The sequence below is a fragment of the Glutamicibacter soli genome (genome assembly GCF_003309065.1).
GTDB classification, from domain to species: domain Bacteria; phylum Actinomycetota; class Actinomycetes; order Actinomycetales; family Micrococcaceae; genus Glutamicibacter; species Glutamicibacter soli.
The window spans coordinates 230,687-271,122 of the sequence record NZ_POAF01000007.1; the positions used below are offsets into that span (position 1 = coordinate 230,687).

The window sequence follows — 40,436 nt, forward strand, 5'->3', positions numbered from 1 at the left end:
CAAGTGCCCGTGGCGTCCGCGGCGCACCGGGTCCCCCAGCCGGATCCGCTGCAGCGAGGCCAGCGGCATGCAGTGCAGCCCGCGGCCGGTGGCTGCAACAACGTCGACCGCAACTTCCTCCGAGCCGACGCTGAGCACCGACCCGACCGGGGCGTCCAGTCCCTGCACGCCCAGGCCCAGCCCGATCAGTTCGCTCACCACCCCAACGCGTTCGGGTGCGGCGGCGGACAGCGCCTGCGCCCAGTGCGGCTGCAGCAGGTTGTGGTGCGCCGGCGCGCTCATGGCGCACCGCCGCACAGCGCGTCCTTGGCCCGGCGCAGCGCGGTGGAAATCCTCGCGTCCAGGAATCCGTGCTCCAGCTCCGCCACGGCGTCCCCGGCGGACAGCGCCGCATCCGCGCGCAGCTCGATCCCGGTGCCGGGAAGTGTCTTCCGTCCCAGCAGCTGCAGGTCCTGCGGGTTCAGCCGCACCGCGCACACCGGCTCGGTGCCTGACAGCTTCGCTGCGCGTTCCATCGCCGCGCGGGCGGCGAACTGCTCATCGCACAGCACCTGCCCGATGATCGCTTCGGCCAGTTCCACGGCCGCCGCAGTCAGCGCAGCGGCGGATTCCTGCGCCGGCGGAACTGCCAGCGCGGCGACGGCCCGGCCGGCGGCGCGCAGGGCGGCCAAGGCCTGGGCCTGTTCCTCGGCCTGCCGGGCCTGGGCCTGGGCTGCCTGCAGCTGAACGGCTTCGCGCTGGGCCCGGGCCGCCTGTTCCGCGGCCCGGATCCCCGTCGCGTAGCCCTCGGCGTAGCCGGTGGAACGCGCGTGCGCCATGACCTGTTCCTGCGGCGCGGAGTCCAGGGAGCGGAAGGCCACGGGACGGAAATTCTGTTCAGGAGACAAAGTCGTCTCCGTCGCCGCGTCGGACGGTGATTTCGCCGCTGGCTTCCAGCGCGCGGATCTGCTGCACGATATCGGCCCGTGCCGCCTCGACTTCGGAGACCCGCACCCGGTCCATGACCGCGATTTCCGAGTCCAACAGCTCAGCGGTGCGTTCGGAGATGTTCTCGCGGATGACCGCTTCCAGCTCGTCGGCCGCGCCCTTGAGCGCGAACGCCAACGTCGTGGCGTTGACTCCGCGCAGCACCCTTTGGATGTCGCGGCGCTCGAAACGCAGCAGGTCGGCGAAGGAAAGCAGCCGCGAGGTGACCTCCTCGGCCAGCGCGGCGTCGAATTGGCCCAGCGAGGCGAGGATCTCCTTTTCCACGGCGATATCCGAACGGTTTATGATGTCCACGAGCGGCTGGATGCCGCCCACCTGTTCCACCGGTTCGTGGCGGGCGACCAGGCTGCCGGTGCGCCGCTTGAGCTCCTCGGAGACCACCCGGACAGCTTCGGGCACCGCGGTGCCCATGGTCGCCAGCGCCGCGGCGATCTGCGTGCGCAATTGCGAGGGCAGCCCGGCGAGCACCTGCGAGGCGACCTCGGGGCGAAGGTAGCCCAGCACCAGGGCCGCGGTCTGCGGCAGCTCGCCGTCCAGCAGCGAGATCAGGTGGGCCGCATCGGTTCCTTCGAGAAACTCGAAGCTGCTGCCGGCGGTCGAGGAGGACAGCCGGTTCATGACGATGGTCGCCTTCTCGTTGCCGAACGACGCTTCCAGCAGGCCGGAGGCCGCGTCACGGCCGCCGACCAGGCTCGCGGTGGCCAGCTCGTGGACTTCCCCCAAGGTGCGCTGGATGACCTCGTCGTCCACCCGCCGCAGGCGCAGCAGCTCGGCGGCGATCTCCTCCGATTCGAATTCGTTGAACTGGCGCATCACCTCGGCGGCCTGATCCTGGTCCAGCTGCATCAGCACCACTGCGACCTTCTGGATTCCGCTCAGTTCACGGGGCGTGCTATCTGTTTCCTGGCTCATGCATCACCCTTTGAATCCATCAGGCTGCGCAGGTGCTGGGCCATCTTGGCGGGGTTTTGCGCGGCCAGCGCGCTCAGTTCTTCGCGTTTGGTCTGGGCGTCCAGCTGCTGAACGTGCGGCGTGCTGACGGTGGCGGGGATCTGGCTGATGGTGGTGGTCGGGGTGTCGGCCACGACGGATACCGCCGCGCTGGGCTCGCGCAGGCTGCGCAGATCCTGCAACTCGCCCAAATCCACCAGCTCGCTGCTGCGCCGGTTGCGGCGGCGCAGCAGCAGGTAGACGGCCAGCAGGACCAGCACCAGCACGATCGATCCGGCGATGACCAGGGTGCGCAGCAGCTCCGCGTCCCGTGCGGCTTTCGCGGCGTCGGAGGCCTCGGTCAGCGCGTTTTGCGCCGCGGTCGCCGATTCGGTGCTGAACGGCAGCACCGAGACGTTGATGGTGTCCTTGCGCCCGGTGTCGATTCCGGCGGCGGCGCTGATCATGGCGGTCAGCTCCTGCACGTCCAGGCCGGAGGCGGCCTGCGCGTCCAGCGCAACTGAAACGCTCTGCCGGTTCAGGTTCCCGGAAGGCACCAGCCTGTTCTCGGTGACCTTGTTGACCGCGTTGGTCCGGTCGGTTTCGGAGGAGGTGAACGTCCCGTCCTTGGCCTCGCCGCTGGGCACCGCGATGTTATCCGGACCCAGGACACCCGCTTCGCCGCTGCCGTTGCCGCTGCCCTGGTAGTCTTCCTTCTTGCTTTTTTCAGCCAATACCGGGTTGTCCTTGGGTGCGCTGAAGCTTTCCTCGGTCCGCTCCGCGGATTCCAGCGACACGTCGGCGGCCACCGCCACGGTCGCATTGCCGGGGCCGACCACGCGGTCGAGCATCGTCTGGATCATGGAGCCCACACGCTGCTCGTACTCCGAGGCCTGCTTGCCGGCAGATCCCTCCACGCCAACGCCGGCGGCCGAGAGCAGGGTGCCGTTCGAGTCGACGACGGAGATGTCGGCAGGCTTCAGTCCGTCCACCGCGGCGGAGGTGAGGTGCACGATGGCCTGCACCTGGTCGGCGGTGAGCGTGGTGTTCGGCTTGGGCTGGACGAAGATCGACGCGGTCGGGGTGGTCGCGGAGTCCACGAACACCGTCTGCTCCGGGATGGCGAGCTTGACCGACGCCATGCTGACCGAGTCCAGGGCCATGATGGTGGAGGCCAGTTCGCCCTCCAGCGCCCGCTTGTAGGTCACGTCCTGCTGGAACTCGGAGGCCGTGACACCCATCTGGTCGAGCAGCGAATAGCCGCCGGCGCCCGCGGTGGGCAGGCCGGCGGTGGCGGCCTTCAGCCGCGCTTCGTACACGTTCTCCTGCGGGACCAGGATGGTTCCGCCGGCGCCGGTGATTTCATAGGGCACCGCGTCGGCCTGCAGCTGCTCGACGATGCCCGACGCGTCCTCGGCGGAGAGCCCGGTGAACAGCGGCGTCATCTTCGGCTGGCTGGCGAAACTCACCAGCGCGACGGTTCCCAGCACCACGATGGCCAGGCCGATGACGGCGATGGTGCGCTGGGCAAGGGTGAAACCGCGGATGCTTTCTCCGAGCTTCACCAGGGCTTTGGGCATGGTTGCCACTAGGCTTGCATCCTCATGATCTCGTTGAAGGCTTCCACGCCGCGGTTGCGGAAGGTCGCTGCCGTTTCAAGGGCCAGCGAGGCGCGCGCGGAGGCCAGGGTCGCGGTATGGATGTCGGCCAGTTCGCCGGTGACTGCCTTGAGCGACAGGTCGTTGGAGGTCGACTGCAGCTGCTGCACCTCGGCCAGCGCGCTGCCCAGCGTGGCGGCAAAGGCCGAGCCGTCGCTGCTGCGGGGTTCCGCCTGGCGGTAGCCGGCAGGGGTTGTCGGGGTGGTGGCCGACACGGGGCTGATCTCGAAGTTCATTACTGGCCACGTCCAATCTGCAGGGCGGCTTGATAGCTTTCACGGGCGCGGTCGACCACGGCGGCGTTGACCTGGTAGCCGCGCTGGGCAAGGATCAGGGAGCCCATCTGTTCCGACAGGTCGATATCGGGATAACGCACGTTGCCATCGGCATCGGCCAACGGGTGGTCCGGCTCGTGCACGATCCGGCCCTCGGCGTCGCCGCGTTCGATGCCAGCGACGTACACCCCGTTGGCGTCGTCCCCCGCCCGCGCCAGGACGTACTGGGCGCGAAAAGCCTCGTCGTCGGTGCTGCGCGCGGTGTTGGCGTTGGCCAGGTTGTCCGACACCGCGTCCAGCCACTTGCGGTGGACGGTCAGGCCGGTTCCGGCGATTCCGATGGCGTCGAACATCAGCTGCCCTTCAATGCGGTGCGGATGGAGCTGAAGGTGCCCGAAGCTGCCTGGGTCGCGAACTGGTAGCGCAGCATGGTGTCCACGTTGGACAGCGTCTCGGTGTCAAGGTTGACGTTCGAGCCGTCCAGCCGCGTGGGTTCCAGGGACCGGTTGGTGCTGGCGACGGCCTCGCCGCTGCCTTGCGAAATCGACGCGGCCAGCGCGGACTCGAAGTCCACCCGACGGGCTTGGTACCCCGGGGTGTTCACGTTCGCGATGTTGTTCGCGATGGCGCGCTGGCGCAGGGAGAGCGCGTTCAGGGCGCTCTCCATCGCTGCAGAGGTCACAGATTCAAACAAGACGTGTCGCTCCAGAGTCTTCAGCTGGGCCCATCCATGGGCAACGGGGCTTGCGAGCGATCCATGCTCCCCCATGACAGAAGCAACTATCGGTTGCTTTGCGGGCCCGGTTAGCCGAATTCCCTAGCCAACCGCGTCAAGGTACACGGCGGCGTCCGCTGGCGGACGGGGCACGCTGTCAACGGCCCTGAGCTGGGCGGCGATGTCGTTTCTGCGTCGGGCGTAGGCATCGATCAGCTCGCCCAGCTGCCCCAGGACCTCGGCGGCGCGCTGGCGAAGCCGGACTGGAAGCGGCATTCCGGATTCAGGGGCCTTCCAGGCGGCGATGTCCAGGTCGACGAGCTGTGCGTCCACGTGCAGCGCGGCGGCCAGACGGGCGCAGCGGGCCTCAAGTTCGTCGAGCAGCTGGTCCCAGGTGCTGCACTGCGATGCAAGTACTTCAGCCAACGTTGACCCCCGCGTGCTGCACTGCCGGGCCGCCTGGGGAAGCCGCGGCCTCGTGCCATGCTTCCTGCAGCGGCTTGAGCAACTCGATGGCCTGGGCGGTGAGCTGGATGTTGCGCTGGATGTTCGCATCGATGAGCAGCTGGGTGACGAAAACGTAGAGGGATCGCAGCCCCGCGCCGCCGGACCACGCCGAGTCGTCGAGGCTGGAGGACAGCTCGGCAATGATCGCCTGGGCGTGCAGCAGGTTCTCTGCCGCTGCGCCCCAGTTCGCCGAGTCCTGGGCGCTCTTGGCCCGATGCAGGTCGACCATCAGCCGGTCGTAGAGCATGGTCAGCAGCTTGGCCGGGCTGGCGGAAAGGATCGCCTCCCGGTTTAGTTGCGCGATCTTCTGGGCAGGATTGAGCATTATTTCTCCTTGGTGCTCGGCAGCGAGGCAAGTTGCGAAGCGAGGTAGGACTGCTGGGCGTTCATGTTGCTCAGCTGCACTTCCAGGGCTGAATAGATGCGCTTCAGGCTCGCTTCCCGGCTTTCCAGCCGGCGGTCCCAATTCAAGATCTGGTCATTGAGCCGGGTGATCGTCGTTTCCTGCCCCTTGATGCGCGAGCTGATGTCCCCGGAATACTTGTCGGACAGTTCGCTGCTGACAGTTTCCACGCGCTTGGCCAGGGTGGCGAAGGCCGACTGCACCCGCGCTGGGTCGGCGTTCAGCGCCTTGGTGAATTTCTCTTCGTCGAAATCGAGTTTTCCCTCTCGGGTGATCGAAATGCCGATTTCCGATGGCGAACGCCCGTCCACCGGCCTGATCGCCGCATCCGTGAGGCGCTGCGTGATGCTTCGGACCATGCTGTCGCCGGTGAAGATCATGCCGCTGGTGGCGCCACCGGTGCCGATGGTGACCGAGGAGTTGGCGGAGATGAAGTTCAGCAGTCCGTTCAGCGATTCCACCAGGGAGGAGGCTTCCTTGGCGGCCGCTGCCATGTCGCGCTGCACGGTGAGGGTGACCGGTTCGCTCGACGTCTTGGAAACGCTCACGTCGATACCCGGCATGAGCCCGGCGAAGGTATTCGACGCGGAGCTGACTGTCTGCTCCGCGGCGCTGCCGGCCCAGAGCGTGACCGTGGCATCCTGCGCGGCACGGATCTGGGTGAGGGGAACGGCCGTGCCGGCCACTGAGAAGGAATTCGCCGCTCCGCTGGCGTCCGCGGTGAACTGCACGCGGTACGTTCCGTCGCCGACCGCGAATTTGACGGCCTTGACTCCCGCCTCGGAAGCGTTGACCGCGGTGATCACGTCGTCCAGGGACGCGGAGACGGCGGTGATGCTGTAGTCCTTGCCGGCCGAGCTCAGCGTGAAGGAGGAGCTGTCCCATTCGGTGAGCGGTCCGGTGACGGTAACCTGCTGCTGGGCGAGCTGGCCGACGGTCAATTCCAGAGATCCAGCCGCGGCCCCGTCGGAGGTCTTCACGGTGACCGAGTTTGAGCTGGATACCGAGGTGAATTTCTGCAGCGCCTCGGGTTTGGCCAGGGTGGCCGAAAGTTTGGCTACGTCCGCGACGCGGGTATTCAGCGACTGGAGCGCCGAGACCATGGTCTGTGTTGCGGTGACCCGATTTTTCAGCATGGTCTGGGGAATCGCTTCGACCTGCATCAGCGACTTGATGAGGGCGGCGGTGTCCAATCCACTGGCCAGGCCATCAAGAGAAATTCCCACGGATACTGCCTCCCGGACTGTGAAAGATGATGTACGTGCCCGCGTGCCCGGAAAGGGCCTCTCGGCCTCTTTCCGGGCGCGGGGCGCCAGGCTGCCGGATTCCGGCGCGCCGACGCGCGCGGCCGGCAGCGGCTAGCCAGCGGGTGGTTAGCCCAGCAGCTTCAGGACGCCCTGGTTGGACTGGTTGGCCTGAGCGAGCATGGCGGTACCAGCCTGGGACAGGATGTTCGAGCGGGTGAAGTTCACCATCTCGCCGGCCATGTCCACGTCGCGGATGCGGGACTCGGCGGCCTGCAGGTTTTCGCGCGACACGTTCAGCGAGTTGATCGCCGATTCAAAGCGGTTCTGCACTGCGCCCAAGGCCGCGCGGCCACTGGACACGCTGGTGATGGCGGTATCGACGGTGCCGATGGTCGCTGCCGCAACCGAGGCCGACGCGAACCCGTCGGTGGTCACGATCGCGGCCTTCAAATCGGTGGCCAGGGTCTTGATGTCGATGCCGCCCTGGCTCAGATCCAGCGAGATCTGGCTGTCGCCGCCGGTGCCGGCGCCGATCTGGAAGGACATGACGCCGTTGCCGGTTGAGCCGGCAGTGGCATCAAGCAGGTTGATGCCGTTGAAGTTGGTCGTGTCGCCGATGCGTCCCAATTCGTCGACCAGGGCGGTGACTTCGGTAGTGATGGCCTTGCGGGATTCCGCATTGTTCGAGTCGTTGCCGGCCTGTACTGCCAGATCGCGCACACGCTGCAGGATCGAGTGGACCTCGGTCAGCGCGCCTTCAGCGGTCTGGATGACAGAGATGCCGTCCTGGGCATTGCGGGCGGCAACGTTCAGGCCGTTGACCTGCGAACGCAGGCCTTCGGAGATGGCAAGTCCGGCGGCGTCGTCTGCCGCGCGGTTGATGCGCAGGCCCGAGGACAGCTTTTCCAGCGACTTCGACAGGTCGTTCTGGGTGTTGGACAGGTTGCGGTGAGCATTCAGCGCCGCGAGGTTGGTGTTGATCTGCATACCCATGATGTTTTCCTCCGTGAGAACGGGTGTTGTTTACCTAGGTCCGTCCATGGACCTCGTGAACAACTATCGGCCGTACTCCGCGAGCGGTTAGCGGGATGCTTCCACCTCGAACATCACGCAATATCCGCTGTCATCGGCGGACCGGTCCAGTCGTCCAAGCGTCCGCCTGTTGCCTGGCGGGCAAACTCGTCGAGGTAGCTGTCGCGCCGCGCCTGGGCGGACTTCGTGAGCTTGGGCTGCACGACGGGCGGCCGGTCGGTGAGGTAATGCGTCTGGATGGCTTCGTGCAGCAGCTTGAGGGCGACGGTGCGCTGCTGCGAAATTGCCGAATGCGTCACGCCCGCCTCGGCAGCAATCTGCTTGACCGTGGCGCCTTCGAAAAAGAGTCGGCGGATCAGGATCTGGAGTTTCTGGGGCAGGCACTGCACGGCCGCATGGATCACGCTGATGCGTTCGCGGTGCAGGATGTTTTCCTCCGGGATTCCCATCTCGGACAGGAGGCTGTCATGCATGGTTTCCTCCAGCGCCACCACGCTGCGCTCGGCATCGGCCATCACCGCGCGCACGTCCGCGCTGCTCACGCCCATGGCGTCGGCCAACTCATGCTCCGATGGCTGGCGTCCCAGAACACCGGTCAAGGCTTCCTGGACGTTGCGGGTTGCAGTGATTTTCTGGCGCGCCCCACGGGTCGCCCAATCGTTCGAACGCATATCGTCGGCAAAGGCACCCATGATCCGGCGGCGGGCGAAGGCGCCGAAAGGCACTCCACGGGAGGGGTCGAATGATTCGGCAGCGCTGATCATCGCGATGGTGCCGATGGAGACGAGATCTTCGCGCGAAAGATGCGTCGCTTTCGAGCAAAGTTCAGCTGCTAGATATCCGACAAGGGGGAGGTTTGCCAAAACCAATTCATTGCGTGCTTCAAGCTCCACTGTGCCGGAGTCCTTTATCTCAGAGTGCGATTGGCTATGTGTCTACCCCAACTAGACAATCGGCCACGCGAACTAACATTAGAACTACATGAGGGTTTTTGACAAACGCTATTTATGAGGCGTTTTCGGACGTATTGTCTCCGGTTTTTCGGGCCTTCGTAGGCGCCTGGCGACCCGGCGCCGCTAACCGTCTTCCACTCGCCGCCGATACTATTGGTTATCGAGGCATTTTGGGGAAATGCCAGAATTGGAGAATCATGACCAATCGGGTAAATGAGCTGTCGACGCTCCTGTTCAAGGAACGGGAATGCCTTGAACTGCTCCATTTCAAACTCGAGGAACAGAATTTACTGCTCATTGCCGGCAAAACGCAATGGCTTTCGGCAGCGACTCGAGAAATCGAACATGTGCTGGAACGCATGCACCATACCAGCCTGGAACGCACGCTGGTCGCCCGCGAGGTGGCCGAAAGTTGGGGCGGCGACCCGGACTCGTCGCTCTCCGAATTGGCTGCGCTCGCGCCAGTGGGGCCGTGGGGAGAGATCCTCACCTCCCATCTGACGGCGATCCATGAATACACCAACGTCATCGCGGCGACTCGCGACGCCAATGAGCAGTTCCTCCGAGCCGCTCAGCGCTCGGCCCAGGAAACCCTTGCGAACCTCGGCGATTCGGCATCGACCTATGGCCGCAGCGGAGCGGCCGATGTTCCAGGCACCGATGCCCGCATACTCGACACCAATGTCTAAGGAATCCAGATGAGCACCTTCGGGAGCCTGAATACCGCCCTGTCGGGGCTCAACGCGGCGCGAGCTGCCATGGAGGTTGCGGGGAACAACTTGGCCAATGTCGCCACCCCGGGATACACCCGGCAGCGTGCCGAGTTCCAATCCGCAGGGGCGGTGGCCTCCACCGGCAAGATCACCTCGTCCGGGCGCATCGACCAAGGCGTCGTGTTCACCGGCATCGCCCGATTGGCCGACGCCAGCCTGGACGCCCGCGTCCGAGGCACCGTCGCGCTGGCCTCGCAGAGCTCGGTGCGCGCCGATGCGATGGCAGATCTCGAATCAATCCTGCGCGAACCGGGCGAGAACGGCCTCTCCGCGTTGCTCAACGATTTCTGGGCCGGATGGGAAGACGTGGCAGGCCAGCCAGGCGACGCCGCCGCGGGGGCCGTGCTGCTCCAGCGCGCGCAGTCGGCGGTCGACCGCATCGTCCAGATGGATGACGAGATCAACGGCCAGTGGACCTCCCAGCGCCAGGACCTGAGCACCCGCATCGACGATCTGAATGCCACCGCGCAGGGCGTCGCGGCGCTGAACGGGCAGATCCGTTCGCTCACCGCCGCCGGTGGTTCGCCCGCTGCGCTGCTCGACCAGCGCTCGCAGCTGGTCGAGCGCCTGGCCGAGCTGTCCGGCGCGAGCGTGCGCGAGCTGCCCGATGGAACCGTCGACGTACTGCTGGAGGGCAGCCCCCTGGTCACCGGGACTACTGCCCGCTCGCTGCAGCTGTCCGGAGGCCGGAACAGCGAGGACGCCGCGGTCTCCGTGCGCTGGTCGCACCGGCCTGACGACCAGGTGTCGCTGGATGCCGGCAGCATCGCGGCAGGGCTCGCGGTGCTCTCCCCCGCCACCGGTTCCTACAGCTCGGGGCCGCTGGCGCAGGCTGCCGCGCAGCTGGACCGGATCGCCCTGCGCCTTGCCGAGGCGGTCAACCAGGTGCACCACTCGGGATTGACCAGTGCCGGCACGCCTGGCGGCGACTTCTTCGGCATCGATCCGGCAAACCCAGCCGGCAGCATCAAGGTGCTGCTCCACGACGGGTCCCAGCTGGCCACCGGCTTGCCCGGCGGCGGCGCGCTGGACGGCTCGAACGCTCAGAAGCTGGCCGAGCTGGGCAAGACACCGGACGGCGCCGACGCGCTGTGGTCGCGGCTGGTGATCGAGGTGGGAGCCACGAGCCGCGCCGAGGCAACCCAGGCGCTGTCCAGCGCTATGGCCGCGGACGGTGCCGTCACCGCGCGCCACGGCGCCTCCGCGGTGTCGTTGGACGAGGAGAACATCGCCCTGCTCAGCCACCAGCATGCCTACCAGGGCGCTGCCCGAGTGCTCACCGCACTGGACGAAATGCTGGACACCTTGATCAATGGCACCGGCCGTGTTGGACGATAGGACCTGCACATGACACGCATTACCACGTCGGCGCTCAGCTTCAATGCCGAACGCAACCTCGCCGCCGCGGCCGCCCGGCTGGCCACGATCCAGGACAAGATCGGCTCCAACAAACAGATCAGCCGGCCCAGCGACGACCCGGCGGGGGCCGCCGAGGCGATGGCGGTTCGCACCGAGCAGCGCCAGAACGCGCAGTTTTCCCGGAACGCAGCGGATGCCAATGGCTGGCTGTCTTCCACGGACGTCGCCTTGTCCGCCGCGACCAGCCTGCTTCACCGGGTGCGCGACCTGACCGCCCAAGGAGCCAACGACGGAGCGCTCGGACCGGAGGCCCGGGAAGCGATCGCCCTTGAACTCGACCAATTGCGTGAGCAGATGGTCGGGGTGGCCAACACCCAGTACCGCGGGCGCTTCTTGTTTGCCGGCACCTCGGATGCCGGCAGCGCGCTGGATGAGAACCTGCAGTTCTCCCAGGGCAGCGAGGTCCTGCGCCGGATCGGGCCGAATTCCTCGGTGCGCGTGGACGCCGACGGCGCTGCCGCCTTCGGCCAAGGCCCGGACAGCGTCTTCAGCCTCATCTCCTCCATCGCGCAGGATTTGCGCAATGGCGTCAATGTGTCCTCACGACTTGAAACGGTGGATGCCCACTTGCAGAACATCCTTGCCACCCAGGCCTCCGTCGGCGCCAGCCACGCCACGGTGCGCACGGCCGAGCAGAGCCTGCTGGGCGATGCAGTCAACCTCGAGGCCCGGCGCGCGGGCACCGAGGACATCGACCTCGCCACCGCCATCCTGGAGCTCAAGAGCCAAGAGGTCGCCTACCAGGCGGCGCTGTCCGCCGCGGCCCGCACCCTGCAGCCTTCACTCATGGACTTCCTGCGATGAGCCGCAAACTGATCCCGTCCTCCGCCCTGCCCGGATTCCCGCAGGCGCAAACGCTGGAGCTTTGTGCTGTCGACGGCGCCCCGGGCCTCTTTGCGCTGTCATCCCCCGAGGCGCCATCATTGCGCTGGTTCGTCCTCGAGACCGCAGTGCACCTGCCGCACTACACACCGCAGTTCTCCGAAGACCACCTGGCGGCGGTCGGCCGGCCGGCGCAGAACGCGCGATTGGTCCTTGCCGTGGTCAACACCGCCGACCAGCGACCCAGCGCCAACCTCTTCGCGCCGCTCTTGGTCAACGACGACACCGGGCAGTGCTCCCAGGTCCTGCTTGAATCGCAGGATTGGCCTTTGCGCCATGACCTGAGCGCCTAACCTCGAACTCCGGCGGAAGGATTGTTTAATTTCCTTCCGGCGGAGTTTTCTTTTCCGCCTGGATACTGCATAGTAGCGATTCAGGCGGAATCCGATTTGGTCTCTGCGTCGCAGCTTCCCACCTCGGGAATAATTGACGCCTCAACTTGTTGTTACATGCATACGCATATAAATTGGAGACGAGCACACGATGTGACGTTTCACCAGCTAATAGGAGTAGGCATGCAGTTCGGAGTTTTCTCAGTCAGCGACATCACCCGCGATCCCACCACCGGCCGTGTGCCAACAGAGAAGGAACGCATCGACGCCCAGGTCGCCATCGCCAAAAAGGTCGAGGAAATCGGCATGGACGTCTACGCCATCGGCGAGCACCACAACCGCCCGTTCTTCTCCTCCTCGCCGACCACCACTCTGGCCTACATCGCGGCGCAGACCGAACGCATCATCCTGTCCACCACGACCACGCTGATCACCACGAACGACCCGGTGAAGATCGCCGAAGACTTCGCCATGCTGCAGCATCTGTCCAACGGCCGCACCGACCTCGTGCTCGGCCGCGGCAACACCGGCCCGGTCTACCCGTGGTTCGGGAAGAACATTCAGGACTCGGTCAACCTGACCGTGGAGAACTACAACCTGCTGCGCCGCCTGTGGGACGAGGACGTGGTGAACTGGGAAGGCCGCTTCCGCACCCCGCTGCAGAACTTCACCTCCACCCCGCGCCCGCTGGACGACGTGGCCCCGTTCGTCTGGCACGGCTCGATCCGCACCCCGCAGGTCGCGGAAATCGCCGCCTACTACGGCGACGGCTTCTTCGCGAACAACATCTTCTGGCCGAAGGAGCACTACCAGCAGTTGATCGGCCTGTACCGCGAGCGCTACGAGCACTACGGCCACGGCCGCGCCGACCAGGCTATCGTGGGCCTGGGCGGGCAGTTCTACATGGCCAAGGAATCGCAGCAGGCGGTCAAGGAGTTCCGCCCGTACTTCGACAACGCCCCGGTCTACGGCCACGGCCCGTCGCTGGAGGACTTCACCGCGCAGACCCCGCTGACCGTCGGCTCCCCGCAGCAGGTGCTGGAGAAGACGCTGAGCTTCCAGGAGTACTTCGGCAGCTACCAGCGCCAGCTGTTCCTTATTGACCATGCGGGCCTGCCGCTGAAGACCGTGCTGAACCAGCTGGACATGTTCGGCGAGTACGTGCTGCCCGAGCTGCGCAGGGAAATGGACGCCCGCGCGCCGAAGGACCTGACCCCGGCACCGACACATGCAGGCCTCGTGGCAGCTCGTGACGCTAAACTGAAGGCTGAGCAAGCCAACGCCCCAAAGGAGCCTGAAGTCAGTGACCGGGACCAGTAACACCCCCGCCCCCGTGAAGGTCACCATCGACGCCTGGGAGTCGCTCTTCCGGGCGCAGGTGGCCGTCATGAGGAAGGTCAGCGCCAAGCCGGAGTTCCACAAGCTCTCCATGCGCGAATACGATGTGCTGTTCAACCTTCGCATCTGCCCGGGCGGCCGCAGCCGCCTGGTCGACCTGAACCGCTACCTGCTGATCTCGCAGCCGAGCCTGAGCCGCATGGTCACCCGGTTGGAGGACAAGGGCCTGATCACCCGCGAGGCCGACCCGACCGACCAGCGCGCGATGCAGCTGTCGCTGACTCCCAAGGGGCTGGCGGTCCAGCAGGAGATCGGCCGGGAACACGTCAAGCACATCTACGAGCAGATCGGCACGGCGCTGAGCGAAGACGAGTTCATCCAGCTGCAGCAGCTGACCTCCAAGCTGCGCAGCGCCATCCAGTAGCGCGCACGCCGAACGCCGGCGGATCCAGTCCTGCGGGGCGGTTCCGCCGGCGTTGCCGCGTTATTCGTCCGGCCGCCGCTACTTGTAGAAGCCCTCGCGCAGCACGATGCCGTATTCCAGCCAGCACTTCATGGCCGCGAGCATGCCGGTCCAGCCCTCGCAGTTGCCGAAGGCCGCCGTGGCACCCTCGGCGGTGTCCTGCCACGCGGATTCGGTGATCACGACCTTGGTGCGCGAGTTGTCGTCCTGGGGCTGGAAGTCGAAGGTGACGGTGTTCTGCGCGTCGGGCGCCGCGGAATGGTTCGCTTCCCACTGCAGCACGATGCGCCGCGGAACCTCGGCTTCCAGCACCTTGACCGGGAAGACGCCCGGGAAGTCGTGGAAGTCCCAGCTCACGGTCGCGCCGGTTTCCAGGCGGCCCTTGGCGCCGCCGGTCGTGAAGTAGGCGGAGAGCTGCTCGGGATCTGCCACCGCCTCGTACACCTGGGTGCAGGTCTTGGCGATGTGTCCCGAAACGCTGAAGGACAGCTGGCTGGGGGCTGGGTCGTGGCTCACGGCACTTTTCTACACCTCGTGCTCCCAGCGGGGCAAGAGCCCGTCGCGCATTCCCAGCCGCGGTGTCCAAGGCTATCCTGTCGCCATCGGATTCTCGAACGGCTGAGGGAGCGCATCATGGCACGGGTTACCTGCGACGTCACGATCTCACTGGACGGCTTCGTGGCCGGGCCGGAGCAGAGCCTTGAACAGCCGCTGGGCCGCGGCGGCGAACAGCTGCACCAATGGCAGTTCGAAGCCCGGGACGACGACGCCGCGGAGCGCGCCGGAATCCTGGAGGCAGGCGCCTACATCATGGGCCGGAACATGTTCAGCCCCGAGCGCTGGGCGCCCTCGGGCAGCTGGCGCGGCTGGTGGGGCGAGGATCCCCCGTATCACGCACCGGTCTTCGTGCTCACCCACCACGAGGGCGAACCGCTGGCCATGGAGGGCGGCACGGTCTTCAACTTCGTGACCGGCGGGATCCGCCAGGCGCTTCAGCTGGCGCGCGAGGCGGCCGGCGGGAAGAATGTCGCGATCGCCGGCGGAGCGTCGACCATCAACCAGTTCCTGGACGCGGGGCTGCTGGACGAACTGCGGCTGCACATCTCCCCGAAGCTGCTGGGCTCCGGCGAGCGCCTCTTCGAGGGCGTGTCAGGGCAGGAGTTCATCCCGCGCTCCTCGCGCAGCACCGGGCTGGTCACCCACGTGATCTACGATCTCGCACCGCGGGAATCCGCCTGACCCGGCACAGGCTTCGGAGCCGAGTGCCCTAGCAGCCGAAGGGGCTGGCGTACCGGTAGTCGCCGCGCGGCAGTGCGCTCTCGTCGAACACGCGCACCATGAAGTGCTCGCCCCAGGTCGGGTCGCTGGGGATGATACCGCGCCCGGACGCCGGTTCGTAGCCGAAGCGGTGGTAGTAGCCCGGCGAGCCGAGCAGCACGATACCGCTGAGCTGCGCGTTCTCCGCGGCGTCGTGGATCTGCTGCATCAGGATCGAGCCGACACCGCGGTGCTGGTACTCCGGAGCCACGGCCAGCGGGCCCAGGCCCAGCATCTGCTGCCCATCGACCCTTCCCCAGGTGGCGATGACATGGCCGATCACCACGGCGTCGTCGAGCGCGACGATGGAAAAGCGCGCATCGTAGCCCTCGCAGTCGAAGAGCTGCTGCAGCAGCCCGACTTCCTCGGGCTCGACCATCGGATCGATTCCGGCAAAAGCCGCATGCGTCACCGCATAGACTGCGGCCCGGTCATCGAAGCCCTCTGGACGAATCTGCATGATCGCCAACCTACCAAACCAGCATCGTCTTGGTAAATCGAATCTTGCTACTGCCCGGCCTGCTCCCCCTGCTCCTTCCGCACCCGTCCCGCCCGGATTCCTGCAGGCCACAACGCACATCCGCTGGCGGCCAGCCCTTGTGCGCAGCGGCCGGCAGGTGCCATGAGGCGTTCACCATCAGCGCACCATCCGGAGGTTGGCCATGTCCGTGCATCGCACCGCGCGGCGCGCTGCGTTGGTGCCGGGCCGCAGCGCTGGCTGCCGCTCTGTAAGAGGACCCGAACGTTGTCCACATTCAACCATTTGGTGGATGACCAGTTCGGTTTCCCGGATTACGATCAGGAATTAAAGGCACACCGCACGGCAGCACGCCGGCGCACCAGCAACCACCAGAGGCCAGAGACGTGACGACAGACAAAACACGAAACACCGCACCCGGCGCCGTCCCCCGCTCCGCAGCGCACCCGTGGGCGGCGCTGGGCATCCTGGCCGCAGGCCTTGGACTGGTGGTGCTGGACGGCACCATCGTCGGCGTGGCGCTGCCGACCATCATCGCCGACATCCGCCTGGATCTGGGCGACGCGCAGTGGGTCAACAGCCTCTATGCGGTGGTGCTCGCGGCGCTGCTGCTGTCCACCGGCAGCCTGGCCGACCGCTGGGGCCGCAAGAAGATGTTCATCGCCGGCCTGCTGGTGTTCATGGGCGGTTCGCTGCTGGCCGCCAACGCCGACGCGGCCGGCTCGCTGATCTCCGCCCGCGCCCTGCAGGCGGTGGGCGCGGCGAGCATCATGCCTTCCACCCTGTCCACGGTGAACTCGCTGTTCCAGGGCAAGCAGCGCGCCGCCGCCTTCGGCGTATGGGGCGCGGTGATCTCCGGCGCCGCGGCCATCGGCCCGCTGGCCGGCGGCCTGCTCACCGAATACGCCTCCTGGCACTGGATCTTCCTGGTGAACCTGCCGCTGGGCGCCGTGCTGCTGGTGCTGGGACTGCTCTTCGTGCCCGAAACCAAGGGCGGAACCACCGGCCGCGGCGTGGACGTGGACGGGGCGCTGCTCAGCGCGCTGGGCATGGGCGCGCTGGTGTTCGCGATCATCGAAGGACCGGACGCCGGCTGGATCACCCCCACCAAGGAACTGAAAATCGGCTCGTTCACTTGGCCGGCCGATGCGGCGGTATCGTTGCCCGGCATCGCGCTGCTGGTCTCGGCCGCGGCCATCACGCTGTTCATCTTCTGGGAACGGCACCGCGCACGCAACGGCCGCGCCGCGCTGCTGGAACTGCGCTTGTTCGAGCACAAGACCTTCACCTGGGGCAACCTGACGGCCGCGAGCGTGGCCATCGGCGAATTCGCGCTGCTGTTCGTGCTGCCGCTGTTCCTGGTCAACGCCCTGGGGCTGAGCGTGCTGCATACAGGCTTCATCCTGGCCGCCATGGCGCTGGGCGCGTTCTTCTCCGGGGCATCGGCGCGGCACCTGGCCGCGGTGCTCTCCCCGGCCGGCACCGTGCTGCTGGGCCTGGGACTGGAAACCGCCGGTGTGCTGGTGCTGGCCCTGGTGCTCAGCGCCGGGGTGTCGGTGTGGGCCGTGGCGGTCACCCTGGTGGTCTACGGGCTGGGCCTGGGACTTGCCTCCGCGCAGCTGACCGGCACGGTGCTGGCCGAGGTTCCGGTGCAGATTTCCGGCCAGGGCTCGGCCACGCAGAGCACCGTGCGCCAGATCGGCTCGGCGCTGGGCACCGCGATCTCCGGCGCCGTGCTCTCCGCGGCGCTGGCCATCACCCTGCCCTCGCGGCTGGACGACGCCCTGGTTCCCGCCGCGCAGGCTTCCCAGCTGGCCGAGGCCACCCGGCAGAGCGCCGGCACCACCATCACCCAGCTGCGCGTCCAGCCTCCGGGCGGGCACGATGCGGCCTCGACCATCGACGCCTTGTCCGCCGGGTTCTCCGACGCCACCCGCCTGTCGATGCTGGCTGCGGCGTTCTTCCTGCTGCTCGGCGCCGTGGGCGCCTGGCGGCTGCTCTCCGCGCAGCGGACGGCGAACCGGCTGGCCGCGGAAAGCGGCAGCTAGGCGGCGCCCGGCGATGCCGGCAGCAGCCCGCCCACCGCGGCGATGACCGCGTTTGCGACCTGGCTCAGTTCGTTTTCCTTGATGCCGCGCCCGAAGGACAGCCGTACCGCGGTGTGCGCCAGCTGCTCTTGGTACCCCATGGCGGTGAGCACCGGCGAGGGGTCGGTGGACCCGGCCGCGCAGGCGGACCCGGAGGAGCACAGCACGCCCTTGCGCTCCAGCTCGATCAGCACGGTCTCCCCCGCGGTTTTCGGGAACACGAAGGACACGATGCCGCCGATGCGCTGCTGCCCGCTGCCGGTCAGCTGCACGCTGCCCGGGTGCTTGGCTTCCAGCCCGCGGGTGATCTTCTCGATGAGGTAGGGTCCGTAGCCCTCGCCCAGCCCCTGCGCGCGCTGGGAAGCGCAGACCTGCAGGGCCACCGCGATGCCGGCGGCGGCCGCCGGGTTCTCGGTGCCCGAGCGCATGCCCGACTGCTGCCCGCCGCCATGCAGCAGCGGCACGAAGCGGTCCTTCCCCGACAGGTACAGCGCCCCGCTGCCCTTCAGCCCGCCGATCTTGTGCCCAGAGATGCTCAAGGCGTCCACCGCGGCGGCCAGCGGCGCCAGGTCCAGCCAGCCGGCGGCCTGCACCGCGTCGGTGTGCATTAGCGCGCCGGCCGCGTGGGCCAGCGCGGCGACCTGCGCCACCGGCTGGATGGTGCCGACCTCGTTGTTCACCGCCATCACCGAGACCACGGCGACGTCGTCGTCGATCAGCTGCGCCGCATGCTCCAGGTCCACCAGCCCGTCGGAGGTGACGTCGATGAGCCGCAGCGTGAAATCGTGGAAGTCCACCAGGTAGCGGCAGGCTTCGAGCACCGCGGGGTGCTCGATGGTGCTGGCTACCACCACCCGGCCGCGCGGATTGCCCAGTGCGCCGCCGATCACCGCGGTGTTCGCGCCCTCGGTGCCGCCGGAGGTGAAGTAGATCTCCTCTTCGCGCACCGCCAGCTGCGCGGCGACCTGGGCGCGCGCCCAGTTGGCGGCCCGGCGGGCCTGGTGCCCCGCCTCATGGTGCGAGGCGGGGTTGCCGAAGTCGCGGGTCAGCAGCGGCGAGACGGTGTCCAGCACCTCCTGGCGCGGCGGGGCGGTGGCGGCGGCGTCCATGTAGATCATTCGACAACCATATCCAGTCCCAGGTCGATCGCCGCCACCGAGTGGGTGATGGCGCCCGAGGAGATGATGTCCACCCCGGATTCGGCCACCGCGGCGACCGTGCCGGCGTTGATGTTGCCGCTGGCCTCCACGATCGCGCGCCCGGCGATCAGCTCGATGGCCGCCGGGATGTCAGCGGGGTCGAAGTTGTCAAGCATGATCACGTCTACCCCCGCCTCCAGCACCGCCGGCAGCTGGTCGATGGAATCCACCTCCACCTCCATGGCGGTGGTGTGCCCCAGCCTGGCGCGCACGCCGCGCAGCGCCTCGGTCAGCGCCTGCGGGGTATCGAACAAGGCCAGGTGGTTGTCCTTGGCCATGAACGCGTCGGAGAGGTTGTCGCGGTGGTTCACCCCGCCGCCGCAGCGCACCGCGTAGCGTTCCAGCGCGCGCAGCCCCGGGGTGGTCTTGCGGGTGTCGGCGATGCGCGCCTTGGTGTGCGCGACCAGGGCGACTAGCTCGCCGGTAGCGGTGGCGATGGCGCTCAGGCGCTGCAGCAGGTTCAGCCCCACGCGCTCGGCCGTGAGGATGGAGGCCGCCGGGCCGCTGACCTCGATCAGCGTATCCCCCGCGGCGAACTTCTCCCCTTCGGCGACCAGCTGGGTGGTGGCGATGCCCGGGTCCACCGCGTGCATGGCGCGGGCGAACACCGTGCCGCCGGCCAGGATGCCGGGCTGGCGGGCGCGCACCCGGCAGGTGGCGACCGCCCCCGCCGGCACGATGGTGTCCGCGGTCAGGTCCCCGCGGGGGTTGTCCTCCTGAAGCGCGAAATTGATGATGCGGTCGATCACGCGCAGCGGGACGGGATGGATGGGTGCGTTCACGCGGTGTGTTCCTTGCTGCTTGGGCTTGAAGTGGTCAGGGGTGGAGAAAGCTGTTCGGCGGTTTGTTCGGCACAATTCAGCTGCCAGCCGTAGCGGATGGCAGGCTGCGATAGCCCGGGCGCCGAGTCCAGCCGATGGTGGGCGCCGAGCGATCCTCCGCGCGCCAGCGCGCCGGCCGCGGTGAAGCGGGCGGCCAGCCACAGGTTCTCCAGCTCCTGCTGCGCGCGAGGGGACTCTGCCACCGGGGCGGAAGCCGCCAGCAGCTCGGCGAAGCGCTGAAGCTGCTCGCCGGTGCGGTACACGCCGATGGCCTCGCTGGCCTCGCGCTGCAGGGTGTCCAGGTCCAGCGGGCCCTCGGCCGCGCCGTGCGCGGACAGCGCCGTCGGTAGCTGGGCGACGGTCATCCCGTCGAGCCCATCGAGGTCCGCGCAGGCCCCGGGATCGTCGGAAAGCATGGCCTGCACCGCGGTGCGGGCGAACACCATCGCCTCCAGCAGCGAGTTGCTGGCCAGCCGGTTGGCGCCGTGCACCGTGGTGTTGGCGCATTCGCCGGCCGCGTAGAGCCCGGGCACGGTGGTGCGCGCGCTGGTGTCCGTGGTGATCCCGCCCATGGCGTAGTGCTGGGCAGGGACCACCGGGACCAGGTCCGCGGCCAGATCCAGCCCGCAGGCCGCCAGCCGTGCGGTGATCGAGGGGAAGCGCCGTGCGGTGAAGCCGGCGCCACGCTGCGCGTCCAAGCCGCGGGCGTCCAGGTACACCCGGCGCCCGGCCAGCAGCTGGCGGTGGATGCCGCGGGCCACCACGTCGCGCGGGGCCAGCTCGGCATCGGGGTGCTCGGCGGGCATGAAGCGCTCGCCGGTGCCGGTGACCAGCACCGCGCCCTCCCCGCGCACCGCCTCGGAGATCATGCCGGCCTCCGGGTAGGCCGCCGGGTCGACCAGCGTGGGGTGGAACTGCACGAATTCCGCGTCGGCGATCACCGCGCCGGCCCGGGCCGCCAGCCCGATCCCGTCCGCGGTGGCCCCTGCCGGGTTGGTGGTCGCGGCGTACAGCCGGCCCAGTCCCCCGGTGGCCAGCAGGACCGCGTCGGCCTCGATCCGGTGCGACGTGCCGTGCTGCAGGACCTCGACCCCGGCCACCGCACCGCGCTCGTCGAGCACCAAGGACGTGGCCAGCGCATGCTCGCGCACCGTCAGCTCGCCGGCGTCGCGGGCGCGCAGCACCGCGGCGGACAGGGCCGCAACGAGCCCGGCCCCGGTGGCGTCCCCGGCGATGTGCAGGATGCGGTGGGCGCTGTGCGCTGCCTCCAGGCCCAGCTGGTAGCCGCCGCCCTCGGTGCGGTCGAACGCGACCGCGTGGCCTTCCAGCGCATCGACCAGCTCGGCGGCCGAGGCGCACATGAAGTCCACCGCGGTTTCCCCGCAGTGCCCGGCGCCGGCGGCCAGCGTGTCAGCCGCGTGCGCGGCCACCGAGTCCCCGGCGGCGATGGACTGCGCGGTGACGGCGCTCAGCCCTCCCTGGGCCAGCTCGCTGTTCGAGTCCCCCAGCCGGTCCTTGGTCAGCAGCACCGGGTGCGCCCCGGCGGCAGCCGCCTGCAGCGCCGCGGTCAGCCCGGCGACCCCGGACCCGATGATGACCAGCTGCTTCTCCCCCGCGGCGCTCATGGCCGGGCGGCCAGCATGCGTTCCAGGGCGATTTTCGCGTCGCCCTGCTGCTCGGCGGGCACGGTGATCCGGTTGACCACGCGCCCGGCGACCAGCTCCTCCAGCACCCAAGCCAGGTAGCCGGGGTGGATGCGGTACATCGTCGAGCACGGGCAGATCACCGGGTCGAGGCAGAAGATGGTGTGCTGAGGGTACTCGGCGGCCAGCCGGTTGACCATGTTGATCTCGGTGCCGATCGCGAACACCGTGGGCTCGGTCGCGTCGGCGATCGCGCGGCGGATGTAGTCGGTGCTGCCGGCCTCGTCGGCCGCGTCCACGACCTCCATCGGGCATTCCGGGTGCACGATCACGCGCACGCCGGGGTACTCCTCGCGCGCCTTCGCGATCTGGCCCGGGTTGAAGCGCTTGTGCACCGAGCAGAAGCCGTGCCACAAGATGACCTTGGCATCGCGCAGGGTCGCCGCCTCGTTGCCGCCCAGCGCCTTGCGCGGGGTCCACATGGGCATCTGCTCCAGCGGCACGCCCATGGCCTTGGCGGTATTGCGGCCCAGGTGCTGGTCGGGGAAGAACAGCACGCGCCGGCCGCGCTCGAACGCCCATTCAAGCACCGTGGCGGCATTCGAGCTGGTGCACACCAGCCCGCCGTTGCGGCCCACGAACGCCTTCAGCTCGGCCGAGCAGTTCATGTAGGTGACCGGGATGACCGGCAGGCGCCCGTCGTCCTGCTCGTCCTTGTATAGTTCGGTCAGCTCGTCCCAGCACTGCTGGACGCTCGGCCCGTCGGCCATGTCCGCCATGGAGCAGCCCGCCGCCAGGTTCGGCAGGATGACCGCCTGGTCCTCGCGCGAGAGGATGTCTGCGGTCTCCGCCATGAAGTGCACGCCGCAGAAGACGATCGCCTCCGCCGTCTGGCGGGTCAGCGCCGCGTTGGCCAGCTGGAAGGAGTCGCCGACGAAATCCGCGTACTTCACCACCTCGTCGCGCTGGTAGAAGTGGCCCAGGATCACCGCGCGCTCGCCCAGGGTTTCCTTGGCCGCCAGGATGCGCGCGTCCAGCTCCTGATCGCTGGCCTTCAGGTACTCCTGCGGGATGCTGCCCTGCACCGGGTAGCCGGCAGGCACCTCGTCCGTTTCCGAGGCGCCAGGGCCGTAGCCGCCAGGGGTGTCCCAGGGGTTGGACTTCAAATCGTCCGAGCAGGTGGAGCCCGGGGCCAGCAGGTTCAGCCGCGCGATGTTCTGCGCGACCGAGGCGTTGTGCTGGGCCGAAGCCGCGTCGGTGAAGATGGTGTTGGTGCTCATGGTGCTCCCCCTTCAGGGATTCAACGGTCTAGTTGAAAAAGTGTGGTGAAGTTGCTTCTCAGCCCTGCGGCGGCTCGACCTGCAGGGGGTCGACCTGCAGCGGATCGGGCCCGTGCCCGACGTAGCGGTAGAGCCGCGGCGGGCGGTGCTTGCCGCCGGCCTGGTATTCGTCGGTCGCCTCGATGCTGGCGGTCGAGTTCAGCGTGCGCCGGAAGTTCGCCGGGTCCAGCCGGCGCCCGAGGATCGCCTCGTACACCCCGCGCAGCGCCGCCAGGGTGAAGCGCTCGCCGAGCAGCCGGTGCGCGATCTGCCCGTATTCGGTTTTGTTGCGCAGCCTCCACAGCGCGTAGTCCACAATCTGGCGGTGGTCGAAGGCCATCCGCGCGATCTGCGGATCATCGATGTCGAACCAGGCAACGTTCTCGTCCCGCACCGTCGCACCCACCTGGTCCACGTGCATCAGCGCGAAGTAGGCGATGGTCACCAGCCGGTGCGTGGGCGAGCGGTCGATGTCCCCGAAGGTGTACAGCTGCTCCAGGTAGTTCGGACGCAGCCCGGTGGTCTCGGCCAGCGTGCGCCCGGCCGCCTGGCCCAGCGACTCGCGCGCCCCCACCGGACCGCCGGGCAGCGCCCACAATCCCGCGTGCGGCTGGCGGATGCGGCGCACCAGCGGCAGGCACAGCTTGTCCGGCCCGCCCTCGACGCCCTCGCGGATGCCGAGGATCACCGTGGACACCGCCAGCGTCGGCGGCATGTTCCGCCGTTCGTCGACGTTTGCCCAGCTTGGTACCGATGTCATCAGGTGTGATGCCCCGTTTCAGGTTTTCCAGCAGTTTCCGCGGTCCGGACCGCGTTAGAGTCATTCTGACATTAACTATCTCGTCGCGCTAGCGCAAGACGATGTTTACCTGTTTTGTGGCCTATGATCGGTAGCATGACCCTTGATCTGAATCTCCGCGTCATTCGCACAAACTCCGAGGTGAGCGGACCATCCGTACTGCTCATCCACGGCTTCGCCTCATCCGGCGAATCGAATTGGGAACGGGCCCGGTGGACGAATTATTTCACCGACCATGGCCGCAACGTCCTGCTTGTCGACCTTCCCGGCCACGGCACCGACCCGCACCGCAACGAAGGCAGCTGGGCTCCGAGCCAGATCCGCCAGGCGCTGGCAGCCATCGTGATTGATCTGGACGAAGGTCCAGTCGACGTGCTGGGCTACTCGCTGGGCTCGCGCCTCGCATGGGAATTCGCCGCCTGGAACCCGGATCTGGTCGAGCACCTGGTCATGGGCGGCCCGGGCGCCAACGACATGCTCGCCGGCTTCGAGATCGAACAGGCCCGCAAGTTCCTTGCCAGCGGCGAGGAGATCAACGACGACCTCACCGCGTCCATCATGCAGATTGTCGCCGCCGAGCCGTCCAACGATGCCGAAGCGCTGTTCAAGCTGATCGAGGGCATCAAGACCGAGCCTTTCGAACCCGAAAGCAAGATCCCCTCCACCCCCACCTTGCTGGTCGCCGGCGACCTCGATGACCTGGCCACCACGATGCCGCAGCTGCGCCGCCTGCTCAAGAACGCCGGCACCCGCAACGAGGTGCTCTGGCTGGCCGGACGCAACCATGCGAACGCCGTCACGAGCCGGGAATTCAAGGAAAAGACCTTGGAGTTCTTGGGCGCCTAACCCACGTCGAAGCGCTGGCACCTTGACCGCGGACCTCACGACCTGTCGAGCGAGGTCCGCGGCCAAAAGGGTTCTCCACTTCTCGAAGCGCGATTCACCGTTGATCCGCTGGTCACGACTATCGTCGCCATATGGACTTCTTCAGCTGGCTGCAGGAATTCTTCAATTCCGCTTGGATTTGGATGACACCAGGCATTTCGGCCTTGGCTTCCTGGGGCGCCATTTTGCCGGCCTTGGTTGGATTTATCGCAGCCTTGGCCGCACTCCGGACATTCAAGCTCCGCACAAGGGTCGACCATGCGGGTCAGTGGCGGAAGCGCGTCCAATACGGAATCGAACTGGCAAAAAGTGATTCCACCACGGATCAGGCATTGGGTTCCCTGATACTAGGAACTCTTGACGGCCCCCAAAAACCATGGGTGTTCAAGAATCCTCGCTATTCGAATAACCGCAATGGCCCGTCGGCCCAACCTGAGCCGCCATTGACAGCGAAGCCAGTCGAGCCGCATTCATCGTTGCCTGACGAATCAAGCAGTGTGCTGGGACGCCTCAGGGCATTTCGCCATTTCAAGAAATCACATCGTGATGGCTGGTTCGTATCGCGAAGTGAGGCCGCCATGCTGGGAGCTATGTCCCGGATCATTTCGGATGACATCTCAGGGCCAGGGAAGTCTACAACCTCGCCTGAAAATTCGAACAACAGCGCAACAGTCGATGCGCGCGAACCGGTCTGGGACGGCATACTCACCGGCTTACGTGACGTTCGGACGAAAGCTAGACTTAGGACAAGAGCATCTAGAAAACGGTGGAAATAATGGCCACACGACGAAATCGGAATGCTGAAATCATCGTCGAAGACGAAGTGTCCGCCCCAGATCTGCACGTCGAAAAACGCGGCGATGACGAATACATCATTGTCGATCCAGATGACAACGTGCACTCAAAAGTGCTCAGTTATCTGGCCATGTTCGCAGCCAGGCAGCACGCGAAAAATGCGGTGGCTTTCTCGCCGACCATCACGTTGAGCCCTAATATGAAGGCTCTGATCAAGTACCAAATTCCAGGCGAATAGTCCCACTTGCCACAAGCGACGCTACAGCGGCGCGTAGAACAGCAGCGTCAAGTCCGAGGCTTCCGCCGGAATCAGGTTGTGCTGTTCGTAGCGGGTCAGCCCCTTGGCCGGGTGGTTGAACAGCCGCTCGCGGGTGCCGAAGCCGGCCACGTCGCGCTCCTTCCAGATCGCCGCGAATTCCGGCGAGGCCGCCGACACACGGGCGACGATGCCGCTCTCCCCCGCCGGATTCAGCCAACCGCGGGTCTCGGCGCGGAAACTCCCCACGAACCCGCGGCTCTGCTCCGCCCAGTCCGGCAGCATCTGCCGGAGCGCCGCGTCGGTGAATACCAGCCAGAGCAGGTTCCGGTCCTCCTCGTCGAGCGCCTGAATCCGCGGGTACAGCTGCGCATAGTGCACGTTCCATCCGATGATGGTCCAGTCAGCGGAGAGCAGGAACGCAGGGAAGTCCAGCGCGTCCAGCAGCCGCTGCAGCGCGGGTGTCATGCCCTCGGAGGCCGCCGGAATCGTGTCGCGGTGTCCGCCGAGCGATAGCAGGTAGGTGGTCTCCACCGGGGTCAGGCGGTAGAGCCTGGCCAGCGAGTCCAGCACCTGGCGCGAGGGGTTGATGTCTCGGGCCTGCTCCAGCCACGTGTACCAGGTGACGCTGATGCCGGCCAGCGTGGCCACTTCCTCCCGGCGCAGCCCGCGCAGCCGGCTGCGGCCCACCGCCGGCAGGCCGTGCGCGGCGCGGTCCGCCCTGGCACGTCGGTCCTTGAGGAAACCGGCGAGCTCCTCCCTGCGGCGCTGACTAGCGTTCATCGGCGTCCCATCGTCATCTGGTAGTAGTACTACTAGTATTGTCACCGTCTGGGTCTGCGGCAAAACCTGTGATGTGATTATGCAATGACCACACTTCGTTCCCACACCGTCACCCATGGCCGCAATATGGCAGGCGCCCGCGCCCTGTTCCGCGCGGCTGGAGTCAACGGCGCAGATCTGGGCCGCAAGCCCATCATCGCCGTGGCCAACAGCTTCACCGAATTCGTTCCGGGCCACACCCACCTGCAGCCCGTGGGCCGCATCGTCTCCGAGGCGATCACCGCCGCCGGCGGCATCCCGCGCGAGTTCAACACCATCGCGGTGGACGACGGCATCGCCATGGGCCACGGCGGCATGCTGTACTCGCTGCCCAGCCGCGACCTGATCGCCGACTCGGTCGAATACATGGTCAACGCCCACTGCGCCGACGCGCTGATCTGCATCTCCAACTGCGACAAGATCACCCCGGGAATGCTGATGGCCGCGCTGCGCCTGAACATCCCGACCGTGTTCGTCTCCGGCGGCCCGATGGAATCCGGCCGCGCCACCCTGGTGGACGGCACCGTGCGCACCCTGGACCTGGTCGACGCCATCTCCGAGGCGGTGAACGAGAACGTCTCCGACGCGGACCTGCTGCGCATCGAGGAATCGGCCTGCCCGACCTGCGGCTCGTGCTCCGGCATGTTCACCGCGAACTCGATGAACTGCCTGACCGAGGCCATGGGCCTGTCGCTGCCGGGCAACGGCTCCACCCTGGCCACCCATACCGCCCGCAAGGACCTCTACCAGAACGCCGGCAAGCTGGTGGTCGAGATCTCCAACCGCTACTACGTCGAATCCGACGACTCGGTGCTGCCGCGCAGCATCGCCACCGAGCAGGCCTTCGGCAACGCCATGGCCCTGGACATCGCCATGGGCGGTTCCACCAACACCATCCTGCACCTGCTCGCCGCCGCCCACGAGGCCGGCGTCGAGTTCGGCCTGGACGAGATCGACGCGGTCTCCCGCCGCGTGCCGTGCCTGGCCAAGGTCGCGCCGAACGCGGCAGGCGCCGGCAAGATCTACTACATGGAGGACGTGCACCGCGCCGGCGGCATCCCCGCCATCCTCGGCGAGCTGCGCCGCGGCGGCCTGCTGGACGAGACCGTGCACACCGTGCACTCCAAGACCATGGGCGAATGGCTGGACGCCTGGGACATCCGCGGCGGTGCGGCCACCGAGGAATCCCTCGCCCTGTGGCACGCAGCCCCGGGCGGCGTGCGCTCCTCCACCGCGTTCTCCCAGTCCGCCCAGTGGGAGGACCTGGACACCGACTCCGCCGAAGGCTGCATCCGCTCGGTCGAGCACGCCTACTCCAAGGACGGCGGCCTGGCCGTGCTGCGCGGCAACATAGCCGTGGACGGCGCCGTGGTCAAGACCGCCGGCGTGGATCCCTCCATCTGGACCTTCACCGGCCCGGCAGTGGTCTGCGAGTCCCAGGACGAGGCCGTCGAAAAGATCCTCAACAAGCAGGTCAAGGCCGGCGACGTGGTCGTCATCCGCTACGAAGGCCCCAAGGGCGGCCCTGGCATGCAGGAAATGCTCTACCCGACCTCGTTCCTCAAGGGCCGCGGCCTGGGCAAGGAATGCGCGCTGATCACCGACGGCCGCTTCTCCGGCGGTACCTCCGGCCTGTCCATCGGCCACGTCTCCCCCGAGGCGGCCTCCGGCGGACTCATCGCGCTGGTTGAGGACGGCGATTCGATCTCGATCGACATCCCGACCCGCGGCCTGACCCTGAATGTCTCCGACGACGTCCTGGCCGAGCGCCGCGAGCGCTTGCTGGCCACCACCGGCTACCGCCCGGCCAACCGCGAGCGCGTGGTTTCCCCTGCGCTGCGCGCCTACGCCGCTATGGCCCTGTCTGCGGACAAGGGCGCGGTGCGCGACGTCGACCGCGTGGAGCGCGCCCTGCGCGAGGCCGACGAGCGCGCTGCTGCAGCAGAACGTACGGCAGCAACCGCACAGGCCTAACCCGTACTGACAGCCGCGAAGGGCTCGGAGCATTCGGATCGAATGCTCCGAGCCCTTCGCGCATTTGCGGGCCCGTTAGCTCGGCTGCATGATGCCGACAGGCCCAGAAACGACAAATGACTTGGGACTCATCCATTGTGAGTCCCAGGCCTGTCGAGATACTTTCCCACCCCCAAGTGAGCATGCATCCAACAAGACAAAATCTCTCCGCGCACCCCCAAGTGCAATTCCTGAACTGCGCCATCCCCATGGCATGAGTTCGTTGTGCGGCTGATTTCGTCTTTCACCAGTTAAGAGTGCTTCACTGCCGCTTCGTGACGCGGTTTTCTAAAAATAACTTTTCCTTGGGAATGATTCCGCACCACTGTCCGATAAAAATGCATGTCAGAACTCTTTTGCGGATAGGAGAGTCTTTCGAAATTCCACCAAGAATAACTCTCGCAGGATGCAGTCCTTGACGAATTTTTGAGCTTCATCGTTCTGGCATTCCTCCAGAAAGACGTCGAGCGAAGCCACCTGAATGCTTCCCACCGAGGCCTACGGTTCCATGGTCACCCCATGGCAGTGGTTCACGGATTCAGATAACTTCGCCCGACATGAGTTAAGAGCGGATTCGGCCAAGATCGTGACGGGGATGTCGAAATACAATCGGAAGCTTCTCTTCGGAGGCATCCAGTCACGATTAGGCCCTTGGGTGTTCCAGGGCGAAGACCGACGCCACCACCATGATTTTGAATCGAACCTGATCCCTATCGATCAGGAATGAGATATCCCGAAGTCGTAGATACTTACCCATACTGTCGGAAGACGGAGGACAATTAAGTTATGGGTATCAGAGATATTTTCGAGAATGACGACGACTCCCACCGCCTCCCGATTGAAGCACCGGGGTTGAGGGACACCGTCCAAACGACAGGTACATGGGGCGCGGCTATTCAGCGTCAGAAGTACTTCACCGGTCCCCTGGAAGTGCTGACCGAACTCAATAAGCAGATGCCTGCCCAAGACCTGGCCGTCGGGCTAGACCAACTGGCCATGCTTAGCAGGCTCCGCAGCATGCTGGATGCTAGCGAGGCAGTCCTCATGGCGGACACCTACGAACTCTTCGCGCGAGGTGTCGCTCTCCAATCCAACGGCGACAACCGCATTCAAGCAGAGGACGAACCTACCCCTGAACAACTTGCGGAAATGGGTGTCTTCGCCGACGACATTCTGGCGAATTTGTCTGCAGGCTACTATCGCGTCACCCCACATGACCAAGAAATAGCACGCTCCTCGTTTGTTGCCGAAGCATCCATCGCCATGAGAGATACAGACAATCACATTTCCAATAAACTCATCATGGCTGAAGGTTTGCGGCATCTATGCCTTGAAACCTTGAATGCGTTGAGCGCCGGTGAAATTACAACTCAGACCGCGCGCGAGATCATCAAAAATGCTCAGGACCTCGAAACTGAAGACGTGCACCGCATGGAAGAACTCCTGCTGCCATTTGCCAAACACGCCAGCGATTCGGCCGTCCGGCAACGGGCACGCCGGCTTCACGAAAAGATGCACCCGAAGCCAATCGACGAACGCCACAAAGATGCAAAAGAAACCCGGGATCTGCGTTGGTGGATGGAGAAAGACGGTATGGCGGTCGCGCAACTTCGCGGCCCAGCGGAAGATATCATTTCAGTGGTAAACACCGTCGAACATCATGTCGTTTCAAACGTCGATCCCGAAGATCCCCGAACACGCGGTCAATTAAGATACGACACACTGAGGGACGCCTTGCTGGACGGTTGGCCGGAGGGCGGCGGCAGTACGCTGAAAACCAAGGTGGCCGTAACGATTCCGGCTGTCGAGATGCTGGCAGATCCTCGAAAGGCCTTGGCAGACCTCGAAGGATACGGTCCAATCCCGATTGGAACGGCTTTGAAGCTGGCGGCGGATGCCCCGTCGATGCTTCGATTGCTGACTGACCCGTGGAGCGGCGCCGTTATCGACGTCGACCGCAAGAAGTACCGCCCACCGCAAGCTCTTCGAGACCTGCTTAGATTCCGGGATACGCAGTGCCAGTTCCCGGGATGCAACCGCTTGCCAGAGCGATCCGAAGTTGAACACATCGATGACTGGGCCAAAGGCGGCGGAACCAACCGCACCAACACCAAGCTTTGCTGCAAACGACATCAGATGTTCAAGCACGCTTTGGGCTGGAACTACACTTACCTCCCCGATGGCTCAGTCATGTGGCGCACTCCTCATGGGCAGACATGCATCGAAATTCCAGGATCAGTGACGAGCGTTCAGAACTTCGATTTCAACGCAGATCGCACCCCGCAACGTCTCGACATCGAGCTCACAGACCGCGTAAGGAAAGTTCTGGGGTACGAATTCGAAGAACCGCCTGAAGTAGACGCGAACTAGCTCTTGCGAGTTTCCAAAACAGGATTGTTGCCCCGTTCCACAGCCTCACATCGTCGAGCCTACGTATGGATTCAAGGCAGAAAACAACATGTCAATTGACATGTTCGTGTGCTTTGGATTCGGTTCAGCGCCGCGAGTAGTTGCCATCCTCGCATGAACGAATTATTGATTCAATGGACGGCGGCAGTTCGCCTACGGTTTCTGCATTTTCTCTGATCGAGCAAAAGCGACCTGCTAAATGAACAAAAATTCTGTTCATTTCCACCGCGTTATTAGTTGTCGCCGACTCTAGTCATTTGCCGCAACCCTGCAGGGTTCACCAATATCAGGTTGGACAACTCGCCGCTTTAAGAGCACGGCACACCATCCACCCACATCCCCCGCCGGCACTGTTGTGAACAATTATTCTGTTCACTTTCCGCCATCACGCGCTCTGGATTTGAATTATCGTCATGTTCGGGTCGCATGGATTCCTGAAAGATAGGTCCGGAGTGCTGAGATCCAGAAGTAAGTAGATGCACCGCGTAAATCCAACTCCCTGGCAACAGCGGATTGCAGCATGAGCATTATTTTTGTTCATCGGCAGGACGGGGCTCTCGGATCGCCAATTGCCGGACGTTCCCCAGAGCGTCTCGAATGCACGGCGAACCGGCAGCTCGGGCGCTGGCTTTCCCCACCCGCCCTGCGCATCGCCTGTTTCAGGTGCTACGAGGGATACCTGATATTCGGGCGTCGTGCCGGTCAGCGAAGCGCTCCTACAGGAACTGAACACATTTTCTGTTCATTTTTCACCGGCAGTTCGCTTGTGGTCCATGGCGACGTCTCCACGTATTCGATCCGCCACGCCACGATAAAAGCATCTTGGCAGGCACGGGCAAACTGAGATGAACACCGTGGAAATCGCACACAAACCGAGATATTTACCAGTGCCCAATCGACGTTTGGATCGTATGCCTCTAGCTCCTCGCGTTACGGCACCGCGAAGAATTAAATCACTTGTCGAAACCCGCGGAATCGCTGGAGTTGGGAGCCCTTGGTCCGGTCCCGGAAAACAATTGTGGATTGCCATCTTGACAGTCCCTGAGATTGAGAGCACACTGATCGTATACGATTTGATGTACGAGATCATGTACGACGAAAGTGGGCAATTCACCGATGAGCACTCCGATTCCGGTCACCGAGGAAACCTTCAGCCAGGCAGGAAAGGTTCTGGCCGTACACCTGAGCTACTCTTCGCGTGCAGCGCAGCGCGGTCGCACCCCGAAGTTCCCGAGCTACTTCATGAAGGCTTCCAGCTCCCTGGCTGCCACCAACGGCACCGTTGAGCGCCCGGCCGGCACCGAGCTGTTGGCTTTTGAAGGTGAGATCGCACTGATCATCGGCAAGGCAGCCCGCCGCGTCTCCGTCGAGGATGCCTGGAGCTACGTCGGCTCCATCACCGCATCGAACGACCTGGGCGTGCACGACATGAAGTACGCGGACAAGGGATCGAACATCCGCTCCAAGTCCGGCGACGGCTACACCCCGCTGGGTCCTATGGCACTTGACGCCGCTTCGGTCGACCCTGCCAAGCTGCGCGTGCAGACCTGGGTCAACGGCGTCATCGCCCAGGACGCAGACACCTCCGAGCTGCTGTTCTCCTTCGCGCAGATCGTTGCAGACCTGTCCCAGCAGATGACCCTGCTGCCCGGCGACATCATCCTGACCGGCACCCCTGCCGGGTCCACCGTCTTCTTCCCGGGCGACATCGTCGAGGTTGAGGTCACCGACCTCGTCTCCGGTGCCACCACCGGCAAGCTGAAGACCACCGCAGTGGAAGGCACCGCTACCTTCGCTGACTTTGGCAACCAGCCAAAGGTCAACGAAAAGGACAAGGAAGACGCCTACGGCGACCGCGAGTCCGCCGGCCTGGCTCCGAAGCTGACCGGCAAGGACGTGCTGACCGACGCCATCCGCGAGCAGCTGGCCTCCGTCGCGACCGCAACCCTGTCCGGCACCATGCGCAAGCACGGCATGAACAACGTGAACATCGAGGTTTCCGGCGCCACCAAGGGCATGCAGCGCGTGATCGGCACCGCCGCCACCCTGCGCTACATCCCGAACCGCGAAGACCTGTTCAAGGCCCACGGCGGCGGCTACAACATGCAGAAGCAGGCCATCGACGCGGTCAAGGACGGCGAGATCCTGGTCATGGAGGCCCGCGGCGAGACCGGTTCGGCCACTTTGGGCGACATCCTGGCACTGCGTTCGCAGCAGCTCGGCGCCGCGGCCATCATCTCCGACGGCGGCGTGCGCGACCTGGATGCCGTGAGCAACCTGGATATCCCGGTCTTCCACAACGGGCCGCACCCGGCAGTCCTCGGCCGCAAGCATGTGGCCTGGGACCGCGATATCACCGTCGCCTGCGGCGGAGTCTCGGTGCAGCCGGGCGACGTGATCGTGGCCGATTCCGACGGCATCGTGGTGATCCCGCCGGCCATGGTCGAGCAGATCGCCGCCGAGGCGGCGGCCACCGAGGAGAACGACGAGTTCATCTTCGCTATGGTCAAGCGCGGCCACGGCATCGAGGGCCTGTTCCCGATGAACGCCGAGTGGAAGACCAAGTTCAATGCCTGGAAGGATGCAGGCAGCCCGGACCTGGACTCATGGGCGCTGTAATGACCGCTTCCAAGTCCGAGGCCGCCTACCAGCTGGTCTCCGAGCGCATCGTCAATGGCGCCTACTCCCCGGGCTACCGCCTGGTGCTGGGCACCATTGCCGACGAACTGGGCTGCTCCGTGGTCCCGGTGCGCGAGGCGATCCGCCGGCTGGAGGCTGAAGGGCTGGTGCACTTCACCCGCAACGTCGGGGCGACCGTCGCCCACGTGGATTCCACGCTCTACCTGCACACCATGCAGACGCTGATGATCATCGAACCGGCCGCCACCGCACTGGCAGCCGACGCGATGGACGCCGCGTGGCTGGCCGAAGCGCGCAAGCTGAACGATGCGATGCGCCAGTGCCTTGAGGACTTCGATCCGGTCGCGTTCACCCGCATGAACACCGAGTTCCACAAGCTGCTCTACGGCCAGTGCCCTAACCCGCACATCCTGGACCTGGTCCAGCGCGGCTGGCGCCGACTGGCGGCCATGCGGGCCAGCTCCTTCACTCACATCCCGTCACGGGCCAAGGCCAGTGTCCAGGAGCACGAGGCGTTGCTGGAGCTGATCGCGAACCACGCCACCCCGGCGCAGATCGAGACTGCATGCCGCGCGCACCGCGCGAACACGCTGAACGCGTACCTGGCTTCGGCCGGAATGCCGCCCAGCGCCATCTAGAAAACTTATCCCGCACCAATTTTTCACACCGCACGAAAGGAAATGCCCGCTGATGAGCAAGCACTTCGTTCCAGAAAATCTGCCGGCCAAGATCCAGCACTACATCAATGGCGAATTCGTCGATTCCATTGGCGGCGAGACCTTCGAGGTCCTGGACCCGGTGACCAACACCGCGTACACCACCGCCGCAGCCGGCCAGAAGGCCGACATCGACGCCGCCGTGGCCGCTGCCACCGAGGCATTCAAGAACGGCCCATGGCCGAAGATGAAGGCCCGCGAGCGCGCCAACGTGCTGTACAAGATCGCCGACGCGGTCGTTGCCCAGCAGGACCGCCTGGCCGAGATGGAAACCTTCGACACCGGCCTGCCGATCACCCAGGCCAAGGGCCAGGCCCAGCGCGCCGCGGAGAACTTCCGCTTCTTCGCCGACTTGATCGTCGCCCAGCACGACACCGCGCTGAAGGTGCCGGGCACCCAGATCAACTACGTGAACCGCAAGCCGATCGGCGTCGCAGGCCTGATCACCCCGTGGAACACCCCGTTCATGCTGGAGTCCTGGAAGCTCGCCCCGTCGATCGCTTCGGGCTGCACAGTCGTGCTCAAGCCTGCCGAGTTCACCCCGCTGTCCGCTTCGCTGTGGGCCACCATCTTCGAGGAAGCCGGCCTGCCGAAGGGCGTCTTCAACCTGGTCAACGGCATGGGCGAAGACGCAGGCGACGCGCTGGTCAAGCACCCGGACGTCCCGCTGATCTCCTTCACCGGCGAGTCCTCCACCGGCCAGCTGATCTTCCGAAACTGCGCCGAGAACCTCAAGGGCATGTCGATGGAGCTGGGCGGCAAGTCCCCTGCCATCGTGTTCGACGACGCCGACTTCGACGCGGCCATCGACTCCACCCTGTTCGGCGTCTTCTCGCTGAACGGCGAGCGTTGCACCGCCGGCAGCCGCATCCTCGTCCAGCGCGGCATCTACGAGAAGTTCGTGGAGGCCTACGCGGCCCGCGCCAAGAACATCAAGGTCGGCGATCCGCACGATCCGGCCACCCAGGTCGGCGCGCTGGTGCACCCTGAGCACTACGACAAGGTCATGAGCTACGTCGAGATCGGCAAGTCCGAAGGCCGCCTGGTGGCTGGCGGCGGACGCCCGGAGAACCTGCCCGAGGGCCAGGAGAACGGTTCCTACGTCGCACCGACCGTGTTCGCCGACGTCGCCCCGGATGCCCGCATCTTCCAGGAAGAGATCTTCGGCCCGGTTGTCGCCATCACCCCGTTCGACACCGACGAGGAAGCCCTTCAGCTGGCGAACAACACCCGCTACGGCCTTGCTGCCTACGTGTGGACCAACGACCTGAAGCGCGCGCACAACTTCGCGCAGGACATCGAAGCCGGCATGGTCTGGCTGAACTCGCACAACGTGCGCGATTTGCGCAGCCCGTTCGGCGGCGTGAAGGCTTCGGGCCTGGGCCACGAAGGCGGCTACCGCTCGATCGACTTCTACACCGACCAGCAGGCAGTGCACATCACCCTGGGCGATGTCCACACCCCGAAGTTCGGCGCCTAACCACAAAATTTCTGCTTGCAAAGGAGCAACCCAATGAGCAACGAAATCCCCAAGCCAGTCGCACCAGCACCGGATATCCTGCGCTGCGCCTACGCTGAACTGGTCGTCACCGACCTGGCCAAGTCCCGCAACTTCTACGTGGACGTCCTGGGCCTGCACGTGTCCTACGAGGACGAGAACCAGATCTACCTGCGCTCCTTCGAGGAGTTCATCCACCACAACCTGGTGCTGACCAAGGGCCCGGTGGCCGCGCTGAAGGCCATGGCATTCCGCGTGCGCACCCCTGAGGACGTCGACAAGGCCGAGGCCTACTACCAGGAGCTGGGCTGCCGCACCGAGCGCCGCAAGGACGGCTTCGTCAAGGGCATCGGCGACGCCCTGCGCGTCGAGGATCCGCTGGGCTTCCCGTACGAGTTCTTCTTCGAGACCACCCACGTCGAGCGCCTGCACATGCGCTACGACCTGTACTCGGCCGGCGAGCTGGTCCGCCTGGACCACTTCAACCAGGTGACCCCGGACGTTCCGCGCGGCCGCAAGTACCTCGAAGACCTGGGCTTCCGCGTCACCGAGGACATCCAGGACGACGAGGGCACCACCTACGCAGCCTGGATGCACCGCAAGGGCACCGTGCACGACACCGCGCTGACCGGCGGCAACGGCCCGCGCCTGCACCACGTGGCCTTCTCCACCCACGAGAAGCACAACATCATCCAGATCTGCGACAAGATGGGCGCCCTGCGCATCTCGGACCGCATCGAGCGCGGCCCGGGCCGCCACGGCGTGTCCAACGCGTTCTACCTGTACATCCTGGATCCTGACGACCACCGCATCGAGATCTACACCCAGGACTACTACACCGGCGATCCGGACAACCCGACCATCACCTGGAACGTCCACGATAACCAGCGCCGCGACTGGTGGGGCAACCCGGTTGTGCCTTCGTGGTACACCGAGGCCTCCAAGGTCCTGGACCTGGACGGCAACGTGCAGGAAATCATCGAGCGCACCGACGACTCCGAACTGGAAGTCACCATCGGCGCCGACGGCTTCTCCTACACCCGCGCCGGCGACGAGGACGGCTCGTACCACGGCCAGGCTTCGAAGGGCTTCAAGCTGGGCAACCAGCTCTAAACCCTTCGCGCGAATGCAGCCCTTCCCTGGCTGCTACGTGAAGAACTGCGGTTCGCACACTGTGCGAACCGCAGTTCTTTTTTGCATCCCGGGGCCCGCAATCCCGGGCGGCTCAGGATTCCAGCGGGGCCAGCCGCCCGATCTGACGGCCCTGCGCGTCGCTGATGACCAGCTGCCCGTCGACCTGACGCGCGCTGGCCAATCTTGAGAGCCAGGTGTCCACCCCCTGGCAATACATCATGGTGCTGGCCATCTGCGAGAACAGATAGCCGTCCCCCTCACGGCTCCACGAGCCCATGAGCCGGTTGCAGCCATCCGAACCGCTGGCCCGGCCGTCTTCCCAGAGCACCAGCGAGGGCTGTCCTGCGGCCTCGCTCCCCCACTGCGCGATCATCTTTTCATCCATACCACCGAGGGTAGTCCCCGTGCCCGGGCTTCCGCCGAATCGACCCCGGGTGTCGCACCGACTTGCTAGCGTGGGACCCAGGAGAAATTCTGCATCCCAAGCCCCGGCATCCCAAACCCGGGCAACCCAGGAGGAGCGCAATGGACAACCGGCAGCCGGCAACAAGCCGGGAAGACGTGGTGGCGTTGGCCCGCGCCATCGCCGCCAAGGCCCACCAGGGCCAGACGGACAAGCTCGGCGCCGCCTATATCGGCCACCCGGCCCGGGTCGCCGAGCATGCCCGGCGCCTTGGCGGCGACGAGTACGCGGTGGCCGCGGCATGGCTGCACGACGTCATCGAGGACTGCGAGGTGAGCGCCACGGACCTTTCCGCAGCCGGCATCCCCCGGGAGGTCTGCGATGCCGTGGTGCTGCTGAGCAAACGGCCCGGGCAGAGCCTGGAAGAGTATTGCACCGGGGTGTTGGCCAACCCGCTGGCGCTGCTGGTCAAGCGCGCCGACCTGGCCGACAACACCGACCCGGAACGCACCAGCCTGCTGCCGGAACACACCCGGGCGCGGCTGGCGGCCAAGTACGCGCGCACTGCGCAACTGCTGGGTGTTCGGCCGGAACATTGACGCAGGAGCATTGACTTTGTGATGCTTTGGGCAAGACTGGGAGCATGGCCCAGCAATCGCACGAGGGATACCGGGATCGCAGCCATGCCGGCGCCGCGCTGGGCATGGCGCTGGCCAGCGAGCTGCCCGCCGGCAACTACACGGTGCTCGGGCTGCTGCGCGGCGGGGTGCCGGTGGCGTCCGAGGTCGCGCGCAGCCTGGGCGGACGGCTCGGGGCGCTGGCGGTGCGCAAGCTCGGGGTGCCGAGCAACCCGGAAATCGCCTTCGGCGCGATCGCCAGCTACGGGATGGCGTCCGGACGCTACCTTGACCAGGAGATCCACCGGCGGGCGCTGCGCTACTTCGGTGAATCCGAACTGGAATCCGTGGAATTCCGCGCCACCCGGGAGCTGATGGAGCTGGCCGGGGAGTTCAAGCCCTACGCCCCGGATCTGGCAGGGCAGCAGGTGGTGGTGTGCGACGACGGCATCGCCACCGGCTCCACGATGCTGGCCGCACTGGATCTGGTGTGGCGGCTGAAGCCCAAGCTGGTGGTGGTCGCGGCCCCGGTGGCCCCGTCGGAGCTGGTGCAGAACCTGGCTTATCCGGCCGACCAGGTGGTGATCGCCTGGCAGCCGCCGGACTTCCGGGCGGTCGGCGCCCACTACCAGGACTTCGCCCCGGTGCAGCGCGAGGAGGCGCTGCGGCTGCTGCGCGCGGCAGGGAATTAGGCAGTGCCGGCAACCCACCTAGAATTGAGTCCATGACTGCAACGCTCGTCGCCAAGGACCTCGCCGGCGGCCACGCCCACCGTACCCTCTTCGCGCACCTGGATTTCACCGCCGCCCCGGGAGATGTGTACGGGGTGGTCGGGGTGAACGGCGCAGGCAAGAGCACGCTGCTGCGCCTGCTGGCGGGGGTGGACGAACCCCAGGGCGGCTCGGTGTCCACCGCCCCGGACGGCGCGTTCATCGGCTGGCTGCCCCAGGAGCACGAGCGCTTCGCAGGCGAGGACATCGCCGCCTACCTGGCCCGGCGCACCGGCTGCGCCCAGGCGACCGGGGCCATGGAAGCCACCGCGCAGGACATGGCCGAGGGCAAACCCGGGGCGGACGACGCCTACGCGGCGGCCTTCGAGACCTGGATGGCCTCCGGCGCCATGGACCTGGAGGACCGGATCCCCGAGACCCTGGCGGAGCTGGGCTTCACGCTGCCGCTGGACACCCAGACCGCGGCGCTGTCCGGCGGGCAGATGGCCCGCGTCGCGCTGGCCGCGCTGCTGCTCTCCCGCTTCGACGTGGTGCTGCTCGACGAGCCGACCAACGACCTCGACCTGGCAGGGCTGGAACGCCTGGAGCAGTTCATCATGGCGCTGCGCGCGCCGGTCATGCTGGTCTCGCACGACCGCGAGTTCCTGGCCCGCTGCACCACCGGCATCATCGAACTCGACCTAGCGCAGAACCAGGTCGCCGTCTACGAGGGCGGCTACGACTCCTACCTGGAGGAGCGCGCCGTGAACCGCCGGCACGCGCGCGAGGCCTACGACGAGTACGCCGGGAAGAAGGCGGATCTGGTGGCGCGCGCCCGGACCCAGCGCGAATGGTCCTCGCAGGGCGTGCGCAACGCGATGCGCAAGGCCCCGGACAACGACAAGATCCGCCGCCGCGCCAACAGCGAATCCTCCCAGAAGCAGGCAGCCAAGGTGCGCCAAATGGAATCGCGGATTGCCCGGCTGGACGAGGTGGCCGAACCGCGCAAGGAATGGGTGCTGCAGTTCTCCATCGCCGACGCCCCGCGCGGCTCCTCGGTGCTGTGCACGCTGAACCAGGCGCAGGTTTCGCTGGGCGGTTTCGCGTTCGGCCCTACCAGCGTGCAGGTCAACGCCGGTGACCGGATCGGCATCACCGGCCCGAACGGCGCGGGCAAGTCCACGCTGCTGAACCTGCTGCTCGGCCGGCTGGCCCCGGACGCCGGAAGCTCGGTGCTGGGCGCCTCGGTGCTGATCGGCGAGATCGACCAGGCGCGCAGCCAGTTGCCGGCGCAGCTGCCGCTGGGCGAGGCGTTCGAAGCGGCGGTGCCGGAGTACTCCTCGGCGGAGGCCCGCACGCTGCTGGCCAAGTTCGGGCTCAAGGCGGAGCAGACGGCGTCGGCGGTGGGCAAGCTGTCCCCCGGCGAACGCACCCGCGCCTCGATGGCGCTGCTGCAGGCGCGCGGGGTGAACCTGCTGGTGCTCGACGAACCCACCAACCACCTTGACCTGCCCGCCATCGAGCAGCTCGAAGAAGCGCTGGAGGCCTACCAGGGCGCGCTGCTGCTGGTGACCCACGACCGGCGCATGCTTCAAAACGTGCGGCTGGACGCGCGCTGGCAGGTGCTGGACGGGCAGCTGTCCGCCGTCTTCTAGCTCGGCTGCGTCATCGACCAGCGGGCGCTCAGCAATCTGCCGTACAGTGAAACGCAGAGGAGCCGAGACTTTCAGTTCTTTACGACTGAGACGTCGACAGCTGCCACACCCAAGGATCCAACTTGAGTAGCACTCCCGTTTTGCCATCGCCTGCACCCTCGGTGCGGCCCGGAGACCCCAAAAGCTTTTTCCACGTCAAGAAACTGGTCGGCGAAGCCGGGCTGATCCGGCGCCGGCCCGGGCATTACCTGGGCATCGGCATCGTGCTTGCCGCGTTGCTGGCGGGCACCGTGGCAGGCATGCTGC

The 40,436-nt window shown here is 66.1% G+C and carries 41 protein-coding genes and 1 pseudogene (1 of these 42 cut by a window edge); 21 read left to right on the plus strand and 21 right to left on the minus strand.

What is annotated here, in order from left to right; genetic code table 11:
- From C1H84_RS15045 to C1H84_RS15100, 12 genes are all read right to left on the minus strand, one after another.
- A protein-coding gene (locus C1H84_RS15045) for a FliI/YscN family ATPase (RefSeq protein ID WP_113607853.1) crosses the window boundary here: on the minus strand, window positions 1-282 show its 5' portion. The gene continues 1,047 nt to the left of window position 1, outside the view; only the first 282 of its 1,329 coding nucleotides appear in the window; its start codon is at window positions 280-282; its stop codon lies beyond the left edge, outside the window.
- Window positions 279-887, minus strand: coding sequence for a FliH/SctL family protein (locus C1H84_RS15050; protein WP_146956129.1), 609 nt, complete (start codon window positions 885-887; stop codon window positions 279-281). The genes C1H84_RS15045 and C1H84_RS15050 overlap by 4 nt, the downstream gene beginning before the upstream one ends.
- Window positions 877-1,899: a flagellar motor switch protein FliG gene (gene fliG, locus C1H84_RS15055; protein WP_113607855.1), complete on the minus strand. Its 1,023-nt coding sequence runs from the start codon at window positions 1,897-1,899 to the stop codon at window positions 877-879. The genes C1H84_RS15050 and fliG overlap by 11 nt, the downstream gene beginning before the upstream one ends.
- The gene (gene fliF / locus C1H84_RS15060) at window positions 1,896-3,497 is read right to left on the minus strand and encodes a flagellar basal-body MS-ring/collar protein FliF (RefSeq protein ID WP_113607889.1); all 1,602 of its coding nucleotides are present in this window, start codon (window positions 3,495-3,497) and stop codon (window positions 1,896-1,898) included. The genes fliG and fliF overlap by 4 nt, the downstream gene beginning before the upstream one ends.
- Before the next feature lie 8 nt (window positions 3,498-3,505).
- Complete coding sequence (gene fliE / locus C1H84_RS15065; protein ID WP_113607856.1) at window positions 3,506-3,811, minus strand: flagellar hook-basal body complex protein FliE; 306 nt, start codon at window positions 3,809-3,811, stop codon at window positions 3,506-3,508.
- Window positions 3,811-4,206, minus strand: a complete 396-nt coding sequence (locus tag C1H84_RS15070) for a flagellar basal body rod protein FlgC (protein WP_047118824.1) — start codon at window positions 4,204-4,206, stop codon at window positions 3,811-3,813. Before C1H84_RS15070 ends, fliE begins: the two co-directional genes overlap by 1 nt.
- Entirely contained in the window at window positions 4,203-4,544 is a 342-nt protein-coding gene (locus tag C1H84_RS15075; RefSeq protein WP_047118823.1) for a flagellar basal body rod protein FlgB, read from the minus strand. Before C1H84_RS15075 ends, C1H84_RS15070 begins: the two co-directional genes overlap by 4 nt.
- A 123-nt stretch (window positions 4,545-4,667) precedes the next feature.
- A complete protein-coding gene (locus C1H84_RS15080) occupies window positions 4,668-4,991 on the minus strand; it encodes a hypothetical protein (RefSeq protein ID WP_113607857.1) in 324 nt (107 codons plus the stop codon).
- The gene (gene fliS / locus C1H84_RS15085; RefSeq protein WP_047118821.1) at window positions 4,984-5,397 is read right to left on the minus strand and encodes a flagellar export chaperone FliS; all 414 of its coding nucleotides are present in this window, start codon (window positions 5,395-5,397) and stop codon (window positions 4,984-4,986) included. The genes C1H84_RS15080 and fliS overlap by 8 nt, the downstream gene beginning before the upstream one ends.
- Window positions 5,397-6,701 carry a flagellar filament capping protein FliD gene (gene fliD / locus C1H84_RS15090; protein ID WP_146956130.1) on the minus strand — a complete coding sequence of 435 codons (1,305 nt, stop codon included), beginning with the start codon at window positions 6,699-6,701 and terminating at the stop codon, window positions 5,397-5,399. The genes fliS and fliD overlap by 1 nt, the downstream gene beginning before the upstream one ends.
- A gap of 147 nt (window positions 6,702-6,848) precedes the next feature.
- Window positions 6,849-7,715 carry a flagellin N-terminal helical domain-containing protein gene (locus C1H84_RS15095; protein WP_053797838.1) on the minus strand — a complete coding sequence of 289 codons (867 nt, stop codon included), beginning with the start codon at window positions 7,713-7,715 and terminating at the stop codon, window positions 6,849-6,851.
- A gap of 113 nt (window positions 7,716-7,828) precedes the next feature.
- A complete protein-coding gene (locus tag C1H84_RS15100) occupies window positions 7,829-8,647 on the minus strand; it encodes a sigma-70 family RNA polymerase sigma factor (RefSeq protein WP_181728165.1) in 819 nt (272 codons plus the stop codon).
- Window positions 8,648-8,904: 257 nt separating this feature from the next.
- Between C1H84_RS15100 and C1H84_RS15105 the strand changes: the two genes are divergently transcribed.
- From C1H84_RS15105 to C1H84_RS15130, 6 genes are all read left to right on the plus strand, one after another.
- Complete coding sequence (locus C1H84_RS15105) at window positions 8,905-9,396, plus strand: flagellar protein FlgN (RefSeq protein WP_047118817.1); 492 nt, start codon at window positions 8,905-8,907, stop codon at window positions 9,394-9,396.
- A gap of 9 nt (window positions 9,397-9,405) precedes the next feature.
- Window positions 9,406-10,818, plus strand: coding sequence for a flagellar hook-associated protein FlgK (gene flgK / locus C1H84_RS15110; RefSeq protein ID WP_113607860.1), 1,413 nt, complete (start codon window positions 9,406-9,408; stop codon window positions 10,816-10,818).
- Between the two features lie 9 nt (window positions 10,819-10,827).
- Window positions 10,828-11,703: a flagellar hook-associated protein FlgL gene (gene flgL, locus C1H84_RS15115; protein WP_047118815.1), complete on the plus strand. Its 876-nt coding sequence runs from the start codon at window positions 10,828-10,830 to the stop codon at window positions 11,701-11,703.
- Entirely contained in the window at window positions 11,700-12,074 is a 375-nt protein-coding gene (gene fliW / locus C1H84_RS15120) for a flagellar assembly protein FliW (RefSeq protein WP_113607861.1), read from the plus strand. Before flgL ends, fliW begins: the two co-directional genes overlap by 4 nt.
- Before the next feature lie 222 nt (window positions 12,075-12,296).
- The gene (locus tag C1H84_RS15125) at window positions 12,297-13,433 is read left to right on the plus strand and encodes an LLM class flavin-dependent oxidoreductase (RefSeq protein ID WP_113607862.1); all 1,137 of its coding nucleotides are present in this window, start codon (window positions 12,297-12,299) and stop codon (window positions 13,431-13,433) included.
- Window positions 13,417-13,875 (plus strand): MarR family winged helix-turn-helix transcriptional regulator, encoded by a 459-nt coding sequence (locus C1H84_RS15130; RefSeq protein WP_231735968.1) that lies wholly within the window; start codon window positions 13,417-13,419, stop codon window positions 13,873-13,875. The genes C1H84_RS15125 and C1H84_RS15130 overlap by 17 nt, the downstream gene beginning before the upstream one ends.
- Window positions 13,876-13,953: 78 nt before the next feature.
- Here the strand turns inward: C1H84_RS15130 and C1H84_RS15135 are convergent, their stop codons facing one another.
- On the minus strand, window positions 13,954-14,430 hold the full coding sequence (locus tag C1H84_RS15135) for an SRPBCC domain-containing protein (protein WP_047118812.1): 477 nt from the start codon (window positions 14,428-14,430) through the stop codon (window positions 13,954-13,956).
- 117 nt (window positions 14,431-14,547) lie between these two features.
- Between C1H84_RS15135 and C1H84_RS15140 the strand changes: the two genes are divergently transcribed.
- A complete protein-coding gene (locus tag C1H84_RS15140) occupies window positions 14,548-15,153 on the plus strand; it encodes a dihydrofolate reductase family protein (RefSeq protein WP_113607863.1) in 606 nt (201 codons plus the stop codon).
- 28 nt (window positions 15,154-15,181) lie between these two features.
- On the opposite strand, the gene C1H84_RS15145 is transcribed toward C1H84_RS15140, so the two are convergent.
- Window positions 15,182-15,691 (minus strand): GNAT family N-acetyltransferase, encoded by a 510-nt coding sequence (locus C1H84_RS15145; protein WP_181728166.1) that lies wholly within the window; start codon window positions 15,689-15,691, stop codon window positions 15,182-15,184.
- A gap of 404 nt (window positions 15,692-16,095) precedes the next feature.
- Between C1H84_RS15145 and C1H84_RS15150 the strand changes: the two genes are divergently transcribed.
- On the plus strand, window positions 16,096-17,757 hold the full coding sequence (locus C1H84_RS15150; RefSeq protein WP_113607865.1) for an MFS transporter: 1,662 nt from the start codon (window positions 16,096-16,098) through the stop codon (window positions 17,755-17,757).
- Here the strand turns inward: C1H84_RS15150 and C1H84_RS15155 are convergent.
- From C1H84_RS15155 to C1H84_RS15175, 5 genes are read right to left on the minus strand one after another with little or no spacing between them, the layout of a single operon-like run.
- Entirely contained in the window at window positions 17,754-18,914 is a 1,161-nt protein-coding gene (locus C1H84_RS15155; RefSeq protein ID WP_113607866.1) for a cysteine desulfurase family protein, read from the minus strand. The genes C1H84_RS15150 and C1H84_RS15155 overlap by 4 nt on opposite strands.
- Window positions 18,911-19,777: a carboxylating nicotinate-nucleotide diphosphorylase gene (gene nadC, locus C1H84_RS15160; RefSeq protein WP_113607867.1), complete on the minus strand. Its 867-nt coding sequence runs from the start codon at window positions 19,775-19,777 to the stop codon at window positions 18,911-18,913. The genes C1H84_RS15155 and nadC overlap by 4 nt, the downstream gene beginning before the upstream one ends.
- Window positions 19,774-21,441: an L-aspartate oxidase gene (locus C1H84_RS15165; RefSeq protein ID WP_113607868.1), complete on the minus strand. Its 1,668-nt coding sequence runs from the start codon at window positions 21,439-21,441 to the stop codon at window positions 19,774-19,776. Before C1H84_RS15165 ends, nadC begins: the two co-directional genes overlap by 4 nt.
- Window positions 21,438-22,739, minus strand: a complete 1,302-nt coding sequence (nadA, locus tag C1H84_RS15170) for a quinolinate synthase NadA (protein WP_113607869.1) — start codon at window positions 22,737-22,739, stop codon at window positions 21,438-21,440. Before nadA ends, C1H84_RS15165 begins: the two co-directional genes overlap by 4 nt.
- Before the next feature lie 58 nt (window positions 22,740-22,797).
- On the minus strand, window positions 22,798-23,538 hold the full coding sequence (locus tag C1H84_RS15175) for an NUDIX hydrolase (protein ID WP_113607870.1): 741 nt from the start codon (window positions 23,536-23,538) through the stop codon (window positions 22,798-22,800).
- A 180-nt stretch (window positions 23,539-23,718) separates the two neighbouring features.
- On the opposite strand from C1H84_RS15175, the gene C1H84_RS15180 reads away from it, so the two are divergent.
- The 3 genes from C1H84_RS15180 (at window position 23,719) to C1H84_RS15185 (ending at window position 25,495) form a co-directional block, all read left to right on the plus strand.
- On the plus strand, window positions 23,719-24,423 hold the full coding sequence (locus C1H84_RS15180) for an alpha/beta fold hydrolase (protein ID WP_181728167.1): 705 nt from the start codon (window positions 23,719-23,721) through the stop codon (window positions 24,421-24,423).
- Window positions 24,424-24,554: 131 nt separating this feature from the next.
- Entirely contained in the window at window positions 24,555-25,238 is a 684-nt protein-coding gene (locus C1H84_RS18080) for a hypothetical protein (RefSeq protein WP_146956132.1), read from the plus strand.
- Complete coding sequence (locus C1H84_RS15185) at window positions 25,238-25,495, plus strand: hypothetical protein (protein ID WP_047118804.1); 258 nt, start codon at window positions 25,238-25,240, stop codon at window positions 25,493-25,495. Before C1H84_RS18080 ends, C1H84_RS15185 begins: the two co-directional genes overlap by 1 nt.
- 21 nt (window positions 25,496-25,516) lie before the next feature.
- Here the strand turns inward: C1H84_RS15185 and C1H84_RS15190 are convergent, their stop codons facing one another.
- Window positions 25,517-26,296, minus strand: coding sequence for a helix-turn-helix transcriptional regulator (locus tag C1H84_RS15190; protein ID WP_113607871.1), 780 nt, complete (start codon window positions 26,294-26,296; stop codon window positions 25,517-25,519).
- An 84-nt stretch (window positions 26,297-26,380) separates the two neighbouring features.
- On the opposite strand from C1H84_RS15190, the gene ilvD reads away from it, so the two are divergent.
- The 6 genes from ilvD (at window position 26,381) to hpaD (ending at window position 36,724) form a co-directional block, all read left to right on the plus strand.
- Window positions 26,381-28,309 (plus strand): dihydroxy-acid dehydratase, encoded by a 1,929-nt coding sequence (gene ilvD, locus C1H84_RS15195; RefSeq protein ID WP_113607872.1) that lies wholly within the window; start codon window positions 26,381-26,383, stop codon window positions 28,307-28,309.
- Window positions 28,310-29,134: 825 nt separating this feature from the next.
- Window positions 29,135-30,718, plus strand: coding sequence for an HNH endonuclease signature motif containing protein (locus C1H84_RS15205; protein ID WP_113607874.1), 1,584 nt, complete (start codon window positions 29,135-29,137; stop codon window positions 30,716-30,718).
- Between the two features lie 1,155 nt (window positions 30,719-31,873).
- The gene (locus C1H84_RS15210; protein WP_113607875.1) at window positions 31,874-33,376 is read left to right on the plus strand and encodes a fumarylacetoacetate hydrolase family protein; all 1,503 of its coding nucleotides are present in this window, start codon (window positions 31,874-31,876) and stop codon (window positions 33,374-33,376) included.
- Window positions 33,376-34,035, plus strand: a complete 660-nt coding sequence (locus C1H84_RS15215) for a GntR family transcriptional regulator (protein ID WP_047118798.1) — start codon at window positions 33,376-33,378, stop codon at window positions 34,033-34,035. Before C1H84_RS15210 ends, C1H84_RS15215 begins: the two co-directional genes overlap by 1 nt.
- A 52-nt stretch (window positions 34,036-34,087) precedes the next feature.
- Window positions 34,088-35,593, plus strand: coding sequence for a 5-carboxymethyl-2-hydroxymuconate semialdehyde dehydrogenase (gene hpaE / locus C1H84_RS15220; RefSeq protein ID WP_047118797.1), 1,506 nt, complete (start codon window positions 34,088-34,090; stop codon window positions 35,591-35,593).
- Between the two features lie 33 nt (window positions 35,594-35,626).
- Complete coding sequence (hpaD, locus tag C1H84_RS15225) at window positions 35,627-36,724, plus strand: 3,4-dihydroxyphenylacetate 2,3-dioxygenase (protein ID WP_047118796.1); 1,098 nt, start codon at window positions 35,627-35,629, stop codon at window positions 36,722-36,724.
- A gap of 112 nt (window positions 36,725-36,836) precedes the next feature.
- On the opposite strand, the gene C1H84_RS15230 is transcribed toward hpaD, so the two are convergent.
- A complete protein-coding gene (locus tag C1H84_RS15230; RefSeq protein WP_047118795.1) occupies window positions 36,837-37,130 on the minus strand; it encodes an META domain-containing protein in 294 nt (97 codons plus the stop codon).
- A 140-nt stretch (window positions 37,131-37,270) separates the two neighbouring features.
- Between C1H84_RS15230 and C1H84_RS15235 the strand changes: the two genes are divergently transcribed.
- From C1H84_RS15235 to C1H84_RS15250, 4 genes and pseudogenes are all read left to right on the plus strand, one after another.
- Window positions 37,271-37,747, plus strand: a complete 477-nt coding sequence (locus C1H84_RS15235; protein ID WP_113607877.1) for an HD domain-containing protein — start codon at window positions 37,271-37,273, stop codon at window positions 37,745-37,747.
- Between the two features lie 44 nt (window positions 37,748-37,791).
- Window positions 37,792-38,457, plus strand: a complete 666-nt coding sequence (locus C1H84_RS15240; protein WP_047118793.1) for a phosphoribosyltransferase — start codon at window positions 37,792-37,794, stop codon at window positions 38,455-38,457.
- A gap of 32 nt (window positions 38,458-38,489) precedes the next feature.
- Entirely contained in the window at window positions 38,490-40,130 is a 1,641-nt protein-coding gene (locus C1H84_RS15245; protein WP_113607879.1) for an ABC-F family ATP-binding cassette domain-containing protein, read from the plus strand.
- A 122-nt stretch (window positions 40,131-40,252) separates the two neighbouring features.
- A pseudogene (locus C1H84_RS15250) lies at window positions 40,253-40,436 on the plus strand (acyl-CoA desaturase); the annotation flags it as partial.

Bases quoted from the DNA above. Each gene is read 5' to 3' on its own strand.
- fliG (WP_113607855.1), bottom strand. From the start codon at position 1,899: ATGAGCCAGGAAACAGATAGCACGCCCCGTGAACTGAGCGGAATCCAG.
- fliF (WP_113607889.1), bottom strand. From the start codon at position 3,497: ATGCCCAAAGCCCTGGTGAAGCTCGGAGAAAGCATCCGCGGTTTCACC.
- fliE (WP_113607856.1), bottom strand. From the start codon at position 3,811: ATGAACTTCGAGATCAGCCCCGTGTCGGCCACCACCCCGACAACCCCT.
- fliS (WP_047118821.1), bottom strand. From the start codon at position 5,397: ATGCTCAATCCTGCCCAGAAGATCGCGCAACTAAACCGGGAGGCGATC.
- C1H84_RS15095 (WP_053797838.1), bottom strand. From the start codon at position 7,715: ATGGGTATGCAGATCAACACCAACCTCGCGGCGCTGAATGCTCACCGC.
- C1H84_RS15105 (WP_047118817.1), top strand. From the start codon at position 8,905: ATGACCAATCGGGTAAATGAGCTGTCGACGCTCCTGTTCAAGGAACGG.
- flgK (WP_113607860.1), top strand. From the start codon at position 9,406: ATGAGCACCTTCGGGAGCCTGAATACCGCCCTGTCGGGGCTCAACGCG.
- flgL (WP_047118815.1), top strand. From the start codon at position 10,828: ATGACACGCATTACCACGTCGGCGCTCAGCTTCAATGCCGAACGCAAC.
- fliW (WP_113607861.1), top strand. From the start codon at position 11,700: ATGAGCCGCAAACTGATCCCGTCCTCCGCCCTGCCCGGATTCCCGCAG.
- C1H84_RS15125 (WP_113607862.1), top strand. From the start codon at position 12,297: ATGCAGTTCGGAGTTTTCTCAGTCAGCGACATCACCCGCGATCCCACC.
- C1H84_RS15140 (WP_113607863.1), top strand. From the start codon at position 14,548: ATGGCACGGGTTACCTGCGACGTCACGATCTCACTGGACGGCTTCGTG.
- C1H84_RS15145 (WP_181728166.1), bottom strand. From the start codon at position 15,691: ATGCAGATTCGTCCAGAGGGCTTCGATGACCGGGCCGCAGTCTATGCG.
- C1H84_RS15155 (WP_113607866.1), bottom strand. From the start codon at position 18,914: ATGATCTACATGGACGCCGCCGCCACCGCCCCGCCGCGCCAGGAGGTG.
- C1H84_RS15165 (WP_113607868.1), bottom strand. From the start codon at position 21,441: ATGAGCGCCGCGGGGGAGAAGCAGCTGGTCATCATCGGGTCCGGGGTC.
- nadA (WP_113607869.1), bottom strand. From the start codon at position 22,739: ATGAGCACCAACACCATCTTCACCGACGCGGCTTCGGCCCAGCACAAC.
- C1H84_RS15175 (WP_113607870.1), bottom strand. From the start codon at position 23,538: ATGACATCGGTACCAAGCTGGGCAAACGTCGACGAACGGCGGAACATG.
- C1H84_RS18080 (WP_146956132.1), top strand. From the start codon at position 24,555: ATGGACTTCTTCAGCTGGCTGCAGGAATTCTTCAATTCCGCTTGGATT.
- C1H84_RS15185 (WP_047118804.1), top strand. From the start codon at position 25,238: ATGGCCACACGACGAAATCGGAATGCTGAAATCATCGTCGAAGACGAA.
- C1H84_RS15190 (WP_113607871.1), bottom strand. From the start codon at position 26,296: ATGAACGCTAGTCAGCGCCGCAGGGAGGAGCTCGCCGGTTTCCTCAAG.
- ilvD (WP_113607872.1), top strand. From the start codon at position 26,381: ATGACCACACTTCGTTCCCACACCGTCACCCATGGCCGCAATATGGCA.
- C1H84_RS15205 (WP_113607874.1), top strand. From the start codon at position 29,135: ATGGGTATCAGAGATATTTTCGAGAATGACGACGACTCCCACCGCCTC.
- C1H84_RS15210 (WP_113607875.1), top strand. From the start codon at position 31,874: ATGAGCACTCCGATTCCGGTCACCGAGGAAACCTTCAGCCAGGCAGGA.
- C1H84_RS15215 (WP_047118798.1), top strand. From the start codon at position 33,376: ATGACCGCTTCCAAGTCCGAGGCCGCCTACCAGCTGGTCTCCGAGCGC.
- hpaE (WP_047118797.1), top strand. From the start codon at position 34,088: ATGAGCAAGCACTTCGTTCCAGAAAATCTGCCGGCCAAGATCCAGCAC.
- hpaD (WP_047118796.1), top strand. From the start codon at position 35,627: ATGAGCAACGAAATCCCCAAGCCAGTCGCACCAGCACCGGATATCCTG.
- C1H84_RS15230 (WP_047118795.1), bottom strand. From the start codon at position 37,130: ATGGATGAAAAGATGATCGCGCAGTGGGGGAGCGAGGCCGCAGGACAG.
- C1H84_RS15235 (WP_113607877.1), top strand. From the start codon at position 37,271: ATGGACAACCGGCAGCCGGCAACAAGCCGGGAAGACGTGGTGGCGTTG.
- C1H84_RS15240 (WP_047118793.1), top strand. From the start codon at position 37,792: ATGGCCCAGCAATCGCACGAGGGATACCGGGATCGCAGCCATGCCGGC.
- C1H84_RS15245 (WP_113607879.1), top strand. From the start codon at position 38,490: ATGACTGCAACGCTCGTCGCCAAGGACCTCGCCGGCGGCCACGCCCAC.